The organism is Natronomonas sp. (genome assembly GCF_028274965.1).
GTDB lineage: Archaea > Halobacteriota > Halobacteria > Halobacteriales > Haloarculaceae > Natronomonas.
The window spans coordinates 1-53,918 of the sequence record NZ_JAQCNO010000040.1; the positions used below are offsets into that span (position 1 = coordinate 1).

At 69.2% G+C, this 53,918-nt stretch carries 61 protein-coding genes and 1 tRNA gene (1 of these 62 running past the window's edge); 28 read left to right on the plus strand and 34 right to left on the minus strand.

Going from position 1 to position 53,918, the window contains the following annotated elements:
• Positions 1-427 precede the first annotated feature (427 nt).
• The 3 genes from Q0916_RS05405 to Q0916_RS05415 form a co-directional block, all read right to left on the minus strand.
• On the minus strand, positions 428-1,195 hold the full coding sequence (locus Q0916_RS05405; RefSeq protein ID WP_299235424.1) for an ABC transporter permease: 768 nt from the start codon (positions 1,193-1,195) through the stop codon (positions 428-430).
• 22 nt (positions 1,196-1,217) lie between these two features.
• Entirely contained in the window at positions 1,218-2,165 is a 948-nt protein-coding gene (locus Q0916_RS05410) for an ABC transporter ATP-binding protein (protein WP_299235426.1), read from the minus strand.
• 141 nt (positions 2,166-2,306) lie between these two features.
• Complete coding sequence (locus Q0916_RS05415; RefSeq protein ID WP_299235429.1) at positions 2,307-3,698, minus strand: DUF402 domain-containing protein; 1,392 nt, start codon at positions 3,696-3,698, stop codon at positions 2,307-2,309.
• 246 nt (positions 3,699-3,944) lie between these two features.
• Between Q0916_RS05415 and Q0916_RS05420 the strand changes: the two genes are divergently transcribed.
• Complete coding sequence (locus Q0916_RS05420) at positions 3,945-4,997, plus strand: PrsW family intramembrane metalloprotease (RefSeq protein WP_299235432.1); 1,053 nt, start codon at positions 3,945-3,947, stop codon at positions 4,995-4,997.
• 18 nt (positions 4,998-5,015) lie between these two features.
• On the opposite strand, the gene npdG is transcribed toward Q0916_RS05420, so the two are convergent.
• The 3 genes from npdG to Q0916_RS05435 all read right to left on the minus strand — a co-directional run bounded on the left by npdG (position 5,016) and on the right by Q0916_RS05435 (position 7,014).
• Positions 5,016-5,684 carry an NADPH-dependent F420 reductase gene (gene npdG / locus Q0916_RS05425; protein ID WP_299235435.1) on the minus strand — a complete coding sequence of 223 codons (669 nt, stop codon included), beginning with the start codon at positions 5,682-5,684 and terminating at the stop codon, positions 5,016-5,018.
• An 83-nt stretch (positions 5,685-5,767) separates the two neighbouring features.
• Positions 5,768-6,631 carry a TIGR01548 family HAD-type hydrolase gene (locus tag Q0916_RS05430; RefSeq protein WP_299235438.1) on the minus strand — a complete coding sequence of 288 codons (864 nt, stop codon included), beginning with the start codon at positions 6,629-6,631 and terminating at the stop codon, positions 5,768-5,770.
• Positions 6,628-7,014, minus strand: coding sequence for a UPF0146 family protein (locus tag Q0916_RS05435; RefSeq protein ID WP_299235441.1), 387 nt, complete (start codon positions 7,012-7,014; stop codon positions 6,628-6,630). Before Q0916_RS05435 ends, Q0916_RS05430 begins: the two co-directional genes overlap by 4 nt.
• A 39-nt stretch (positions 7,015-7,053) precedes the next feature.
• Between Q0916_RS05435 and Q0916_RS05440 the strand changes: the two genes are divergently transcribed.
• Positions 7,054-7,575, plus strand: a complete 522-nt coding sequence (locus tag Q0916_RS05440; RefSeq protein WP_299235444.1) for an archaemetzincin family Zn-dependent metalloprotease — start codon at positions 7,054-7,056, stop codon at positions 7,573-7,575.
• Here Q0916_RS05440 and Q0916_RS05445 read toward each other — a convergent pair.
• The 3 genes from Q0916_RS05445 to larB all read right to left on the minus strand — a co-directional run bounded on the left by Q0916_RS05445 (position 7,557) and on the right by larB (position 8,958).
• Complete coding sequence (locus Q0916_RS05445; protein WP_299235447.1) at positions 7,557-7,862, minus strand: GIY-YIG nuclease family protein; 306 nt, start codon at positions 7,860-7,862, stop codon at positions 7,557-7,559. The two genes, Q0916_RS05440 and Q0916_RS05445, sit on opposite strands and share 19 nt — an antisense overlap.
• A 72-nt stretch (positions 7,863-7,934) precedes the next feature.
• Positions 7,935-8,081: a DUF7563 family protein gene (locus Q0916_RS12200; protein WP_422656519.1), complete on the minus strand. Its 147-nt coding sequence runs from the start codon at positions 8,079-8,081 to the stop codon at positions 7,935-7,937.
• Positions 8,082-8,190: 109 nt separating this feature from the next.
• Complete coding sequence (larB, locus tag Q0916_RS05450) at positions 8,191-8,958, minus strand: nickel pincer cofactor biosynthesis protein LarB (RefSeq protein ID WP_299235450.1); 768 nt, start codon at positions 8,956-8,958, stop codon at positions 8,191-8,193.
• 160 nt (positions 8,959-9,118) lie between these two features.
• Here larB and Q0916_RS05455 point away from each other — a divergent pair, with 160 nt between their 5' ends.
• Positions 9,119-9,286 (plus strand): DUF1931 domain-containing protein, encoded by a 168-nt coding sequence (locus Q0916_RS05455; protein ID WP_299235453.1) that lies wholly within the window; start codon positions 9,119-9,121, stop codon positions 9,284-9,286.
• A 62-nt stretch (positions 9,287-9,348) separates the two neighbouring features.
• Here Q0916_RS05455 and rpiA read toward each other — a convergent pair whose 3' ends face one another.
• Entirely contained in the window at positions 9,349-10,038 is a 690-nt protein-coding gene (rpiA, locus tag Q0916_RS05460; RefSeq protein WP_299235456.1) for a ribose-5-phosphate isomerase RpiA, read from the minus strand.
• Between the two features lie 94 nt (positions 10,039-10,132).
• Between rpiA and glmM the strand changes: the two genes are divergently transcribed.
• The gene (glmM, locus tag Q0916_RS05465) at positions 10,133-11,464 is read left to right on the plus strand and encodes a phosphoglucosamine mutase (protein ID WP_299235458.1); all 1,332 of its coding nucleotides are present in this window, start codon (positions 10,133-10,135) and stop codon (positions 11,462-11,464) included.
• 14 nt (positions 11,465-11,478) lie between these two features.
• On the opposite strand, the gene Q0916_RS05470 is transcribed toward glmM, so the two are convergent.
• Positions 11,479-11,637, minus strand: coding sequence for a DUF7563 family protein (locus Q0916_RS05470; RefSeq protein ID WP_299235461.1), 159 nt, complete (start codon positions 11,635-11,637; stop codon positions 11,479-11,481).
• Positions 11,638-11,741: 104 nt separating this feature from the next.
• On the minus strand, positions 11,742-12,860 hold the full coding sequence (locus Q0916_RS05475) for an aminotransferase class V-fold PLP-dependent enzyme (RefSeq protein ID WP_299235463.1): 1,119 nt from the start codon (positions 12,858-12,860) through the stop codon (positions 11,742-11,744).
• 149 nt (positions 12,861-13,009) lie between these two features.
• Here Q0916_RS05475 and Q0916_RS05480 point away from each other — a divergent pair, with 149 nt between their 5' ends.
• The 3 genes from Q0916_RS05480 (at position 13,010) to Q0916_RS05490 (ending at position 15,593) form a co-directional block, all read left to right on the plus strand.
• On the plus strand, positions 13,010-13,456 hold the full coding sequence (locus Q0916_RS05480; RefSeq protein ID WP_299235466.1) for a phosphate-starvation-inducible PsiE family protein: 447 nt from the start codon (positions 13,010-13,012) through the stop codon (positions 13,454-13,456).
• Between the two features lie 88 nt (positions 13,457-13,544).
• Positions 13,545-14,327: an alpha/beta fold hydrolase gene (locus tag Q0916_RS05485; RefSeq protein ID WP_299235469.1), complete on the plus strand. Its 783-nt coding sequence runs from the start codon at positions 13,545-13,547 to the stop codon at positions 14,325-14,327.
• A 105-nt stretch (positions 14,328-14,432) separates the two neighbouring features.
• Entirely contained in the window at positions 14,433-15,593 is a 1,161-nt protein-coding gene (locus tag Q0916_RS05490; RefSeq protein ID WP_299235472.1) for an acyl-CoA dehydrogenase family protein, read from the plus strand.
• 74 nt (positions 15,594-15,667) lie between these two features.
• Here Q0916_RS05490 and Q0916_RS05495 read toward each other — a convergent pair whose 3' ends face one another.
• Both Q0916_RS05495 and Q0916_RS05500 read right to left on the minus strand, forming a co-directional pair.
• The gene (locus tag Q0916_RS05495; RefSeq protein ID WP_299235475.1) at positions 15,668-16,453 is read right to left on the minus strand and encodes a DUF7089 family protein; all 786 of its coding nucleotides are present in this window, start codon (positions 16,451-16,453) and stop codon (positions 15,668-15,670) included.
• 211 nt (positions 16,454-16,664) lie between these two features.
• Positions 16,665-18,419: a Cdc6/Cdc18 family protein gene (locus Q0916_RS05500; RefSeq protein ID WP_299235478.1), complete on the minus strand. Its 1,755-nt coding sequence runs from the start codon at positions 18,417-18,419 to the stop codon at positions 16,665-16,667.
• Between the two features lie 1,190 nt (positions 18,420-19,609).
• Between Q0916_RS05500 and Q0916_RS05505 the strand changes: the two genes are divergently transcribed.
• Genes Q0916_RS05505 through Q0916_RS05515 form a run of 3 tightly spaced genes read left to right on the plus strand, consistent with a single transcriptional unit; the run spans position 19,610 to position 21,761 of the window.
• The gene (locus tag Q0916_RS05505; protein ID WP_299235481.1) at positions 19,610-20,251 is read left to right on the plus strand and encodes an Era-like GTP-binding protein; all 642 of its coding nucleotides are present in this window, start codon (positions 19,610-19,612) and stop codon (positions 20,249-20,251) included.
• 4 nt (positions 20,252-20,255) lie between these two features.
• Entirely contained in the window at positions 20,256-20,741 is a 486-nt protein-coding gene (locus Q0916_RS05510) for a DUF2073 domain-containing protein (RefSeq protein ID WP_414689313.1), read from the plus strand.
• A 21-nt stretch (positions 20,742-20,762) separates the two neighbouring features.
• Positions 20,763-21,761 (plus strand): OapC/ArvC family zinc-ribbon domain-containing protein, encoded by a 999-nt coding sequence (locus Q0916_RS05515; protein WP_299235484.1) that lies wholly within the window; start codon positions 20,763-20,765, stop codon positions 21,759-21,761.
• A 244-nt stretch (positions 21,762-22,005) separates the two neighbouring features.
• On the opposite strand, the gene Q0916_RS05520 is transcribed toward Q0916_RS05515, so the two are convergent.
• Complete coding sequence (locus Q0916_RS05520; protein WP_299235487.1) at positions 22,006-23,133, minus strand: ORC1-type DNA replication protein; 1,128 nt, start codon at positions 23,131-23,133, stop codon at positions 22,006-22,008.
• A 202-nt stretch (positions 23,134-23,335) separates the two neighbouring features.
• Between Q0916_RS05520 and Q0916_RS05525 the strand changes: the two genes are divergently transcribed.
• Positions 23,336-23,740, plus strand: coding sequence for a nascent polypeptide-associated complex protein (locus tag Q0916_RS05525; protein WP_299235490.1), 405 nt, complete (start codon positions 23,336-23,338; stop codon positions 23,738-23,740).
• Positions 23,737-24,528, plus strand: coding sequence for a methyltransferase domain-containing protein (locus Q0916_RS05530; protein WP_299235492.1), 792 nt, complete (start codon positions 23,737-23,739; stop codon positions 24,526-24,528). Before Q0916_RS05525 ends, Q0916_RS05530 begins: the two co-directional genes overlap by 4 nt.
• A gap of 78 nt (positions 24,529-24,606) precedes the next feature.
• Here Q0916_RS05530 and Q0916_RS05535 read toward each other — a convergent pair whose 3' ends face one another.
• The 4 genes from Q0916_RS05535 to Q0916_RS05550 form a co-directional block, all read right to left on the minus strand.
• Positions 24,607-25,332 (minus strand): hypothetical protein, encoded by a 726-nt coding sequence (locus Q0916_RS05535; RefSeq protein WP_299235495.1) that lies wholly within the window; start codon positions 25,330-25,332, stop codon positions 24,607-24,609.
• Between the two features lie 105 nt (positions 25,333-25,437).
• Positions 25,438-26,139, minus strand: a complete 702-nt coding sequence (locus Q0916_RS05540) for a hypothetical protein (RefSeq protein WP_299235498.1) — start codon at positions 26,137-26,139, stop codon at positions 25,438-25,440.
• Positions 26,136-27,362, minus strand: coding sequence for a DUF3179 domain-containing protein (locus tag Q0916_RS05545; protein WP_299235501.1), 1,227 nt, complete (start codon positions 27,360-27,362; stop codon positions 26,136-26,138). The genes Q0916_RS05540 and Q0916_RS05545 overlap by 4 nt, the downstream gene beginning before the upstream one ends.
• Before the next feature lie 240 nt (positions 27,363-27,602).
• Entirely contained in the window at positions 27,603-27,929 is a 327-nt protein-coding gene (locus tag Q0916_RS05550) for a transcription factor S (protein WP_299235504.1), read from the minus strand.
• 168 nt (positions 27,930-28,097) lie between these two features.
• Between Q0916_RS05550 and Q0916_RS05555 the strand changes: the two genes are divergently transcribed.
• From Q0916_RS05555 to Q0916_RS05570, 4 genes are all read left to right on the plus strand, one after another.
• Entirely contained in the window at positions 28,098-29,390 is a 1,293-nt protein-coding gene (locus Q0916_RS05555) for an MFS transporter (RefSeq protein WP_299235507.1), read from the plus strand.
• Between the two features lie 139 nt (positions 29,391-29,529).
• Entirely contained in the window at positions 29,530-29,898 is a 369-nt protein-coding gene (locus tag Q0916_RS05560; RefSeq protein ID WP_299235509.1) for a DCC1-like thiol-disulfide oxidoreductase family protein, read from the plus strand.
• A gap of 136 nt (positions 29,899-30,034) precedes the next feature.
• A complete protein-coding gene (locus Q0916_RS05565) occupies positions 30,035-30,907 on the plus strand; it encodes an esterase/lipase family protein (protein WP_299235512.1) in 873 nt (290 codons plus the stop codon).
• Positions 30,908-30,998: 91 nt separating this feature from the next.
• Entirely contained in the window at positions 30,999-31,277 is a 279-nt protein-coding gene (locus tag Q0916_RS05570) for a DUF6360 family protein (RefSeq protein ID WP_299235514.1), read from the plus strand.
• Between the two features lie 34 nt (positions 31,278-31,311).
• On the opposite strand, the gene Q0916_RS05575 is transcribed toward Q0916_RS05570, so the two are convergent.
• Together Q0916_RS05575 and Q0916_RS05580 are read right to left on the minus strand one after the other, a co-directional pair.
• Positions 31,312-31,635, minus strand: a complete 324-nt coding sequence (locus Q0916_RS05575; protein WP_299235517.1) for an ASCH domain-containing protein — start codon at positions 31,633-31,635, stop codon at positions 31,312-31,314.
• A 200-nt stretch (positions 31,636-31,835) separates the two neighbouring features.
• Positions 31,836-32,198: a DUF5518 domain-containing protein gene (locus Q0916_RS05580; RefSeq protein WP_299235520.1), complete on the minus strand. Its 363-nt coding sequence runs from the start codon at positions 32,196-32,198 to the stop codon at positions 31,836-31,838.
• 161 nt (positions 32,199-32,359) lie between these two features.
• Here Q0916_RS05580 and Q0916_RS05585 point away from each other — a divergent pair, with 161 nt between their 5' ends.
• Positions 32,360-32,776, plus strand: coding sequence for a response regulator (locus tag Q0916_RS05585; protein WP_299235522.1), 417 nt, complete (start codon positions 32,360-32,362; stop codon positions 32,774-32,776).
• 125 nt (positions 32,777-32,901) lie between these two features.
• Positions 32,902-33,111, plus strand: coding sequence for a DUF7472 family protein (locus Q0916_RS05590; RefSeq protein ID WP_299235523.1), 210 nt, complete (start codon positions 32,902-32,904; stop codon positions 33,109-33,111).
• Here Q0916_RS05590 and priL read toward each other — a convergent pair.
• Positions 33,105-34,160 carry a DNA primase regulatory subunit PriL gene (gene priL / locus Q0916_RS05595; RefSeq protein ID WP_299235525.1) on the minus strand — a complete coding sequence of 352 codons (1,056 nt, stop codon included), beginning with the start codon at positions 34,158-34,160 and terminating at the stop codon, positions 33,105-33,107. The genes Q0916_RS05590 and priL overlap by 7 nt on opposite strands.
• Before the next feature lie 153 nt (positions 34,161-34,313).
• Here priL and Q0916_RS05600 point away from each other — a divergent pair, with 153 nt between their 5' ends.
• On the plus strand, positions 34,314-34,904 hold the full coding sequence (locus Q0916_RS05600; protein WP_299235527.1) for a DUF7474 family protein: 591 nt from the start codon (positions 34,314-34,316) through the stop codon (positions 34,902-34,904).
• An 88-nt stretch (positions 34,905-34,992) separates the two neighbouring features.
• On the opposite strand, the gene Q0916_RS05605 is transcribed toward Q0916_RS05600, so the two are convergent.
• A complete protein-coding gene (locus Q0916_RS05605) occupies positions 34,993-35,382 on the minus strand; it encodes a hypothetical protein (protein ID WP_299235529.1) in 390 nt (129 codons plus the stop codon).
• A 176-nt stretch (positions 35,383-35,558) separates the two neighbouring features.
• On the opposite strand from Q0916_RS05605, the gene Q0916_RS05610 reads away from it, so the two are divergent.
• Positions 35,559-36,743, plus strand: a complete 1,185-nt coding sequence (locus Q0916_RS05610; RefSeq protein ID WP_299235531.1) for an aspartate kinase — start codon at positions 35,559-35,561, stop codon at positions 36,741-36,743.
• Positions 36,744-36,848: 105 nt separating this feature from the next.
• A complete protein-coding gene (locus Q0916_RS05615; RefSeq protein WP_299235532.1) occupies positions 36,849-37,313 on the plus strand; it encodes a TIGR00725 family protein in 465 nt (154 codons plus the stop codon).
• A gap of 52 nt (positions 37,314-37,365) precedes the next feature.
• Here Q0916_RS05615 and Q0916_RS05620 read toward each other — a convergent pair whose 3' ends face one another.
• The 4 genes from Q0916_RS05620 to Q0916_RS05635 form a co-directional block, all read right to left on the minus strand.
• Positions 37,366-38,229 (minus strand): FAD binding domain-containing protein, encoded by an 864-nt coding sequence (locus Q0916_RS05620; RefSeq protein WP_299235533.1) that lies wholly within the window; start codon positions 38,227-38,229, stop codon positions 37,366-37,368.
• Complete coding sequence (locus tag Q0916_RS05625; protein ID WP_299235534.1) at positions 38,229-40,622, minus strand: xanthine dehydrogenase family protein molybdopterin-binding subunit; 2,394 nt, start codon at positions 40,620-40,622, stop codon at positions 38,229-38,231. Before Q0916_RS05625 ends, Q0916_RS05620 begins: the two co-directional genes overlap by 1 nt.
• Entirely contained in the window at positions 40,619-41,101 is a 483-nt protein-coding gene (locus Q0916_RS05630) for a (2Fe-2S)-binding protein (RefSeq protein ID WP_299235535.1), read from the minus strand. The genes Q0916_RS05625 and Q0916_RS05630 overlap by 4 nt, the downstream gene beginning before the upstream one ends.
• 466 nt (positions 41,102-41,567) lie before the next feature.
• The gene (locus Q0916_RS05635; RefSeq protein ID WP_299235536.1) at positions 41,568-41,849 is read right to left on the minus strand and encodes a helix-turn-helix transcriptional regulator; all 282 of its coding nucleotides are present in this window, start codon (positions 41,847-41,849) and stop codon (positions 41,568-41,570) included.
• Positions 41,850-41,975: 126 nt separating this feature from the next.
• On the opposite strand from Q0916_RS05635, the gene Q0916_RS05640 reads away from it, so the two are divergent.
• From Q0916_RS05640 to Q0916_RS05655, 4 genes are all read left to right on the plus strand, one after another.
• Positions 41,976-42,293 (plus strand): hypothetical protein, encoded by a 318-nt coding sequence (locus tag Q0916_RS05640; RefSeq protein WP_299235537.1) that lies wholly within the window; start codon positions 41,976-41,978, stop codon positions 42,291-42,293.
• Positions 42,293-44,131 (plus strand): ribosome biogenesis/translation initiation ATPase RLI, encoded by a 1,839-nt coding sequence (locus Q0916_RS05645; protein WP_299235538.1) that lies wholly within the window; start codon positions 42,293-42,295, stop codon positions 44,129-44,131. The genes Q0916_RS05640 and Q0916_RS05645 overlap by 1 nt, the downstream gene beginning before the upstream one ends.
• Before the next feature lie 108 nt (positions 44,132-44,239).
• Complete coding sequence (locus Q0916_RS05650) at positions 44,240-45,538, plus strand: TIGR00341 family protein (protein ID WP_299235540.1); 1,299 nt, start codon at positions 44,240-44,242, stop codon at positions 45,536-45,538.
• A gap of 87 nt (positions 45,539-45,625) precedes the next feature.
• Positions 45,626-46,375 (plus strand): SIMPL domain-containing protein, encoded by a 750-nt coding sequence (locus tag Q0916_RS05655; RefSeq protein WP_299235542.1) that lies wholly within the window; start codon positions 45,626-45,628, stop codon positions 46,373-46,375.
• 54 nt (positions 46,376-46,429) lie between these two features.
• On the opposite strand, the gene Q0916_RS05660 is transcribed toward Q0916_RS05655, so the two are convergent.
• Together Q0916_RS05660 and hjc are read right to left on the minus strand one after the other, a co-directional pair.
• Positions 46,430-47,407, minus strand: coding sequence for an NOG1 family protein (locus tag Q0916_RS05660; protein WP_299235543.1), 978 nt, complete (start codon positions 47,405-47,407; stop codon positions 46,430-46,432).
• 105 nt (positions 47,408-47,512) lie between these two features.
• Entirely contained in the window at positions 47,513-48,028 is a 516-nt protein-coding gene (gene hjc / locus Q0916_RS05665) for a Holliday junction resolvase Hjc (protein WP_299235544.1), read from the minus strand.
• A 30-nt stretch (positions 48,029-48,058) separates the two neighbouring features.
• Between hjc and Q0916_RS05670 the strand changes: the two genes are divergently transcribed.
• Positions 48,059-49,003 carry a phosphorylase gene (locus Q0916_RS05670; RefSeq protein WP_299235545.1) on the plus strand — a complete coding sequence of 315 codons (945 nt, stop codon included), beginning with the start codon at positions 48,059-48,061 and terminating at the stop codon, positions 49,001-49,003.
• A 134-nt stretch (positions 49,004-49,137) separates the two neighbouring features.
• On the opposite strand, the gene Q0916_RS05675 is transcribed toward Q0916_RS05670, so the two are convergent.
• From Q0916_RS05675 to Q0916_RS05690, 4 genes are all read right to left on the minus strand, one after another.
• Positions 49,138-50,037, minus strand: coding sequence for an esterase/lipase family protein (locus Q0916_RS05675; RefSeq protein WP_299235546.1), 900 nt, complete (start codon positions 50,035-50,037; stop codon positions 49,138-49,140).
• Positions 50,038-50,217: 180 nt separating this feature from the next.
• Positions 50,218-51,534 (minus strand): alpha/beta fold hydrolase, encoded by a 1,317-nt coding sequence (locus tag Q0916_RS05680; protein ID WP_299235547.1) that lies wholly within the window; start codon positions 51,532-51,534, stop codon positions 50,218-50,220.
• Positions 51,531-52,118 (minus strand): poly(R)-hydroxyalkanoic acid synthase subunit PhaE, encoded by a 588-nt coding sequence (locus Q0916_RS05685; protein WP_299235548.1) that lies wholly within the window; start codon positions 52,116-52,118, stop codon positions 51,531-51,533. The genes Q0916_RS05680 and Q0916_RS05685 overlap by 4 nt, the downstream gene beginning before the upstream one ends.
• 147 nt (positions 52,119-52,265) lie before the next feature.
• Positions 52,266-52,409: a hypothetical protein gene (locus Q0916_RS05690; RefSeq protein ID WP_299235549.1), complete on the minus strand. Its 144-nt coding sequence runs from the start codon at positions 52,407-52,409 to the stop codon at positions 52,266-52,268.
• Positions 52,410-52,623: 214 nt separating this feature from the next.
• Here Q0916_RS05690 and Q0916_RS05695 point away from each other — a divergent pair, with 214 nt between their 5' ends.
• Both Q0916_RS05695 and Q0916_RS05700 read left to right on the plus strand, forming a co-directional pair.
• Positions 52,624-53,292 carry a cupin domain-containing protein gene (locus tag Q0916_RS05695; protein ID WP_299235550.1) on the plus strand — a complete coding sequence of 223 codons (669 nt, stop codon included), beginning with the start codon at positions 52,624-52,626 and terminating at the stop codon, positions 53,290-53,292.
• An 83-nt stretch (positions 53,293-53,375) separates the two neighbouring features.
• Complete coding sequence (locus Q0916_RS05700; RefSeq protein WP_299235552.1) at positions 53,376-53,549, plus strand: hypothetical protein; 174 nt, start codon at positions 53,376-53,378, stop codon at positions 53,547-53,549.
• A 297-nt stretch (positions 53,550-53,846) separates the two neighbouring features.
• On the opposite strand, the gene Q0916_RS05705 is transcribed toward Q0916_RS05700, so the two are convergent.
• A tRNA-Phe gene (locus tag Q0916_RS05705) sits at positions 53,847-53,918 on the minus strand (it continues 2 nt past the right edge of the window).

Sequence of the window (53,918 nt, forward strand, 5' to 3'; positions counted from 1 at the left end):
GGGCAACCGTCACGGACTGGTCGCTTTCTTCGGTGCCGATCTGCGTTGGTGACTTCGTCTGTTTCATACTCTCACAACGGTTGCAGGGATATTAACCCGCCCACAGCGCTTTCAAAATCCGAATATCGACCGATAATTTTATGTACTGCGATCGACTCCCGGGCGGCGTTCCGCCGCGAGGACCGGCGGGAGCGATCACTGTTTGACTCGGCGGCATGAATGAGTCGGGCGAAACGGCGTCGGGGAGGGACGGCCCGACGAGGCCCTCGCGGGCTACCGCGCCGTTTCGGTCCGAAGCGAAGTCACCTGTCCCTCTGTCAAGACCCGACGGACGGCGGCGGTATAAGGGGGCCGGCCGGATCACCGCTCGAAACGGGCGGCGGGGAGCGTTCGGCGATCGGACGGCCGAGCGCCCGACCGGAGCCGGTCACTCAGTCAAGCCGTACCCGCGCTCGAACAACAGCAGATCGACGGCCAGAACCGCCACCGTCGCGGCGGTCAACACGGCCAAGGAGACGTTCGGGTCGATCTCGGTGACGCCGATCATCCCGTACCGGACGCCGTTGACCATGTAGACCATCGGATTGAAAAACGAGAGGGTGCGCCACAGCGGCGGGAGGAGTTCCAGCGAGTAGAACACGGCCCCGAAAAACACCAGCGGCCGGAGGATGAACTGGGTCATGACCGTGAGGTAATCGAAGTCGCTCGCCCACAGCCCGCCGATCACGCCGAAGCCCGCAAACAGGGTGGTGATGACGAGAACGAACGCGAGCAGATACAGCGGGTTGGCGACGGGAACGGGGGTAAACACCAGCCCAACGGCGATGATCAACACGGAGGTGACGACCCCCCGGAGCGCGCTCGCGGAGACGTACGCCGCCACCATGCCGCGGTCCGACATCGGGGAGATCAACACCGCCTGAATGTAGTCGTTCCACCGGCCGTGGAAGATCGAAAACGAGGCGTTCTCGAAGCTGTCCGATATCGCCCCGAGGACGACCAGCCCCGGCAGGACGAACTGGAGGTAGCTCACGCCCGCGATCTCCCCGATCCGGCTGCCGAGTATCACGCCGAAGACGGCGAAGTACAGCGTGTTGGTGATGATCGGGGGCAGGAACGTGTTGTACGGCCGGCGGACGAACCGGAGCACCTCCCGCCGGACGAGCGTGCGAAACTGCGTCGCGTTCCGCGTCACGCCGGACCCTCCTTAGGGGGCATCACTGGATCGCCCCCAGTTTCTCCGCCGGCTCGTCCGGGCGCGTCATGTCGACGAACACCTCCTCTAAGGAGGCCCGTCGGATCTCGACGTCGAGGGCCTCGTAGCCCTCGTACTCGAGCGTTCGGAGCAGTTCGGGGACGACGCGGCCGCCGCCCTGTGCGGTGACGACGAGGGCGTCGCCGTCGAGTCGCGCGTCGACGATGCCGTCGATGCCGAGGTCCGGGACCGACGACGGCCGGGTCGAAAGCGTCACGAACACCTCGTCGGTGCCGCGGGCCCGCAGGTCGTCCGGCGTCGCCACCTCGACGATCCGGCCGGAGTCGACGATCGCGACCCGATCGCAGAGCCGCTCGGCCTCCTCGATGTAGTGCGTGGTGAGCAGGATCGTCGTCCCGTCGGCGTTGAGCCGCTCGATGACGCGCCACAGGTCCCGGCGCAGTTGGACGTCGACGCCGGCGGTCGGCTCGTCGAGGATCAACAGCTCGGGGTCGGTGACGAGCGCCCGCGCCAGGAGAAAGCGGCGCTTCATGCCCCCGGAGAGCCAGTCGAAGCGGGTGTCGCGTTTGTCCCAGATGCCGACGGTCTTCAGGGCGTCCTCGGCCCGTTCGGCCGCCTCGGCCTTCGGCACGCCGTGGTAGCCGGCCTTGTGCTCTAAGACCTCATGGATCGGGAAGAACCGATCGACGTTGAACTCCTGTGGGGCGAGGCCGATCCGGTCGCGGGCCCGCTTGTACTCCGTCTCGACATCGAACCCGAACACCTCGGCGGTCCCGCCCGTCTTCCGGACGAGGCCGACGAGGACGTTTATGAACGTCGTCTTCCCGGCTCCGTTGGGGCCGAGAAGGCCGAAGAACTCCCCGCGATCGACCGTGAAACTCAGCCCGTCGAGCGCCCGGACGTCGCCGTAGCTCTTCCGTAAGCCGTCGGCGCGTATCGCCGTCTCCATACGAAACAGCGGGGCCGGAACGCGGTTAAGGGTGCTGAAACGCTCGGAGCGGCGGGGCGTACGGTCGGGACCGCACCGAGCGCTCACAAGGCCCGCTCGATGGAGGCGGCGCTCACAAGGCCCGCTCGATGGAGGCGGCGCTCACAAGGCCCGCTCGATGGAGGCGGCGACCTCGCGGGCGCGGGCGGCGAGGGGCTCGGAGACGTCGCCGTCCGAGACGGCGGCGTCGAGTTCGTCGTCGTCGACGCGGCGGACGGCCCCGTCGGGCCCCTTGACGACGTCGACGTGGAGGTCGACGTATCGGGCGGCCTCCGGGAACAGCTCGACGGGGGTACAGACGTTGACGTAGGTACCCCGGCGCTCGCCGTCGGCGCCCTCGTAGACGGTGGCGTACCACCACCGCCCCTCGACGAACGTGGTCGTTGCGACGTCGCCGTCGACCCGATCGACGCCGAGGGCGTCGTACGTTCCCCCACCGGAGATCTCCCGCTCGACGGTCACCGACCCGTCGTCGTCGACCGCGGTCACCTCGCCGCGGCCGAGCGTGATCGTCCGCCCGTCGGGTTTGCCGTGCTCGATCGCGATCCGGTCGCCGGCCCGCGGTCCGAACTGTCGGGCGACGACGCCGAAGGGGAACTCGTCGCCGGGCTCACAGAGCGCCTCGACGAAATCGACGGCGGCGCCCGCGGGTTCGGCGGCGGCCTTGATGCGGTGGTGGCCGGCCATCGTCGTCAGGACGGACCGACGGATCGCGTCCAACTCGAAGCGGCTCTCGCGGCCGAACCACAGCCACGCCCCCGCAAGCGGCGCGACGAGTCGCCCCGGCGGGCCCCCGGAAGATCCGTCGGCCACCGCCGCCGCGACGGCCTCGGCGCGGTCGTTGGCGAGCCGGAGCGCGTCGGCCATCGCCTCGAGAGAGGCGTCGTCGGCCGCCCGCGACCACCGGGGGGACCACCCCTCGGCCGGATCGACCTCGAGGAGATCCGCCATCCGCGCCGTTTCGCCGCCCCGAGCGCGCCCCCGCCCGCCGCGGCGGAGCTCGACGAGGCCGCCCGGGACCCGGAGGTCGGTCCCGAGGGTCGGGCGCTCGTCGGTCCACGGCGGGGCCGACGCGGCGACCTGGACGCGAAGGCGATCGCTCTCCCCGACGTAGTCCTCGGCGCGGTCGTACGGGAGAAACCCCGAGACGTCGGTCCCGTCGACGGCGCCGAGATCGACGATCGCGCCGGAGCCGAGCGTCTCGACGACGTCGCCGACGAAGACCGCCCCGCTCGGCGCGGGGTCGCGCCACGCGAGGGCGTCTCTGCCGACCGATTCGAGGCGGCTTCGGACCGAGTCGACACCGGCGGGGTCGCCGCGCAGGCCGACGCCGAGTCGGTCGTCGGTGGTGTCGACGGCGACGGTCTCGGGTTCGACGGGAAAGGCCTCCTCGAAGCGCTTGCGGATCGGCGGGGACGCGGCGACGACGTCGTGCTCCGAGCGGAGCAACTCGGTGAGCGCGGTCGCGTACACGCCGCGGATCCGAACGCTCATCGCCCGGGGCGATCGACCCGGAGGCGGGCCCGATCGCTGGTCGGCGGTCTCGGCGTCGGATCGCGGGGCGGCTCGACGGCGGCTGTCCTCGTCGTCCGGAGCGCGGACGCCGAACGCGCCGTCCGCACCCGTCGGTCGGCGTGCATACCCGTCGTTCGGGGGGACCGGTAAAAACGTCCCGGGGCGGGCGGCGGCGGCGCGTCCCGCCGGCGGAAAGGTTAGGGGTCTGCCCCGAGAGACCGACGTATGAAGGATCCGGTCGAGTCCCGAGCAGACGGCTCGGAGGACCTCTACGACGTCACCGCCTGGGAGCCGCGCACCGCGCTCGACCGACTGGCGATCAGAACGCACCGCGGCGTCGTCAGAGCCGGGCGGCGCTTCGTCGTGGCGCTCGGCGTGCTCATACTACTCGCCATCCTCACGCTGAGCGGGGCGGGCGGGCTCATCATCGACGACCCGTTCATCCTCGGGTTGGCCCTCATGTCGGTCGTTCCGGCCGGAGGGCTGGCGCTGTACATCTACCGGGCCGACATCACGACGAAGGAGCCGGCGACGCTGCTCGTCGCGACGTTCGTGCTCAGCGTGCTGTTCGCGGGCTTCGCGGCGATCATCAACAGCGCGCTCGGCTTTCTGCAGCTGTTTCCCCTCGTCGGGATCGTGCTGTTTTTCTATCTCGTCGTCGGCCCCGTCGAGGAGTCCGTCAAACTGCTCGCGGTGTGGCTGTACCCCTTCCGGGACAGCCGGTTCGACTCCGTCGTCGACGGCGCGGTCTACGGGGCCGTCGCAGGCCTCGGGTTCGCCGCGATCGAGAACGTCCTCTACATCACGCAGAACCTCCAGACGCCCTCGTCGGCGGTGATACTGGCGAGCGCCGGCGTCGTCGGCGGGATCGCCGAGACGATCGAGGCGGGCGGGCAGATCGCCGCGATCCGGGGGCTGGCGGGACCGGGCCACGTCGTGTACTCGGCGTTCGCCGGCTACTACCTCGGGTTGGCGAAGTTCAACCCCGAGAACGCGGGACCGATCGTCGCGAAGGGGCTTCTCATCGCCGCGTTCATCCACGCCACGTACAACACCCTCGTCGGGCTGGTGCCGGGGCTCGTTTCGCTTCTCGTCCCCGGCGTGCCGGTGCTCGTGTTGTTTTTCGGGTTCGTCGTCGTGTTTCAGGGCGTCTTCTTCTACATCCTCTACCGGAAGCTCGAGCGGTATGCGGCGGCCTACAGGCGGACCCACAGCGGACCGGAGACGGCCCGCGGGTTCGAGTCCGATCTGGCCGAGTTCGACCCCGACAGCCGGTAGGGCGGCCGGCCACCGGAGCTACCAGAACTTCACGCCGAGATCGTGAAGCCCCTTGTTCTCCGAGGCGACGTTTATCAGAAGCGGCGTGACCGACTCGATTTCGGCGGCGTTGCCGAGCCCGCCGGCGTCGAGCGGGCGGAGCCCCTCGATCTCCGCGGCGAGATCCGAGACCGTCGCCTTGGCGTCGGGGTCGTCGCCGAAGACAAGCGTGTCCCAGTCGAACTCCTCGTCGAGATCCGCCAGCCCTCCGGCGGGGAGGTTGTGGAACGCGCCGACGAGGGGGACGTCGTCGGGCTTGGCCTCGGCGGCGAGGGCGGCGACGCTGCCCGCGCCCGGGCGGTTGTAGTGAAAGCCGTCCTCGTCGCGTTTCATCCCGACCGCCGGCGTGACGAGCACCGTCTCGGAGTCGAGCCGGTCGGCGACGGCCTCGACCGTGTCGACGAGGTGATACGCCGGGACGGCGAGGACGACGACGTCGGCGCGGTCGGCCGCCATCGCGTTCTCGAAGCCGTCGATGTCCGCCGACGCGCCGCGGTCCTCGAGCGTCGCCTCGTACGATTCCGCCTGTTCGCGGGCCTTTTCGGGGTCCCGGGAGCCGACGAGGAGGTCGTGGTTCGCGTCGCGTCCCCACCGGAGCGCGAGGCCGCGTCCGATGTCGCCGGTTCCGCCGAGTAGTGCGATTCGCATACGGGCACGTCGGGCGACGGCGCATTAACCGTTGTGTGATCGGAGCCGGATGCCGCCGGGGGCGGCGGGCGGCTTCTGGGGCCTCACTCGACGAGATCCGGCAGTTCGTTTATCGTCTCGATGATGACGTCCGCGCCGGCGTTGCGGTACGTCCGGCGGCCGCCGTCGCCGGAGAGCCCGCCGCTGAGGACGCCGACGCTGCGGAACGTCCGTTCGGGGTCGGTCTCGCTCGCGTTGGTGACCGTGCGGATGTCGTCGAGCGTGTCACCGACGTAGACGACGCGGTCGGCGTCGAGTCGGTCCGCCAGCGCAACAAGCGCGCCGGGGTCGGGCTTGCCCGCCTCCCAGTCATCCATCGTAAAGCGGTGTTCGTCGGGGATCGAGAGCCCCGTTCGTTCGAGGGCGATCTCGGCCTCGGCGGCCGGACGGCCGGTGATGATACCGAGGGGCCACGCTTCGAGCGCGCGGCGGGTGTCCTCTGCGAGCAACACCGGCTCGTCGTGGATGAACCCCTCCGTGTCGAGGTCGGGGTCGCCGCCCTCGAGTTCCCGGTAGAGGTCGGTGCCGAGATACAGCTGCTGGAAGACGTCCCGGAGGCGGTCTCTGTCCCACTCGGCGAGGACCTGCTCGCGGGAGGCCGGATCGAGCTCGTCGGCGATGGCCGTTTCCGCCGCCGCCGGGCCGCCGCCCGAGGCGGCGATCAGACCGGTGTAGGTCTCGATGCTGAGCCGCGGCTTCTCGCGGCGCGCCAACACGTACAGCGCCGCCGCGTGGGTCAGTTCCCAGTCGTTGTTGAACCCGCCGGCGTTCTTGAACAGCTGGATGTCGTCGTACTCGATGGTGTCGCCGTGGACGTGTTCGATCGACTCGACGATCGCGCGCCGGTAGGAGTCCGCGACGTCGATCAACACGCCGTCGATGTCGAGGACAACCGCGTCCGCGTTCATGGGTTCACCTCGAACAGCGTGCCGTCGGCGAGCGTCTCCGGGGCGGCGTCGACGACGGCCGGATCGCCGCCGAGCGTGCTGAACAGACAGTCGGCCGAGTCCGGGGCGGCGGCGGCGAGGGGCGCTTGAAGCTCCGGCGGGCAGTTCAGCGCGTAGACCGCGTCCGCGCCGCCGTAGACCGCCGGTTCGGGATCGGTCACGTCGTCGCGGACGAACCGGACCGGCTCCGGCACCGGGCGCGGTCGGACGTCCGTCGCCGTGACCCGACACCCGCGGTCGGCGAGGGCGGCCGCGACCCCCGGGCGCGCTCCGACGCCGACTTCGACCAGTTCGTCGTACCGGGCCAGGCGACCGACGAGCGCCGCGTTCCGATCTGTATGCACGTCGGGATGTTTATGAACAACGGTATCTAACCATTTCGCATGCACGTCGACATCGTGCCGGTCGGCGACCTCCCGGCGGTCGTAAAGCGGGAAGCCTCGAGCGGGCTTCGGTCGGTCTACGACTGCGAGGTGACGATCCACGACGGCCAGCCGATCCCCGACGGCGCGTACGACGCGGACCGCGAGCAGTACCGCGCCGAGGAGTTCATCGAACTCGCCGGCCGGACGGGCAGCGGCGAAAAGAACATCGCGATCACCGCTCACGACCTCTACTACCGGCGTCGGAACTACGTCTTCGGGCTCGCGTACCTCTCTGGCAACGGGTCGGTCATCTCGACGTACCGGCTGCAGACCTCCTCGGACGGCGGCTTCTCGGAGCGGCCGGCGGGCGACATCTTCGCCGACCGGGTCCGAAAGGAGGTCGTCCACGAGATCGGCCACACGCTCGGGCTCGAACACTGCGACAACAACCGCTGTGTGATGAACTTCTCGCCGACGGTCCGGGAGGTTGACGTCAAAGAGGAGAACCTCTGTGGGAGCTGTCAGCGGCTGGTGCTCTGACCGGGGTCGGGGTCCGGATCGGAGTCCGGATCGCCTTCGGCGACGAGAGCCTCCTTTCGTGACCGCGAGAGCGATTTGATCTCGTGTTCGCGGGACATCGCCGCCGGCCGGGAGTCGAACGGCTCCACGCGGCGGAGTTCGACCGGCGTCCGCCCGCGGGTGTACTTCGCGCCCTCGCCGGCGTCGTGTTCGGCGACCCGCCGCTCGACGTCGGTCGTGTAGCCGGTGTAGTACGAGCCGTCGGCGCACTCGAGTACGTACACGAAGTGTGCGGAACCGTCCGACATCGCGGCTAGGTTCGTGGCGGGAGAAAAAAGCCGGTCGGTTCGGGTCGCGTTTCGCTGGCGGTTCGGCCGTCGTCACTCGCGTGAGCGGTCCCGGGAGACCTCGGCGATGCCCGCGTTCGCGGAGCAGTTCGGACACGCGCGGACGTGTCCGCTCTCGTCCGCGAACACCCGGGCGAACCGGTCCGAGACGTGCGCATCACAGTGGTCGCATGTGGGCATTCTGTTGTCGACGAGGGGTCGCCCTGCCGATACCGTACCCAGAACGCCGGGGCACTAATACCCTCGTTATAGAGTACCAAACGACCGGATCCGCGGCCGTTAAGTGTCTCTATTCACCGCGGGCGTCGGCGATCGAGCGGGCGATGAGACCGGCCTGTGCGCCCGCGGTGAACCCGGCGTCGATGTTGACGACGGCGATCGGCGCACACGACTGAAGCATCCCGGAGAGCGCCGCCTCGCCGGCGCCGCCGTGGCCGTACCCGGTCGAGACAGGAAGGCCGATGAGCGGGACGTCGACGAGGCCGGCGAGGACCGTCGGGAGCGCTCCCTCGCGGCCGGCGGCGACGACGAGGGCGTCGGCGGCCCGGATCGGGTCGAGGCTGTCGAGCAGGCGGGCGATGCCCGCGACGCCGACGTCGTCGATCTCCTCGACGGTCGCCCCGATTTCGCGGGCGACGACGGCGGCCTCGCCGGCCGGGAACGCGTCGGAGGTTCCGGCGGTGACGACGGCGACGGTCGCCTCGAGGGCCGGCGGTTCGTACTCCGGACCGTGGGCGACGAGCGTTCTGGCGCGGTCGTCGTGGGTGACGTCGGCGTCGGGAAACCGCTCCTCGAGACGCCGACGGCAGGCCTCGAGCGCGTCGTCGTCGATCCGGGTCACGAGGGCGCGGCCGGTCGTTTCGAGCGCCGCCTCGGCCATCGTCGCCGTCTCCTCGGGGGTCTTACCGGCCGCGATGATGCCCTCGGGGATCCCGGTTCGCCGGCGCCGCGCCGCGTCGAACCGCCCCGCGTCGGTCCGGGTGTACCCCCGGAGCTCCGCCGCCGCCGCCTCGGGCGAGAGGGTGCCGGCGGCGACGGCTTCGAGTATCTCTCGCATGCCCCGACGTTCGTCCGGAGGGACAGGAACCTGTCGCTCGGGGGCGGCGTCCCCCGGCGGGGCGGGGGTGCCGAGGCATCTCGCTAAACCGGCAATAGAAGCGGCTACGCCGCGTTCTTTTGGGAAAGTATATAAGGACCCCGACGAAACCATCGCGTGTATGGCAGACCTTATAGTCAAAGCCGCTGTGAAAGAAGCGCTCGACGACATGAACGTCGCCTCGGACTTTTATACCGCCCTCGACGACGAGGTCGAGGAGCTGCTCGAGGACGCCGCACGCCGCGCCGAGGAGAACGACCGGAAGACGGTCCAGCCTCGCGACCTGTAGAGCGGGTCACATCCTCCGTTTTCGTTTTTTGAGCCACGAGCCGCAGCGCCCAGCTCGGAGCCTCACTTGGGGGCGTCCCTGACGTCGACCCCCGAGTCCGTCCCGACGTAAAGCGCGTCCGTCATCGAGACGAACAGGCCGTGCTCGACGACGCCCGGGATCGCCGCGATCCCGTCTGCGAGGGCCTCCGGATCGGGGATCTCGCCGAACGCACAGTCGAGAACGAGGTTCCCGTTGTCGGTGACGACGGGGCCGTCCTTTCGCTCCGCGGCCCGGAGCGTCGGCTCGCCGCCGAGCGCGCCGAGACGCGAGCGAACGACCGGTACGGCGTCCGGCAGCACCTCGATGGGGACCGCGATCGAGAGCACCCCGGCGAGTTTCGTCTCGTCGATGACGACGAGATAGCGGTCGGCCGCGGTGGCGACGAGCTTCTCGCGGGCGTGCGCCGCGCCGCCGCCCTTGACGAGGTCGAACCCGGCGACCTGGTCGGCCCCATCGATCGCGAGGTCGGGGGTCGCGTCCTCGAGCGTCACGAGCGGTATCGACGCCTCGCGGGCGAGCCGTCTCGACTGGTACGACGTCGGAACGGCGCGGACGGCGAGCCCCGAGGCCACCCGGTCGCCAAGAGCCCGGATCGCCGCCGCGGCCGTCGACCCCGTTCCGAGCCCGACGACGGCGCCGTCCGGCACGGCCGCGGCCGCGCGCTCGCCAGCGCGGCGTTTCTGTCCGTCCGTCCCGCCGGGCTGTTTCATACCCCTCTGTGGGGGCGAGATCGAAAAAGCGCTTGCGGTGCCGTCGGCCCGGCGCGACGGGTAGAGTTTTTGCCCTGGCAGCGGAGAGGTGGGTATGTTCGGGACGAGCGGGATCCGCGGGCCGGTCGGCGAAGACGTGACCGCCGAGGTAGCCCTCCGGGTCGGGCGGGCCCTCGGGGTCGAGACCGACCGCGTCGTCGTGGGGCGCGATCCCCGATCGAGCGGCGAGGCGCTTTCGGACGCGCTGACCGCCGGGATCAGGGAGCTCGGCACGGACGTCGTCGATCTCGGGGTTGCCGCCACGCCGACCGTCGCCAGGGCGGTCGGGTGGGAGGGGGCCGACGCCGGCGTCGTCGTGACGGCGAGTCATAACCCGCCGTCGGACAACGGCCTCAAGCTGTGGCAGCCCTCGGGGCAGGCCTACGACACCGCGGACCAAGCGCGGATCGAGTCCCGCATCGAGGCCGGCGAGTACGACCTGCGGCCGGCCGACGAACTCGGCGCCCGGACGCCGGGGGCGGCCGACGAGCGCCATCTTGAGGCGCTCACAGAGGCCGCGGGTGGGAGCGGAGCGATCGGTCTCGACGTGGCGGTGGATCTCGGCAACGGGGCCGGCGGCGTCACCGTCGAGGCGCTCACAGAGGCCGGGTGTCGGGTCGAAACGCTCAACGCACAGCCGGACGGCCGGTTCCCGGGACGGCCTTCGGAGCCGACGGAGGCGAACTGTCGGGCGCTCGGAACGCTCGTCGGGGGCGGCGAGTACGATCTGGGGATCGCCCACGACGGCGACGCCGATCGGATGCGGGCCGTTGCGGGCGACGGGACGTTTCTCTCGGGGGACGCGCTGCTGGCGCTCTTTGCGGCCGACGCCGCCGAGTCGGGCGATCGGGTCGCCGTCCCCGTCGACACGAGCCTCGCCGTCGAGGACGTCCTGGCCGAGCGGGGCGTCGGCGTCACCAGGACGCCCGTCGGCGACGTCCACATCGCCGAGGCCGCCACCGAGACTGCGGTCGTCTTCGGGGGCGAGCCCTCGGGGGCGTGGATCTGGCCCGGGGCGACGCTCTGTCCGGACGGTCCGCTGGCGGCGGTCCGGATCGCCGCGCTGGCCGCGGCGGTGCCGCTCGCCGACCGACTCGCCGAGATCCCGTCGTACCCGATCCGGCGGGACAGCGTCGGGCGAGACGACAAGCGGGCGGCGATGGCGGCCGTCGAAACGCGCGTCCGGAGCGAGTACGGGTCGGTGGAAACGCTCGATGGGGTCCGCGTCGAACTCGACGACGGGTGGTTTCTGATCCGGGCGAGCGGCACCCAGCCGCTCGTCAGGCTCACCGCCGAGGCGCGCTCGCCGGAGCGGGCCGAGGCGCTGCTCTCGACGGCTCGGTCGCTGTTGGACGGGACCGAACGGGACGAGGAGGCGGCGCAATAAAAGCGGGCCGTCGGTCAGCTGCGACGGGTCGAACGCGCTTCGCGGACGTCCGAACCGTCCCGGATCTTGTCTTCGCACTGTGGACAGACGCGGGGGTTCTCGACGCCGTTGGGCGTGAAGACCCGCGCGTACGCTGCCGTGACGAACGCGCCGCAGTTCTGACATTCCGGCATGGGTCGTCACACGGCCCAAACGCACATAACGGTAGCGTGAGAGACGGTGACGCGGTCCGGATCGGGGGCCGGCGCGGCGGTCGCTGCGGCGCCGAGGACGCGGGTCATTCGAGCGCGAGCAGCGCGTCGATCTCCTCGGCCGTGTTGAACGCGTGGACGGAGGCCCTGACGGCGCCGGAGGGGAGTTCGCGCACGACGACCCCCTCGCTGTCGGCGCGAGCAAGGAACGTCTCGGTGTCCTCGACATCGAACGCGACGAGGCCCGACTCGTAGCCCCCTGGGGAGAGACACCGATCGCCGAGGCCCGCCTTGAGCCGGTCGGTGAGGCGTTCGACGCGGGACTCGATCGTTCCGAAGCCGATCGCTTCGAGCGTGTCGATCGCCTCGACGAGACCGGCGTAGGGCGCGAGCGAGCGCGTCGAGATCTCGAAGCGCGTCGCGTTCGGCTTGTACTCGAGGCCGTCGCCGGTCGGGTCGACCGCGCTGTTGTACCCGATGTGGCGGGGGCGGAACGAGTCGACGGCGTCGGGAGCGGCGTAGAGAAACCCCGTCCCCCACGGTCCGAGGAGCCACTTGTGGCCCGACGCGCAGACGGCGTCGGCGCCCCACGCCTCGACGTCGATCGGGTGTTGCCCGACGGTCTGGACGGCGTCGACGACGACGAGCGCCCCGGCGTCGTGTGCGATCTCGACGGCCTTCCGGACGGGGAGTCGCGTCCCGTGGAGCCAGCTCTCGGAGCTCAGACAGACGAGGCGGGCCCCCTCGACGGCCTCCCGGTAGGCGTCCATCGGCAGCCGGCCGTCGGGGCACGAAAGCGTCGTCACCTCGACGCCGGACTCCCCGAGTCGCCGCCACGGCAGCACGCCCGAGGGGTGTTCGAAGTCGGTCCGGACGACGCGGTCGCCGGGGTCGAACTCGACCGCGTTGGCGACCCGGCTGATCCCGTCGCCGGTCGATTCGACGAGCGCGACGTCCTCGGGGCGGGCGCCGAGGTAGCCGGCGATCGCGTCGCGCGCGGCGTCGGCGAGTCCGGCGGCCGCGGTGTAGTGGTCCGTCCCGCAGGCGTCGAACTCGTGGCGGCGCTGGGCCTCGTTGACCGCCTCGACGACCGAGGCCGGAGCGGGGCCGCTGGCGCCGGTGTTCAGGTACGCGCACGACTCGCAGGCCGGGATGTCGGCCCGGAGCCCGTCCGGGGTCGTCGGGTCGGGGTCGGTCGCGTCCATGCACCCGGTTCGGCCGGGAGCGAAAAAAGGGCTATCGCTCGCGAGAGGTCCTCAAGACGGTGCGATCCCAACGGCGTCGAGCGGGCCGGAGGTCGGGTCCTCGGGGGCGGCCGGGACGCGTTTATTATCCCGCCGGACGTACGACGGTCGTGGCCACCGGACGAACGGAACTCGCCGAACGGTCCGAGCGCACGATACAGGTGCTCATCCTCGTGGCGTTGTACGCGCTCGTGGCGGCGTTCTGTATCGGCGTGTTCGACCTGCTGTTCGGGCTGTACCGGCTGCTCACAACGGGGCGGTTCGGCGATCCCGGGGCGGTGGTGGGGCTGATACGGACCGTCCTCTCGCTCGCGATCGTCGTCGAGGTCCACGGGGCGCTCGTCGCGTACCTCAAGGACGGCCCCGTCAGGCGGCTGATCGTCGGCGTCGCGCTCATCGCCGTCGCCCGGGAGACGCTCAGCTTCCGGACGGCGGCGTTCGGTTCGGTCCGGGCCCCGGTCACGGGCGCACTCGGTGTGGGTCTGTTGCTCGTCGCGCTCGGGGTGCTCTACTACACGGTGGCGCGGGTCGGTTCGCGGCCCGTCGAGGCGGGGTGACAGCCGGACGCGTCGGGGTGGAGCACCGGAGCGATCGCGCGTCGACCCGGAGGGCCAAAGCTATCCGTCGGGGGCGGAACCGTTCGGTATGCCGACGGTGACGGCCGACGGGACGACGCTCCGCTACGAAATCGCCGGCGAAACGGATCGCCCCGTCGTCGCGTTCGTCCCCGACGTCGGGTTCGGGCCGTGGGTGTGGGGGTGGCAGGCGCCGGCCCTCTCGGGGCCCTACCGGACGCTCGTCTACGCCGCCCGCGGCACCGACGGGTCCGAGTCGGAGGGACCCTACACCGTCGATCGCTTCGCCGCCGACCTCGAGGCCGTGCTCGCGGCGGCGGCGGTCCGTCGCGTCCACCTCGTCGGCGCGGGGCTGGGCGGCGCCGTCGCGCTCAGGTACGCGCGCGAGTACGGTCGCGCCCGCTCGCTGACGCTTTTCGGGACGCCGCCGAGCGGCGACCGGATCGACGGCGAAGCGCTCAAGACGCTCCACCCCGCGGACCCCTCCCGTCTCCGGTCGTCCCTCGACTCGGCGTTCGGCGAGCGGTTCCGCTCGGAGTCCGGCGTCGTCGACCGGATCGTCGGGTGGCGGACCGAGGAGGACGCGACCGGCGAGGCCCTGCTCGGCCACCGGGCGGCGGCGCTCGGGTTCGAGGCGGGCCCGTTGTACGAGATACCGATCCCCGCGTTCGTCTGTCACGGGACCGACGACCCGGTCGTTCCGATCGAGACCGGGCGGGACCTCGCGGACGGACTGCCGCGGGGGCGTTTCGAGGCCGTCGCGGGCAGGCGCTGTTGTTACATCGAACGCGCGGCGGCCCTAACGGACGCGATCGAGGGGTTCCTCGAGGGCGTCGGCTCCGACGGGGGCTGACCGATCGGCTGGCTCAGTTCGGTTCGGTCTGACCCGGTCCGGTTCGGCGGGTGTCGCCGGGCCGTCTAATGCGAGTGTTTTTTATTCTCGCGTCTAAGAAGGAGTATGCTCGATTACTTCGACCTCGAATCGGACCTGAGCGAACAGGAGCGGATGGTCCGGGACACGGCCCGGGAGTTCGCCGAGGACCGGGTCAGAGACGACATCGGACAGCACTGGATCGAGGGGACGTTCCCGACGGAGATCATCACCGAGATGGGCGAACTCGGGTTCTACGCGCCGAACCTCGATGGGTACGGCCTCGCGGGGCTCTCGGAGCGCGCCTACGGCGTTCTCATGCGCGAACTCGAGGCGTGCGACTCCGGGCTGCGATCGATGGCGTCGGTGCAGGGGTCGCTCGTGATGTATCCGATCCACACCTACGGCAGCGAGGAACAGAAAGAGGAGTACCTCTGGGGCCTCGGGACCGGCGAGACGGTCGGCTGTTTCGGGCTCACGGAGCCCGAACACGGCTCGAACCCCTCGGCGATGGAGACGCACGCCGAACGGGACGGCGACGAGTACGTCCTCAACGGGGCGAAGACCTGGATCACGAACTCGCCGATCGCGGACGTCGCCGTCGTCTGGGCGAAGGACCGCTCCGAGGGCGACACCGTCCGGGGCTTTCTCGTCGACACCGACGACCCGGGGGTGACGACGAACGAGATCGACGAGAAGCTCTCGTTGCGCGCCTCGATCACCGGCGAGATCCACCTCGACGACGTGCGGGTGAACGAGGCCGACGTCCTGCCCGGGGTCGAGGGGATGAAAGGGCCGCTGTCGTGTCTCACGCAGGCCCGGTACGGGATCGCGTGGGGCGCGGTCGGCGCGGCGAGGGACTGCTTCGAGACCGCCCGGCAGTACGCGACCGACCGCGAGCAGTTCGGCGGTCCCATCGGTCGGTTCCAGCTCCAACAGGAGAAGCTCGCGGAGATGGCGACGCAGATCACGCTGGCGCAGCTGCTCGCCGACCGGCTGACGACGCTGAAAGAGCGCGGGGAGATGCGGCCCCAGCACGTCTCGATGGCAAAGCGCAACAACGTCCGGACGGCCCGGGACCAATCGCGGATCGCCCGGGAGATCCTCGGCGGAAACGGGATCACCGCCGACTACTCGCCGATGCGGCACATGGCGAACTTCGAGACCGTCTACACCTACGAGGGGACCCACGACATCCACACCCTCGTCCTCGGCGAGGACCTCACCGGGATACAGGCGTACCAGTGAGCGGAAAAACCGTGGCGAAAGTCGGAACGTAGCGGGGACGACGCGATAATGGCGGAGCGGCCGTTCGAGCGTGTTCAGACGTCCTCGAGCGCGTCGAACGTCGCCTCGGCCCACTGGACCGCGAAGTCGGCCCCGTGTTGGGCGTAGGCGGCCGTGTCGAGCGCGTCGAAGGGGGTCGGGATCTCGACGCCGTGTTTGATCGCGCTGCAGGCCAACTCGGCGGCGTCCGCGAAGTCGGTCCGACCGATGGCGACGTCCTTCGAGAGGTCCGCGAGCCGCGGTTCGAGCCGTTCGCCGGCGTCGACCCACTGGGCGTGCAGTTCCGCGTGGGTCGGCTCCCACGCCGAGAAGACCTCGCGGGTTTGTCGGCCGACGAAGGCGTCGAACAGCGCGGCGGCGAGTTGGTAGGTGTCGGCCGGCGAGAGTGCGGCCGCCTCGGCGAACTCGCGGTACCGTGCACCGAAAAAGCCGAGAAAGTGCTCCGGGACCTCGAGGCCGACCTCGACGAGCGCCTCGCTGACGAGAAAATCGACGAACCCCTCGGGGGAGCCCTCGAGTCTCGGTTTGACGAACACCGACGGCGGGGTCGTCTGGCGGGTCCAGGCCACGCCGCCGTCGCCGGGGGCACCGACGGTGAACGTCTCGCTCGCGAGTCCGGACAGGGCCCCGGGTGCGTCCTCGGGGAGCCACGCGTCGTCGTACGAGAGGGGGTCGATCCCGTCGACGACGGCGAGGAGGTTCTCGGCGACATCCGGCGGGAGCGTCTCGAAGTCCGTCCGGACGTCGAAGACGAGCGCACCCGGGGCGTGCTCCTCGCGAACGCCGAGCAGTTCCTCGGAGAGATCGCGCCGCTCGAACATCACAACAGGACGACGGCGACGATCAACAGTAGTCCGATGACGACCGAAACGCCGATGACGCCGAGTACGATCCGGGTGGCCTGGCTCATGTGGCACGGGTTCTCCCGGGATGTTTTTAAACGCTTCAGTTCGTCTCCTCCGGTCGGTCGGGGGGTTCGGGGCGGAGGGTCAGGCGGATCGGGCGGCGCGTTCTCCATCGGAAACGGAGGGGTCAGTTGTCGAACCGGGACTGGACGAACGGCTGGGTGTCCTCGACCTCGCCGACCCGGGAGTCCGAGAGGAGGACGGCTTCGGTCTCCTCGAGCGGCACCGAGAGGTTGATCTCCTTCGTCCGGCCGTAGCGGCCCTTCGAGACGACGACGGCGTTGACGATGCCGAGCATGTCGAGTTCGCTTATCAGGTCTGTGACGCGCCGCTGTGTGAGGACGTCGGCGTCGATCTCCTGACAGAGCCGCTTGTAGATGTTGAACACCTCGCCGGTGTTGATGTTGTGGACGCCGTTCTTCTCGAGGAGGATGGTGGCGTAGAGGACGAGTTTCGATTGGGTCGGCAGCGTCCGGACGACCTCGACGACGCGGTCGAGTTCGATCTTCTGTTGGGCCTTCCGGACGTGGCGTTCCTCGACCGTTTCGGTTCGGTCCCGCTCGGCGAGCTCGCCGGCCGTCCGGAGCAGATCGAGCGCGCGGCGGGCGTCGCCGTGCTCCTGTGCGGCGAAGGCGGCACAGAGCGGGATGACGTCCTCCGAGAGGATGTCGGGTTTGAACGCAGTCTCCGCGCGGTGCTGGAGGATGTCGCGGAGTTGGGTGGCGTCGTACGGCGGGAAGACGATCTCCTCCTCGCCGAGGCTGGATTTGACCCGGGGATCGAGGAAGTCGGTGAACTTGAGATCGTTGGAGATGCCCATGATCGACACCCTGGAGTTCTCGAGTTCCGAGTTCATCCGCGAGAGATTATACAGCGTGTCGTCCCCGCTTTTCTCGACGAGTTTGTCGATCTCGTCGAGCATGATGACGACCACCCGTTCGTGGTAGTCGACGGCCTCAAAAAACGTCGAGTACACCCGGTCGGTGGGCCACCCGGTCATCGGGACCGGGTCGAACTCCGCGAGGTCGGCCTCGAGTTCCTCGATCCGGCCGTCGACGGCGGGGACGCTGTCGAAGCCGGTGTCCTCGAGGGCGGCCTCGGCGTCGGCCGCCCGCTCTCGGAGTTCGGTGAGCGTTTCGAGGCGCTCTTCGATGTGGGTCTCGTTGTTCTCGATGAACTTGTTCGCGAGCTGTGCGAGCACGCGGTACTGGGTGTCGGTCACCTCGCAGTTGATGTACTGGACCTCACACGGGACCTCGTACTTTTTCGAGGTCGTTTCGAGTTCCTCGCTGACGAACTTCGCGCTCGCGGTCTTTCCGGTCCCGGTCTTCCCGTAGATGAGGATGTTCGACGGCGTGTCGCCCCGGAGCGCCGTCACCAGGATCGTCGCCATGTTGTTGATCTGCTCCTCGCGGTGGGGGAGCTCGTGTGGGGTGTACGAGGGCCGGAGGACCTCCTTGTTCTCGAAGATCGGCTCGCCCTCGAGGAGGTCGTCGAAGAGCCCGCGGGAGGCCTCGTCGGGTTCGTCGCCGGGGTCGTCCTCGAGATCGAGGTCGTCGAGCGTGATGTCGTCGGCGAACCTGTTTATCTCGGTGGATCCGGTCGGTCCGTCGGCCGCGGCGTCGGGGTCCGCGTCCGGCGCGTCCGCTTCAGGGCCCAACCCGGACTGATACCCCTTCGTTTCGTCTGGAGCGTTCGGGTCTGGAACGTTCGTGTCGTCGGACAGCGTCCCTGGGCTCGGGGTTTCACCGTCGGGTACGCCCGTCTGCTCGTCGGAACCCGTCGCTCCGTTCGACGGCGAGTCGGCGGAACCGTCTTCCCCCGAATCGCCGGACGAGGCGTCCCGTTCCGACCGTCGTTCTCCGGTGTTTTCGTCTGTCATGCTCGTGAGAACCCCCTTCGTTTCGGATGGAGTCGCGCCGTCCGACGCCCGGAATACCCCCGATGGCCCGTGACACCCGGTTCGGCGCGCGTCGGCGTTTCACCGCCCTCTGATTGATGCAGTCGAAACGATGGTCGAACGGTATAATAAACCTTGTCATCGGGTGAGCGTCCTGCTGCCCCGGGCGTACCACCGCCGTTGCGGGGCTCAACGTTCGCCGATAAGGTAAATACGTCTAAGTGGTCTCGAAAGGCGGACTGTCCGGGCGAACCGGGAACGCGTCCCGAGGACCAGATCACTCGGATCGCCAGCGACACCGCGGGACGTTCACCGAGAAGCCACCCGGATGTCGCGGCGTGATAGCTCTCATTGGGGCACCAGCCGAGACTGTGCCGAGTCCGGGGTCGGACTGTGGACACCGGGCAGTTGTCGGATGGCGGGCTGAATGGCGGGTACCCCCCCACCCCTTCGTTTCGAGTGGAACAGAGAACGGGTGGGTGGGGGAGGGGTCGGGGAGTATTATTTCGTTACTTATAGGGAAAGTTTTAATATAGTGTATGAGAAAATATATCCGTATGACAAGAACAGCTGAATAGGTTACGCTTCTAGTTACTGTACGGTATGTTCTAGTGTAATTTAATTTATGCTGTCCGTACATTGTTCAAAGGTACTAAAATACAGTCTGGATGTAATAATGTCGGAAGGACTCCGACAGCCAAACCCGTGCCCTCCTTCGACTCTCCTCCCGTCTCCTGTTCGCAGCGGCTCAAACCCGCCACATCCCTTCCCCGCCCACACGCCGTTCGACTGTTCCACTCGAAACGAAGGGGTGGGGGGCATGAGGCGGATCGGCAGTACCGTTTCACCACCGCACGTCCCACCGCCGTCAGCACCGACGCTGCCTCCGCCCCCGATGCAGACACTGATACCGACCCGACCGGTACCGATCCGACCGGTGCTTCTCGTACCAACGCGTCGCCCGGCACCCGCCAACGAGCCCGAAACCGGACACCGGGCCAACAACACCGCACTCGTCCGTCGATCGCCCTCCGACTCCGACGGCGGTCCGCGTCCGCGACGGCGGCTCGACGTATGCCGTCCGTCTGACGTACGCTTAAGTAAATCCGGCGTGGACCTGAAGCAAGAGCGACTCCGATTTCGACCCGAAATCGGGGGCGTCGGAGGATGATATGGGACTGTTAACAACCCTCAAATCGAGCGTTTCCCGGGCGACGTCGAGTCTGTTCGCGGGCGAAGAGACGAAACGGATCGGGATCTACGGCCCGCCCAACGCCGGCAAGACCACGCTGGCGAACCGTATCGCCCGCGATTGGACCGGCGACGCGGTCGGACCCGAGAGCCACGTGCCACACGAGACGCGCCGCGCTCGCAGAAAGGAAAACGTCGAGATCAAGCGCAACGGCAAGTCGGTCACCATCGACGTCGTCGACACGCCGGGTGTCACAACGAAGGTCGACTACACCGAGTTCCTCGAACACGACATCGAGAAGGAGGACGCCGTCCGCCGATCCCGCGAGGCGACCGAAGGCGTCGCCGAGGCGATGCACTGGCTCCGGGAGGACGTCGACGGGGTGATCTACGTCCTTGACGCCGCCGAGGACCCGTTCACGCAGGTCAACACGATGCTCGTCGGCATCGTCGAGAGCCAGGACCTCCCGGTGCTCATCTTCGCCAACAAGATCGATCTCGAGGAGGCGAACGTCCAGCGCGTTGCGAACGCGTTCCCGCAACACGAGACGGTACCGCTTTCGGCGCTCGAAGGCGAAAACATGGACGAAGTGTACGACAAGATAGCGGAGTACTTCGGGTGACACGATGCCTGAAATAACCGCCAACGACGACCCCGACGACCGCGCTCTCGACGACGCCGACCCGGGCCGCGAGGACCGCGACCCCGCTCCCGACGATCCCCCCGAAGACGGATCCGACGGCACCGACGACGGCGGGATCCAACTCGACATGATAAGCGCCGAACGGATGGAGGGCATGCGGACGATGGAGAAGATCCGGCTCATCCTCGACGGCGTCCACGACGGCAACATCGTCATACTCGAGGAGGGTCTCGAACCCGACGAGGAGTCGAAGCTCATCGAGGTCACGATGTCGGAGATCAACCCCGACGGGTTCACCGGCATCGAGATCGAAACGTACCCGGGCGAACAGAGCGGCGGCGGCGGGCTCCTCGGTCGCCTCATGGGCGGCAACGACGCGAACAAACTCACGGTGATCGGGCCGGCCAACCGGATCGAAACGCTGCACAAAGACGAGACGCTGATCAGTACGCTCGTGACGCGCACGTGAGACGACCGACATAGCTCCACCATGCCACACCAGTGTACCGGCTGCGGCCGGACGTTCTCGGACGGATCGAAGGAGATGCTGTCTGGGTGTCCGGACTGCGGCGGCAACACGTTCCAGTTCCGGCCGGCCGATCCGTCGTCCGGCGGCCCCGGCGACGCAGAGAGCGCGGCCCAAACCGACGCGACCCAAACCGAGACGGGTGACCCTCCCGGCGGCTCCCCGAGCCGACCGGAGACGGACACCTCCTCGGTCGCCGAGACCGTCGGGCGGGCGACGACGAAGGTGCGCGATCTCGTTTCGTCGGACCCGACCGGGACGGAACCGGATGCGGACACCGAATGGCCCGACGACTGGGGGAGCCAACCGACGTCCTCGAACCCCTCGGTTTCGAGTGGAAAACGCGACGCCGAACGGAACGCCGCCGATCGGGACGGCATAATCGACGCCGACGCCCGTCGGGAGACGCCCGAGGACTCCGAACCGAAGGAAAGCGCCGCCCAGGCGAGCGCCCGAACGGACGTGGTTTCGCCCGACGAACTCCGCTCCGACCCAGACACCCCCGACACCCCCGACCCAGACACCCCCGACACCCCCGACACCCCCGACCCAGACACCCCCGACACCTCCACTCCCGATACCTCCGAGTTCGATAGCCTTGATCCCGTACCCGAGGAAGCCGAACGCCCCGACGGGGAGACTGAAACCAAGGGCGAACGGCCGGAGACCGAGACCGAGGCTGAACGGCCCGAAACGTCGGCACAGAACGCCCGAGACGCCCCGGCCCCCGCCTCCGGCGAGATCGTCAGCGAACCGACCGACGAGGACCCCGACCTGGCGGAGCTCCGAGAGCAGCTGAACGACCAGTTCGAATCGATCAAGATCATCGAACCGGGGCAATACGAACTCAACCTGATGGAGCTGTACGACCGCGAGGAGTACATCATCGCGCTACAGGAGAACGGCCGTTACGTGATCCAGGTCCCCGAGCAGTGGATCGGCGACGATCCCGAGGGCCGCTGAGTCCGCCGGTTCGATCCGCGGTCGTCGAATCCTCCCGCGGTCATCACCTCGTCCTGCATCGCATCCTCCCGCGGTCATCACCTCGTTCTGCGTCGTATCCTCCCGCGGTCATCGTGTCGCACCTTCCGCGGTCGCCACGTCCCGTCCAGTCCCGCCAGGCGCCCTCGATACCCGTCTCAGCGTCCGACGGGCCTGTCGCGTTTCGAGCCCTGTCCCCGCCTCCCGGACCCCGTTTCGGGCCGCGTCACTCGTCTTCGAGGCGATCGAGGACCGCCTCGGCGTCGTAGGACAGAGACAGCGCGCGCGACCGACCCCGTCCGTCGACGTCGGTGTACTCGGCCTCGATCAGCCCGAGCTTTTCGAGTTTGTTGATTATCTCGGAGTACCGCGTGTACCCGAGGTCCGTCCGGTCGCTGAACGCGTCGTAGACGTCGCCGGCCTGTTCGCCGTCGTGGTCCGCGAGCACGCGAATCAGCGCTGCCTCCGAGTCCGACAGCCCGCGCAGATGCCGCGATAGGTGGACGTACTTCGCCTTCTGGTAGGCCGTATCGACGTCTTCGATGGCGACGTCCGCCGAGCCGCGCATCTCCGCGTTCAGCCCGGCCCGCCGGAGGAGATCGATCCCGACCCGGAGGTCGCCCCCGCTGTCGGCCGTGTGCTCCGCGATCCGATCCAGCACGCGCGGCCCCACGGCGCCCTCCCGGAAGCCGCGTTCGACGCGCTCTGTGAGGATGTCTGCGATCTCCCCCTCGCCGTACGCCCCGAAGTACACCTCCTCCGGGCGAAAGACCGACTGAACCCGGCCGTCCAGCGCCTCGATGACGTCCAACTCGAGGTCCGACGAGACGATGATGACGCCGATCTTCGCCCCCGAGTGGGCCTCGTGGGCGCGCAACAGCGAGTACAGCGTCTCCGACGCCTCCCCCTCGTAAAAGAGGTAGTTGACGTCGTCGAGCGCGACTGTGAGGACCTCGTCTTCCTCCACCAACCGGTCGGTGATCTGCCCGAACAGCTTCTTGAAGGAGATCCCCGACGTCGGCGGTTCGTACTCGAAGAGCCCCTCGAAGAGACGCGAGAACACGGCGTACCGCGTCGAGTCGACCTGACAGTTCACCCGGATCGCCTCGACGTCGTTGACCCCGGCGAGTTCGTCGAACAGCTTCTGTACGGCCGTCGTCTTCCCGGTTCCGGGCGGCCCCCTCGCCATCACGTTCAGCGGTCGCGAACCGCGAACGGCCGGCCGGAACGCGTACTTCAGCGTCTCCATTTGCTCGTCCCGGTGGAGAAACGCCTCGGGGAGATAATCGAGTTCGAGGACGTGCTCGTCGCGAAACACCGACTCGTCCCACGAGAGCATGTCGTCGTCGGCCATTTCACTTTCACCACGCTGCCGCGGGTGTTAAGCCTTCGGGCGACCCCGGAGCAAAACCGGACGCGACAGAACGGAACACGACAGAACGGAACACGACAGAACGAAATAAAACAAACCCAAACAGGACAGAACAGGACGGAACGGAACGGCCCAGAGAGGACGGACCAGCAGTCTTTTTGCCCCGTCGAACCCTCTGTAGGGTATGTTCGGAGGAGGCGGCGGACTGAACCCGCGCAAAATGAAGCAGATGATGAACCAGATGGGGATCGACCTCGAGGAGATCGACGCCGAGGAGGTCATCATTCGGACCCCCGAGGAGGAACTCGTGTTCCACGACGCCGACGTCCAGCGGATGGACGCCCAGGGTCAACAGACGTATCAGGTCGTCGGCGACCCCGACAGCCGCCCCCGCGGATCGGACGACGCCGTGACCGACTCCGGCTCCGACTCCGACTCCGCCGATGCGAGCGCCGTCGCCGGCGACACGGCGTTCTCCGAGGACGACGTTGCGATCGTCGCACAGCGGACCGGCGTCCCCGAGGAGACGGCCCGCGAGGCCTTAGAGGAGACCGGCGACCTCGCGGCCGCCGTCCAGAAACTCGAGTGACGCGGACGGATCGCCGTCTGCTCGTCGTCCGCGGGACCCGCGAGTTCCTGCTCGCCCCGGGCGACACCCAGGAAACCGATCTCGGCGTCCTCGAACTCCCCGCAGACGTCCGACCGGGAACGGTCGTCGAGACCCACCTCGGCGAGCCGTTCGAGGTCAGACGGCTCCGCGGGCCCGACCTCTTCGATCACCTCGAACGCACCGGTACGCCGATGATGCCGCGCGACATCGGCCTCGTCGTCGGCCACACCGGCGTCGCCGCGGGCGATCGGGTCCTTGACGCCGGAACGGGGACCGGCGTGCTCGCGGCCTATCTCGGCCGCCTCGGCGTCGACGTGGTGACCTACGAGATCGACGCCGAGTTCGCCGCGGTCGCCCGCGAGAACATGTCGACCGCCGGCGTGGCCGAGGCCGTCGAGGTTCGGACCGGCGATCTGACCGAATCGATCGACGACCTCTCCGACGGGATCGACGGAATCGACGGAATCGACGGTCTCGGGGCGGGCTTCGATCTCCTCACGCTCGATACGGCCGATGCGCCGACGATCGTCTCTCGCGCGACGGAGCTGCTGGCACCCGGCGGCTTCGTCGCCGTCTACTCGCCGTTCGTCGAGGCCGCCCGCGAGGCCGTTGAGGCCGCCCGCGAGGCGGGGCTCTCGGACGTCGAGACCCTCGAGACGATCCAACGCGAGATGGACTTCGACGAGCGCGGCTCCAGGCCCTCGACCGCCGGCGTCGGCCACACCGGCTACCTCGTTTTCGCGCGGTTCCGCCCCCGTCTCGGGTAGCCGCCTCATCCGGTTCCGCTATGAGACGCGCCCCGTTCGGGCCGCGAACAGCCGTCTACCGCCTCTGTCGCCGAACCGCTACGTGACCGTCCGGATGAGAGCCGAGAGCTCCTCGCCGCCGCCCTCCGGGTCGGCCCACCCGTCGATCGCCCCCGACGGTCCGGCGCAGCCGGCGACGAAGAACCCGTCGTCGTACCAAAGCGCCAACCGCCCGACGATGCCGACCTCGGTTTCGGCGCCGGCTCCCGAATTTTTGCTTCCGCCCTGATCCTCGTCCCCGCTTCCGTTCCCGTTCCGAGTCCCATCCCTGCTTCCGTTCCCGTTCCCGTTTCCGTCCCCTTCGCCGTCCCTGCTTCCGTTTCCGCCCTCGTCTCCATTCCCGCTTCCGTTCGTCTCCGCGGTGATCGTTCCTCTGTACGGCGTCAGCCGCGCGTGGCGGTCCCCGGCTAACTCCACCCGTTCGGTCTCGCCCGTCCCGATCCGCTCGATCCCCCGGTCGTGGAGCTCCTCCGCGAAGGACTGCTTGGCCTCTCTGAGAACCTGCGGGCGGACGGCCGCTTTCGCTCCGAACGCGAGCGACGGGGTTATACCGAGCCGCGACACGAACAGAAACCGCCAGATCCGGTCCGGTCCGCCGGCCTCGACGACCGCCCGCCGGAGCTCGGCGTCCTCGTAGACGAGCGTTCGGCTCTCGACGGTGACGCCGAGACCCTCGAAGACGGTCTCCGAGCGGTCCGCCGAGCGGGTCCAACCCTGCGCTTCGAGTTCCGCCTCGGGGACCTCCGGGGGTGCTGGCGGGGCCATACGGTGTCTCCGGACGAGACCCACTTAACCGACGGGGTGGTCGCGCGGACGGCGTCGCGGCTTCCGACCCTCGACCGTCCGCACGCCGTGGTCCGCTCGCCGGTGTCACATCGCCGTCGGATCGACCCGGCTTCCGACCCAAAGCAGCGTCCCCAAGAGCGACACGACCGCGAGCGGAACCATCCACTGCATCGCGGCGATAACCCCGGCGGAGGCCTGTACCCCGATGACGACGAGCAGTTGCGGCCCGCAGCACGCGAACCCCGAAACGAGCCCCGGAAGGCCGGCGCTCGCGCCGGCCCCGGCGCCAAGCCGGCAGGCCGCTGGCCCGCGCCAGGAGACGACGGAGACCGCAAGCGTCACCCCGACGAGAGCCGCCAGCCCGACCCCGAGCAGGAGGTTCACCGGCCCGAAGAGGTAGACGACCGGTCCGGCCTCTATCACGGCGACCGTCTCGTAGGCGAACGCCGACCGCTGCTCGAGGGCCGTCCCGAGCGGGTCGTCGACGACGAACACCTCGACGCCGCCGGTCCCCGACAGCGCCAGGTGCCGGATCGCCCACAGGTACGTGAGCAGGTACGCCGCCGTCACGAGGACGAAGACCCCCTTTCCGTCCCGCCGACCGAGCGCCCCGCGGACGGCGATCCCCGTCCTCGAAACAACCCCGCCGAACCGCCCGATCCACCGCCGCCAACGCGACCGCCGTTCCGTCGCTCCGACGGCGCGGCCGGCCTCCCCTCGGATCCCGCCTTTCGTCGGCTCCCGATCCGGTCCCGCGGGGCTCTCCTCGCCGTCGCCGGGGCTCATAGCCCGACCCGCTCGCTGTCCGGGTAGAACCCGTTCCAGGCGAACCACATCGCGTCGAAGGCGACGATCCGTTCCAGCGGTAGCTCCCCGGCTGCCGCGATGTCGCCGTCGACCGAGTACCCCTCCGCCGTCGGCGTCACGTCGACCCCGCCGGGGTCGGCGTACACGTACCCCGTCGCCAGCCCCTCGTCGGCGACCGCAACGACCGATTGTGACCCGACGGAGCCCGTCAGAACCGACTCCTCGAGCAGCGTTCGCTTGTCGAAGGCGATCGCCCCCTCGCTCGTCCGCGCGCCGATGACAACGCGCTTTCCGTCCAGTTCCGGGTCGGCCAGCAGCGGAAAGCTCGGCGACCTCGGTTCGCCGACCGCGTAGTGCCCCGACACGGGGGTGTACGAGCCGTACGGATCCCTGTTGTAATCCCGCGCCGACCCCGTCTTCTCGGTCATGACGAGCGTATCGGGGTGTCTGTCGCTCCAGCGTTCCCACGTCGTCCACACGAGACGGAACTCCCGAAGCGACCGTCCGACGAGTTCCTCGCCGCCCCCGCGGTCGCCCCTGTTTCGCGCCTCGGTCGCCGTCGCCGCCACCTGCGGCCACCGGACGTCGAACGTCCGATCCCACATGATCAGATTCGAGTTGACGAGCCGCCCGGAGACGCCGAACCCGGTCCCGCCGCGGTAAAACCCCTGGGCGGTGCCGGTCAGCGGACAGTACGTCACCGCGACCGGCTCCCCGCCGACGACGTCGTTCGCGATCTCGTGGCTGACGAGGATCCGCTGGGGGTACGCCCGGACGTCCCCGTCGATCGAGACCCCGAACACCCGCTCGCAGGCCGGCATCGAGACCGCCGCCGCCGGCGCGAACCGCGGCTCGTCGACCGACGGGATGCCGTCGTGACCGACCCCCCCGCTCTGGTCGCCGTCGACGAACGCCGTCCGCTCGTGGCCGAGGTGTAACGTCTCGTCCCGAAGCGGTATTTCGCCGTCGTCGTACGACGTACTCGGCGTCCCCTGTGCCGTCTCGATCTCCGCGGGCCGACGCCCGCCGGATAGCTCCACCGTCCCGTCGGTGTCCGCGCAGGCGACACCGAGGTCCGCCTGTACCGACCCGGCGGGTTCGGCGCTCCCGCCGGAGCCGCCGAACCGATCGAGACACCCCGCGGCACCCACCGCTCCGGACCCCGCGAGCGCCGCGAGCAGCCGCCGCCGGGAGTGATTCATCACTACGTACACACGTCGGCCCCCGGCATAAACGCCGAGCGACTGTGTGACCGCGCCGCACAGCGGCGACGACGCCTCAGGGGCGCGGAACGAACGACACGCGCGTTCTCGGAGCGCCTCACGCGGGATAGGAGAGCGTCAAAGACGAGGAGAGGCGAGCGTCAGAGGCCAAAATAGCCCGACGTTAGAGCACGACAGGCGACGACGCGCACCCCCGCTACACCCGCCGTTCGGACCGCGTCAGTGGTCGTCCTCGCGCCACTTGTGCTCGCAGTCGGTGCAGGTGAAAAAGCGGGTCTCCGACTCGTCGGCCGCCCGGATCTGCTTCATCTCGTAGCGCGCCCGGTCGTTTCCGCACTCGGGGCACCGCACCGTCGTCGTCGGGCCGATCTCGGCGTCGTCGACCTCCGACATGTCGACGGGGCCGCTGTCGGTGTCCTGACCCTCAGTCGTGACCATGCTCCCCTCGTTGTCCGCGTCGCGCTCCTTGGTGAACTCACAGGAGCCACAGACCCACAGCCCGCCGTCGCTGTGCATCATCGAACCGCACTCGTCGCAGAATTCCATACCGTACCGTCCGGCACGCGACGTATTTAACTACCGGGATCCTCCCCCCGGCCGACGTCGCAGACCCCTCGCGGCGTTCGCTCCGGGCGTTCGAGCCCTCGCCCCCGCGCTCGGGCTCGGAGAACGCCTTCGGAAACGTGATACCGCGCCGCCTCGTCGCTCCGGTAGATGTTCGGGACGGACCGGCGGGTCGTCGTGCTGGCGCTGGCCCGGATGGCCGACGCGGTCGCGAACTCGTTTCTCATCATCGTGTTGCCGCTGTACGTCGCCAGCGGCGAACTCGCGTTGCCGGGCTACGAGGGCGCGGCAGTCCTCGGCGTCCCCGTCACGCTCGAGTTACTCATCGGTCTCGCGCTGTCGCTTTTCGGATTTCTGAACAGCTTCGCACAGCCCTTTACCGGCCGGCTCTCCGATCGGACCGGCCGCCGGAAGGTGTACATCCTCTTCGGGCTCGTCGTGTTGGCCGTCACGAGCGTCGCCTACGCGCTCGTCGAGAGCTACGAGGCGCTGTTGGTCGTCCGGGCGATCCAGGGGCTCGGCGGCGCGTTCGTCATTCCGACGACCATCGCCTTGGTCAACGACCTCGCGCGCACCGACGCCGAGCGCGGGGGCAACTTCGGCGTGTTCAACACGTTCCGGCTCATCGGGTTCGGGTTCGGCCCGGTCGTGGCCGGTCTCGTCGTCCAGGCCGGGCCGTACGCGCTGCCGTACGGCGCGGTGCTTTCGGGGTTCAACGCCGCCTTCGGCGTCGCCGTCGTCGGCGCCCTGGTCAGTTTCACGCTCGTGACTGTCCTCATCGAGGACCCACAGACGGGGGCCGCCGACGCCGGCGAGGACCTCTCGATCGCGGTCCTCGACGACGGCAGCGCGCGCCTCCTCGATCCGGTCTTCGTCCTCGGCGTCGGGACGCTGTTCATGGCGATCTCCATCGCCCTGTTCGCGACGCTTCAGGAGCCGGTCAACCGCCGACTCGGTCAGGGGCCGACGTGGTTCGGCGTCCAGTTTTCCGCCGTCGTGCTCGCGAACGTCGTCCTCCAGGTTCCGATCGGACGCGCCGCCGACCGGATCGGCCGGAAGCCGTTCCTGACGTGGGGGCTGGCGCTTCTCATTCCCGCCGTGTTGGCACAGGGGCTCGTCACCGGCCCGTGGCCGATGCTTTTCGCCCGCCTCGTCCACGGCGTGTCGGTCGCAATGGTGTTCGCCCCGGCGCTGGCGAGCGCCGGTGACATCGCCGGCGAGGGCGAGTCCGGCACGACGCTTTCGGTGCTGACGACCGCGTTCGGGTTCGGCACCGCGATCGGCCCGCTCGTCTCGGGGGCGCTCTTCGGCTACGGCTTTCTGGTCCCCTTCGCCGTCGGCGCGGGCCTCGCCGCTGCCGCGCTGTTGCTCGTCGTCACGCAGATCGACGAGACGCTCGAGGGGGCCGTCTCCGTCGGCTCGCTCGTCCGCCCCGGCGACTGAGGGCCGCCCAGACCCGATCGGATCCGATTTGACCTGCCCCGCCCCGACAGCCCGGGCGTCCCGATCGGGAGCCGAAGCCGGACCCGCCCCCGGATCCGGTTCCGGGAAACATATGGCTGTCCTCGACCAACGTTCGGGTATGACCGACGACGTGTTCGTGTACGACGACGACTGTGGGTTCTGCACCTGGTGGGCCGACTTCTTCGCACAGCGGACCGACCTCGAGATCGTCGGCTTCGCGGAGTTGACCGACGAGCACCTCAAGCGGCTCCCCGAGGAGTACGAGTCCTGCTCGCACCTGCTGACCGACCGGACCGTGTACTCCTGTGGGGCGGCGATCGAACAGGCGCTGGTCCGGGCCGACCTCCCGCCGGGGTCGAAACAGATCGTCGACTTCCTCGGGCAGTTCGAGGACTACAACCGGTTCCGCGAGCGGGCCTACCGCGAACTCGCCGACCGCCGCGGCCTGTGGGGCCAGTTCGTCTCGAAGGACCGCCTCGACCGATAACCGCGCCGACGGCCGCGTCCGGACACCGACACCTCCTCTTCTTCGCTTCGCGTCCTGTGCGTTCCGGCCGTCGACGCCACCCCAACGGCGCGAAAGGGGTATAGTTTTAAATACGTCCACCCTGTGTTCGGTTGATATGGCGGCTGGTACACCTACCCACGGGCTGTCCATCCCCTGGACGATCCTGGGTAGCCTGCGGGAACTCCGGGAGGCGAAGCGTCAGGACGGGTGTGCCGTGGACTGCGAGCACGACCGGACCGACGACAGCCGGCTCCCGTGGTCGACGGACGGCGAGTACGGCGGCTGGGGCGGCAACGAACACCACGGAACGGGCGACGAGAGCGGCGGGACGCCGGTCGTGTTCGTCCACGGCAACCAGCGGGACGCCTGCGACTGGGAGCCCCACGCCGAGTTCTTTTTGCGGCGCGGCTACACCGGCGACGACCTGTGGGCCATCACCTTCCGGGAGGGAACGCCGACCCACGAGTCGATGGCCGAGCAACTGGACGAGTTCGTCGGGCGGGTCCGGGAGCACACCGGCGCGGAGTCGGTCGCCGTCGTCGGCCACAGCCTCGGCGTCACGGGCCTCCGGTACTGGCTTTTGAGCCGCGATCGCTTCGCGTGGGTCGACACCCTCGTCGGGCTGGCCGGGGCGAACCACGGGACCGTTCTCAGCACGATGTGCGTCGACGCCGGCATGAGCGACGGCGCCTACCGCAGCAGCGAGTTCCTCCGGGCGGACTACGACGAACTCCACGAACACCCCCTTTCGGTGCTGAACCTGAACGAGACCCCCGGCGATGTCGAGTACTACACGCTCCGGGGAACCGACGACGCGCTGTTTTGGCGCTGTCAGGACAGCCCGGTGTTGGAGGGCGCGACGAACGTTCTCCTGGAGACGGACCACGACGGCGTCCGGACGGACCAGAAGGCCATGGAACACATCTACCAGTGGGTCTCGGGGGTCCACCCGTACAACCTCCAACACCAGGTCTCGACCCCCTCGTAGCCTCGACCGTCGTAGCTCCGACCGTCGTAGCCTCGACCGTCGTAGCTCCGACCGGCGTCATCCTTACCAGCCGCGGCGACCTCTACCACGCATGGCCGATCGAATCATGCGGGTCAACGCGTACACGACGCTCGATCTCATAGACGGCGAGGCCGAAGGCCACGGGTTCACCGAGGAGGCCTACGCCGTGTTGAACGTGACGAGCCCCCGGGAGGACCCCGATCACGTCTCGCTGCAACTCGAACTCGACAACACCGAACTCGAGGAGCTACGCCCCCACGCCGACACCGTTCGGCTCTCCGCGACGGAGGCCAGAGAGCTGGCCGAGGACCTCGAGAAACACGCCGCCAAGGTCGACGCGGCCGAGTGAGCGGCGCCGTGTCGCCGTTTCGTCCCCGCCCGCGTCACTCCGCCGGTCCGAACCGGTAGGTCAGGACCTCGCTCGTGTCGTCCCACTCGAACCCGCCCGGGTGGACCTTCCGCATCCGGGCCTTGTAGGCCTCCAGCGACGGCGACCCCTCCCGTTTTGCGTCGACGTCGGTCAGGTCCCCGAGCGTCCGCTCTTCGACGCGGTCGATCTCGAAGGTCGTCCCGTCGAGTTCGAACGTGTCGCCGGCCTCGGCGTACCGGGTGCCGGCTCCGCGGCTGAGCTGCGTGATCTCGCCGTCGAGAACGGCGCTCTTTACGCGGTCGTTCGGCAACAGCGCGTCGGGATCGATCTCGCCCATGCGTGGCGTAGGCGCGCCACCGACTTAACCGGTGAGGCCGCCGCCGACTCAACGAATGAACTCGACACCACCGAGGCGACGATGACCCCGCCGATCCGACCGCCGGGGCGGTTTCACGCCTCCGAGTCCTCCGCCCGCAGCTTCGCGGTTTCCCTACCGGCGGGCTCCGTTTCCGTCCGCTTTCGGCGCTCGGTTCCCGTTCAGCCGGCGAGGATCCCGCCGATCGCACCGCCGATCGCGCTGTCGACCGCCAGAAGGAGCGCGATCACCGCGCCGATCGCGAAGACCCCGAGCCCGCCCAACAGCCCGAACGGACCGGCGACGCCGGCCCCGACGACGGAGACGACGATCGCCAACAGCACGGCGACGACGAGCCCGCCAAGGGCTCCGGCCAAGAGCCCGTGCCACGCGCCGTCGCCGAGTCCGCTCCCGCCGAGATACCCCGCGACCCCGCCGCCGAGCAGCCCCGCGCCGACGTGTCCGATCACCGGGATCGCAAACGCGAACACGCTCGCGACGACCCCGACCGCGAACCCGACGAGAACCGCCTTCCAGTCAGTCATGTCCGGACACTCGCGGGCAGCGGCTAAACCGCTACCGGCCGAGGCGACGGCCGGCCCGAAAACAGGGGCGTGGGTCCACCCGGAGCCGCCGGCTCCGGGGTCTCCGTTTCGAGCGTTGAGCCGCGGTGACAGATGAAGCCGCTCGGCCCCCGATCGGAGCCATGAGCGACACGAGGGTTCTTCTCGTCGAGGACAGCGGCTTCATGGCAACGCACACGTCGGGAACGCTCGAATCGGTCCACGGCATGACCGTCCGGATCGCCGGAACGGCGCGCGAAGCCCGGACGCTTCTCGCCGACGGCGGGTTCGACTGTCTCGTCGTCAACACGCAACTCCCCGGCGAAAACGGCATCGAGTTCGTCCGGTCGGTCCGGAACGACGACGACCTCCCGGCGGTGCCGGCGATACTCTTCACCAGCGGGAACCTCGAGACCGTCGCCGGCGACGCCTTCGCGGCCGGCGTCGTCGACGTCGTGAGCAAGGACCACCACGCCGGCAACTCTATGGACGTGTTCGCAAACCGGATCGAGGTCGCGATCGACGCGTTCGAGCGACGGAAACGGCTCGGAACGACCTGAAGGGCCGGTCTGCGTCGTCCCCGACTACCGCCTCGAGCGCCGCCGCGTTCGGCCCGTTCCGACGCCGCCCGCCGCTCCGGCGCGCCTTCGAAGCGTTTTTCTCCCGCACCATCGCACTCTACCGCATGGACCGAGACGCCGTCGTCGAGGCCGTGGTCGCGCTTTTCGGTGTCGTGACGCTCGCGGCCGTCATCATCTGGATCGGCTCCGCCTACACGAACGGCGGGACGGATCTCGGGCTCACCGATCAGGGCGGCATCGCTCTGGTCGGCGCGATCGCCTTTTTCATCCTGTTCATGTCCGCGATCGGCCTCGGTCTCTCCCGGCGCTACTGACGCCAGTCGACGATCCTGTCGTCCGGCGACCTGTCGATCCGCCGCTCGTAGTACGACAGCGGATGCCTGATCGTCTCGCAGACCTCGTCCGTGTTGACGCAGTCGCCGTACTCCTCCATGACCGCACAGGACGGCGGCGCGGCGACGGTCCCCTCGTCGTCGCGGAGCCGCCGCGCCTGCGTGCGGATCGCCTCGGCGTCGTCCCCCGACAGCGAGCACAACTCGACGATCCCCTCGGCGTCGAGCCCCGTTGCGAGCAGGAACGACACGAGCGAGAACCGGGAGTGATCCGGCAGCGCGCCCCCGTCTTTCGCCCGCGTCAGGAGGGCCCGCATGCAGGGCGGGAACAGCCCCGGAACGACCGCCTCGAACGACATCGGCGGGTCGAGGTCGGCGATGGCCCGCCGGATCGAGGACAGCTCCCGCGAGAGCGGCTCGGCGACGCTGTCCGGCACGTCGAGCGGCAGCCCCTCGGCGACGCGGGAGCCGACCGCCTCGCGCAACAGCGTGTACAGCTCCGGGCGCGTGATCGGGATCGTCCCGGCGTCGAGGGGTCGCCCGGCGAGCCGCCAGTCCGCGTCGTCGAGTTCGCCGGCGAGTTCGAGATACGCCGTCACCGCGACGTCGAAGCGGCCGTCGCCGGTCGGCTCGACGCCGCCCCCGAGGTCGAAATCGGCGAGCAGCCGATCGAGCGTGAGGCGCTCTCCGGGGGTGCTTTTGAGCCCCAGGTCCGCCTCGAAGTCCTCGACGAAGCGCTCGCGCGCGGTCGCCGCCTCGGCCGCCGCGTACTTTTTCGTCGCCCCCGGGAGATCGAGAAGCGACACGAGCACCCGGGCGATGGGGTACGAGAGCAACTCGGCGCGGGTACTCCAGAGCCGCGGCTCCTCGGGGGCCGTCGTTCCCTCCAGGAGCGCCCGCTCGACCCGCTCGTGTCCGCGCTCGACCGCCGGACCGCCCTCCTCGACGAGCGCCGCGAGGTCGACGTCGGCCTCGCTTACGGCCTCCCGGGACGCGTCGAGAAACGGGTACCGGGCGTGGAGCGCCTCCATGTTCACCGCTACCGGATCGGCGCCGATAAACGCACCGACCGCGTCGACGGCGCGGGTCGACCCGGCGCGAGCGACCGTCCCGACGGCGCCCCGACAGCGCTCCGCCGGACGCGAGCGATACGGTTTTCAACGCCGCCACGCCCAGTCTTAGGCGTGCGACTCAGGTACCGCTGTCCGGGCTGTCGGACGACGAGTAACCTCCACGATCCCGGCTGTGAGTTCGAGGGGACCGACCGCCGCCACATCGAGAAGGCCTACACCGACCTCCTCGGGCCGCTCTCGATCCGGGACTACGACGACGAGGACGCGCTCCGGGAGGCGGTCCCGGAGCGCTGGAGCGGCCTCCACGCGGCCGTGTTCCGCCGTCTCAAGAGCGACCAGCGGGTCGTCGAGGAAGACGGGAGCCTCAGGCTTCTCGCGCCGGAGGCGTACCGCGATCGCGTCTCGCGCCCGACGTTCGAGCCGCTGCAGACGATCTACGAGAGCGGCAGCGTCCCCGGCGCACACGACCACTCCGTGTTCGCCATGATCGCCTTCTACGAGATGGTCGGACTCTCCTGGGAGGAGGCCCGCGAGAACACGATCGAGTGGCTCGAGGAGTCCGGCACCTGGGCCCGCGGCGGGTTCGAGGAGTCCTCGCCGGGCGAACTCGTCGATTCGAAGAAACACGTGTTCGAGGAGGGCTACGGGTGGAAACAGGCCGCGACGGAGGCCAAAGCCGTCATCGATCGCCGCGTGTCCTGACCGCCCGAGGCCGTCTCAGACTGCGGAGCCGACGCGGACCCCTCGACGTCGCCGTTCTGGCGGCCGACCTCGGGCCTCCTCGCCGCGGTCACAGCGCCGGCGTCCACCGGTACTTGACCGTCCTCGTGCCGTCGAACCGGGGCCCGGCGCCGCGGCGCTCGAAGCCGGCCCGCTCTGCGGCCGCCTTCACCGCCTCGTCCGTCTCCATCGCGAGCAGTTCGACGCGCATGTCCTCGCCGTCGGCGAACCGCCGCGGCTCCGCCAACAGCCGCTCGCAGACCTCGGTGCTCCCCTCAAGTTGCGTCACGTACACCGTCGAGTCCTCCGCGTCGTAGCTGATGAACCCCTCGACGGCATCCCCGCTGCCGACGACCCGCACCGTCCGGTCGTGGACGAGGTTCCGCATCACGTCGGTCGGCGCGTCGGTAAAGGCCGCCAGTCGCTCCGCGTCCGCCTCGACCGCGTCCCGTATGCTCATGCTACGGGGTAACGTATCGGGCGGTATTAACGTTTGGCGGGCGGCGAGCGCGCCGCCGAGGTGCGCGAACCGCCCGAGCGCTCGACGCCGAACGGGGCGGCGGAGATGAACACCGTTATCTTCCATGCCCGGCAACCGGGGGCCATGAGCCATCGCACGGGATCGCGGGTGAGACGATGCGGGTGATCGCCAAGTTCGGCGGGACCAGCCTCGGCAACGGTGACCGGGTCAACCGGGCCGCCGACTCGATCGCCGATGCGGTCAACGAGGGCCACGAGGTCGCCATCGTCGCCAGCGCCATGGGATCGACGACGGACTTCCTGCTCGATGCGATCACCTTCGAGGTCGACGAGGCCGACGAGGCCGAGATCGTCTCGATGGGCGAGCGCACGTCCGTCCGGATGCTGAAGGCGGCGCTCGGAGCCCGGGGCGTCGACGCGAAGTTCCTCGAACCCGGCTCCGACGACTGGCCCATCATCACCGACGAACACGGCCAGGTCGACGTCGAGGAGACCCAGCGTCGGGCGAAGAAACTCGCCGCCGACATGGCCGCAAACGGGTACGTCCCCGTATTCACCGGCTTTCTCGCACAGGACCACGCCGGCAACGTGACGACGCTCGGCCGGGGGGGTTCGGACACGACCGCCGTCATGCTCGGCAACTACATGGACGCCGAGGAGGTCGTCATCATCACCGACGTCGAGGGCGTCATGACCGGCGACCCGCGGGTCGTCGAGGGGGCCCGAAACGTCGGCGAGATCACGGTCGACGAACTCCGGAACCTCTCGTTTCGCGGCGCGGAGGTCGTCGCGCCCTCGGCGCTGTCGTACAAGACGGGCGACATGATCGTCCGGGTCGCACACTACCAACACGGCGACTTACTCGCCGGCGGCACGACGATCTCCGGGCAGTTCGAGAACCTCATCGATATGCGGGAGGAACCGCTCGCCTGTCTGACCGCGGCCGGCCGGGCGATCCGGAACACGCCAGGGGTCCTCTCGGATCTCTCGACGGCCCTCTCGGAGGCCGACATCAACGTCGACGCCGTCGCGAGCGGGATGGACTCGGTGTCGTTTTACGTCGACTCCGCGGTCGCCGAGCGGGCCGAGAACGTCCTCCACGAGGCGGTCATCGACCTACAGGAGGTTTCGAGCGTCACCGTCGACTCGGACGTGGCGGTCGTCCGCATCACCGGCGGCGAACTCCCGAACCAATCGGGCGTCCTCGAGGAGGTCATCGTTCCGCTGGCGAACGAACACATCAACGTCCTCGATCTGATCACGAGCGCCACCTCAATCGCGGTCTTTATCGAGTGGGACGACCGCGAGCAGGCCCTCGACATCATCCAGCGGGCGGTCTGAGACGGGCCGCCGCGACCGCGCGACACCGACCGCCGGAGGGCGCCGACCTTGTGGGCGTGTCGATCCGACAGGTTTCTGTCGACGCGGCCGCCTCGTGTTCGATGTATGCGCGTCGCCGTCATCGGCGGATCCGTGATCGACGAACCGACCTACGAGGCCGCCTCCGAGGTCGGCCGGCGCCTCGGCGAACGCGGCCACGCCGTCGTCTGTGGCGGCACGACCGGCGTCATGGAAGCCGTCTGCCGGGGGGCGAGAGAGGCCTCGCCAGACGCGAAAACGATCGGCGTCCTCCCCGGCGGGGACCGGACGGCGGCCAACGAGTGGGTGACGACGCCGATTGTCACGGGGATGGGCAACGCCAGAAACGCCCTCGTCGTCATGAACGGCGACGCCGTCATCGCGATCGACGGCGAGACCGGGACGCTCTCGGAACTCGGTCACGCACTGGATCTCGGGCTGCCGGTCGCTGGCCTCGACACGCACGCGATCGCGCTCGACGGGTTCGAGGCCGTTTCGACGCCCGCCGCGGCGGTCGAACACGTCGAGCGCGAGGCCGCCGATCGGCGCTAGTGGGCCGTCTCTCTCGATCCCAACTCACAGGTCTCGGAGTCCCTTCGTTCGCCTACGCGTCCCCGAGCAGGCCTCCGAGGAGGTCCTCCGTGTCGACCGACAGCAGGTGCGACCTGAACTCCGCGGACGCGTAGGGGTCCGACCGAACGCCCGACGCGGGAAGGGACTCCCCGACGCGGTCGGCCGCGGCCGCCGCCGTCGCCGCCTCGGCGCTCGCCCCCTCGAGTTCCGCCTCAACCCCGCGGAGCCGGATCGGGTGCGGCCCGACGGCCGTCACCCCGACTCGGGCCTCCTCGATCGCGCCCTCGTCGCACCGGAGGTAGCCGGCGACGCCGACCGCGGCGTAGCCCGACAGCGGGTTCCGACGCTTGTGGTAGGCGCTCGTCCCCGCCCCGTCGGTCGGCACCTCGAGGGCCGTGACGATCTCGTCGGCCCCGACCGCCGTCTCGAACTCGCCCTCGAAGAGCTCCGACGCCGCGAGCGTTCGCTCGCCGTCGGGGCCCCGAAGCGTCGTTTTGGCCTTGAGCGCGAGCACCGCCGCCGCCGGATCGACCCGGGGGTCGCCGTGGGCGAGGTTGCCGCCGATCGTCCCGCCGGCGCGCACCTGGAGGTCGCCGACGGCCCCGGCGGCCTCGGCCAGCGCCGGCGCGTGTTCGCGGACCGCCGTCGACTCCGCGATGTCCGCGTGGGTCGCGAGCGCGCCGACGGTGAGAGAGCCCCCGTCGCGTTCGATCCCCGAGAGCCGCTCGATGCGGCTGATGTCGACGAGCGCCGGGGGCGATTCCTCGTCGGTCTTCATCCGGGGCAACAGCCCGTGGGCCCCGGCGAGCGGTTCCGCGTCCGGGATCGACCCGAGCAGGTCGACCGCCTCCTCGACGGTCCCGGCCCGGTGGTACTCGAAGCCGTCGGCGTGCATCACTCCGCACCCCCGAGGGCCCGCCAGACCGTCTCCGGCGTTATCGGCATGTCGAGGTGCTCGATGTCGAACGGTTCGAGCGCGTCGACGACCGCCGACACGACCGCCGGCGCGGCCGCGATCGTCGCCGACTCCCCGACGCCCTTGACGCCGAGGGGGTTGTGCGGGCTCGGCGTGACGGTGTTGTCGGTCTCGAAGTCCGGCAACTGCGTCGCGTGCGGGACGGCGTACTCGTCCATCCGCCGGGTCTCGAGCGTGCCGTCGTCGCCGTAGGCGGCCCCCTCGTACAGCGCCGCCCCGATTCCCTGTGCGATGCCGCCGTGGACCTGCCCCTCGACGATCATCGGGTTGATGACCTCGCCGCAGTCGTCGACCGCGACGTACTCCTCGATCGACGTCTCGCCCGTCTCGGGGTCGACCTCGACGACCGCGACGTGGGTGCCGAAGGGGTACGTGAAGTTCTCCGGATCGTAGAAGTTCGTCTCCTCCAGCCCGGGGTCCATCCCCTCCGGGAGGTCGTGGCCGAGGTACGCCTCGTGGGCGATCTCCTGGATGTGCAGCGACCGGTCGGGCGCGCCCTCGATGTGGAACGTCCCGTCGTCGAAGACGACGTCCTCCGAGCTCGCCTCCAGTTGGTGTTCGGCGATCTCCCGCGCCTTCGATCTGACCTCCCGGGCCGCGCGGGCGATCGCCCCGCCGCCGACCGACGCGCTCCGGCTGCCGTAGGTGCCCATCCCCTGCGGGATCCGGTCGGTGTCGCCCTCGATGACCTCGATGTCCTCGAGGTCGACGCCGAGTTCCTCGGCGGCGATCTGGGCGTACGTCGTCCGGTGGCCCTGCCCCTGATCGGCGGTGCCGGCCATGACCGTCAGCGTCCCGGTCGAGTCGAACCGGACGATCGAACTCTCCCAGCCCCCGGCCTGAGAGCCGAGATCGCCCGCCAGCCCCGAGGGCGACAGCCCGGCCGACTCGACGAAGTTCGCGACCCCGATCCCGAGGTAGCGGCCCTCCTCGCGGAGCCGCTCTTGGCGCTCGCGGAGGTCCTCGTAGCCGACGTGCTCGAGCGCCTTGTCCATCGCGCGCTCGTACTCGCCGCTGTCGTAGACGAGCGCCGCCGCGCTCTCGTAGGGGAACTCCTCGGGCTGGACGAGGTTCTTCCGACGGAACTCGGCGGGGTCCATCCCGACCGCCCGCGCGCCGACGTCCATCAGCCGCTCGATCACGTAGATCCCCTCGGCCCGCCCGGCGCCGCGGTAGGCGTCGACGGGTGTGGTGTTGGTGAACGCCCCGACGACGCGGCAGTGGATCGCCGGCACGGTGTACTGTCCGGACAGCACCGTCGCGTAGAGATACGAGGGCGTCGCGGTGCCGAACTGCGAGAGCTGTGCGCCCAACCCGGCGTGGGTCTCGGCCCGCACGCCCCGGACCGTCCCGTCGTCGTCGAGTGCGATCTCGGCGGTGGTGTCGTGATCGCGGCCGTGGCAGTCCGTCACGTACCCCTCCTGTCTGCTCGCCCGCCACTTCACCGGCCGGCCGAGCTGCATCGAACACCACGCCGTCACCGCCTCGTCGGGGTAGTGGTAGATCTTGCTGCCGAACCCGCCGCCGACCTCCGGGGCGATCACCTCGATCCGGTTTTCGGGAACGCCGAGCGTCCCGGCCGACAGGAGCATCCGGTGGAGATGGGGGTTCTGGCTCGTCATCCAGACGCGCAGCTTCTCCGTTCGGTCCTCCCACTCGGCGACGGCGGCCCGCGGCTCCATCGCGTTCGGGACGATGCGGGGCTGTCGGAGGTCGACGCTCGCAACGTGGTCGGCGTCGGCGAAGGCCTCCTCGACGGCCTCCTCGTCGCCCAACTCGAAGTCGAAGGCGACGTTGTCCTCGGCCTCCTCGTGGACCGGCGGGACGTCTTTCTCGACGGCCTCAACCGGCTCCGTGACCTGATCCAGCTCCTCGTACTCCACGTCGATGCGATCGAGGGCGTCCCGCGCCCGCTGTGGGGACTCGGCGACGACCGCCGCGACCCCGCTGCCCTCGTGGCGGACCTTGTCGGTCGCCAGGATCCGGTACTGCGGCGTGACGAGCCCCGGGAGCATCCAGGCCGTCGGGATGCTGTTGGGAACGCCGCTGTCGACGACGTCCTCGCCGGTGTAGACCGCGGCGACCCCTTCCATCGCCTCGGCCTCGCTCGTGTCGATGTCGACGATCCTGGCGTGGGCGTGGTCGCTGCGCCGGATGGCGAGGTGCGCCATCCCCGGCCGCGAGACGTCGGCCGTGTAGTCGCCCTCGCCGGTCAAAAGCGGGATGTCCTCCCGGCGCTCGACGCCGGAGCCGAATACGCCCTCGGCGTCGTCGGGCTCGCCGACGCCACCGCCCTCGGCGGCGTCGCTCACAGGCTCTCACCCCCGCCGTCGGTCGCGACCTGTTCGACCGCGTCGACGATGTTGTGGTAGCCGGTGCACCGACAGAGGTTCCCCTCGATCGCCTCTCTGATCTCCGCCCGGGAGGGGTCCTCGGCGTCCTCGAGGAACGTCCCGGCGGTCAGCAGCATCCCCGGCGTGCAGAACCCACACTGGAGGCCGTGGTTCCGCTTGAACGACGCCTGCAACCCGGAGAGTTCGCCCTCCTCGGAGAGGCCCTCGACCGTCTCAATCTCGGCCCCGTCGGCCTGGACGGCAAAGCGCGTACACGACTTGAGCGCGTCCCCGTCGACCCGGACCGTACAGGCCCCACACCGGCCCGTCTCACAGCCGACGTTCGCCCCGGTGTAGCCCAACTCCTCGCGGAGGGCCTCGACCAGCAGCGTCCGGGCCTCGACCCGCAACTCGTGTTTCTCGCCGTTTACCGTCAACGTGATTTCGTGTTCTGACATCGTGGACTCCGTCCGGCGACGCGCTACCTGAAAACGCCGTCGTGGCTCGTGATAACGCGTCCCATCTACCGTACCCACAACGGAGCGGCACTTATAGATTTGGAGTGCGCGCCGAGCACGAGGGGCCGAAACTGCTGTCGGGCGCGGCTTCGACACCGATAGCGCGGCCCTAGTAGCGCGGCCCCGCCGACGCCGGAACTGCCGGCGGGAACGGTACAGTCTCAGGACGTTTCCGGCCGCCCCGGTCGGTCCCGGGCGGCGACGGGTAGATTATTATCCTCCCGGTCGAACACGCCGGTGGTGGCGGTGACGAGAGTTACCCCCTCCGAGCCCCTTGTGACGAGGGCACCCTCCCGAGCCACCGTTCGGCGTGCCCGGGTCGACCCGGAGAGCGTCCGGAACAGAACCAGTCACACCACAGCCTCGGCGTCGGGGGCATCCGGCCGGAGGCAACCCAGTCGGTCGTTCAGTCGTCGGAAACGGCGGGGTCGGCGGTCCCGTCGGCGGCCGCCTCGCCCGTCTCGGTGAGTTCGTAGAGGTTCTGTCTCGCGTCGGCGAAGTAGACGTCCTCGGAGACGATTTCGATGTCCTCGAGCCGTTCGAGCGCGTACCGAACCGTCCGCGCGGAGAGCATCGACTCCTCGACGATGTCCTTCTGTGTCATCGCGCCGTTGTACTCTAAGACTTTGTACACGAGCTTCGCGCTGGGCGGGAGGTCAGGCAAGGCTTCCCCGTCAGAATCAACCATCTCTACTGATCAAGACGACCGCCAAGCGTATAAACGTTGATGCAAACGTGACAGGTCCTCACCGCCTGCAGCGCCCGGTCGGCGCGGGAGCGAACCGCTTTTGACGACGGGTGATCCAGTGTTGGTATGGCAACCGATACGGCCGATCGCCGGACCGCCCACATCCGCGGGGTAACGGTGACCGCGATCGCGTGTCTGGCCGGTGTCGCCGCCGCCGTCGTCTCGTCGGCCGTCGCCGCCGGCGCCGACGATCTCATCGGGGTCTACGTGCTCAGCGGGGCGATCATTGTGCAGTTCCCGCTCCACCGGGTTGCGGAGGCGGCCGGCGTTGATCTCGACACCGACGACTTCGGCGCAAAGGACTACCTCTACGTCGCGTTCATGACCTTCTCGCTTTGGTTCGTCTGCTGGGCGATCCTGCTCACGACCGGGGCGAGCTTCTGATGGCCGACGACAGCATCGCCGTCGTCGATCTGGACCGCTGTCAGCCCGATCGGTGCAACTACGAGTGCGCGAACTTCTGCCCGCCGAACCGGACCGGCGAGGAGTGCATCGTCACCCGCGAGGAGCGCCACGACGAGGGCGAACACTACGCCGGCGGGGCCGACCAGATCTCGATCTCCGAGGAGCTGTGTCTCGGCGAGACCTGCGGGATCTGCGTCGAAAAGTGCCCCTTCGACGCGATCGAGATCATCAACCTCCCGCAGGAACTCGACGAGGAGCCGACCCACCGCTACGGGGAGAACAGCTTCGCGCTCTACGGGCTCCCCGCGCCCCAGGAGGGTCGCGTGACCGGGATCCTCGGCCCCAACGGGATCGGTAAGACGACCGCGGTCCACGTGTTGGCCGACGAGATCACGCCGAACCTCGGTCGCTTCGAGGACGAGCCCGAGTGGGACACCGTCCTCGAGGAGTACCGCGGCACCGAGCTCCAGGGGTATCTCGAGGACCTCCAGGAGGGCGACGTCACCGTCGCCCGCAAACCGCAGTACGTCGACAGGATCCCCGATACCTTCGACGGGAAGACGAGCGAACTCCTGGCCGGCGTCGACGAGCGCGGCGTCGCCGACGACCTCGTCGAACGGCTCGGCATCAAGGCCGTCGTCGACCAGCCGATCGGTACGCTCTCTGGCGGGGAACTCCAGCGGGTCGCCCTGGCCGCCACCCTCGTCCGGGACGCCGATTTCTATTTCCTCGACGAGATCACGCCGTACCTCGACATCGGACAGCGCGTCACCGCCGCCCGCCTCGTGCAGGAACTCTCCGCCGAGGGGCGATCGATGCTCGTCGTCGAACACGACCTCGCGGTGTTGGACCTCCTCGCCGACGCCCTCCACGTCGCCTACGGCGAACCGGGCGTCTTCGGGGTCGTCACCCCACCGAAATCGACCAAGGCCGGGATCAACCAGTACCTCACGGGCTATCTCGAAAACGAGAACATGCGGGTCCGCCCGGAGGCGATCGAGTTCGAGGAGCACGCCCCCCGGAGCGGGGGCTACGGCGACACGCTCGTCGAGTACCCACAGGTGCGGAAGTCCTACGGCGACGGCGAGTTCACCCTCGAGGTCGATTCGGGGGAGATCAGACACAACGAGGTCCTCGGCATCGTCGGGCCGAACGGGATCGGCAAATCGACGTTCGCGAAGCTGCTCGCGGGCCGGATCGACGCCGACGAGGGCGGCTTCGACGCCGACCTCGACATCTCGTATAAGCCGCAGTACGTCGAGATCGACCGCCGGATGCGCGTCGACGCCTTCCTCCGCTCGATCACCGACGAGTTCGGCACCTCCTACTGGAACACCGAGATCGCACAGCCGCTGCAACTCGAGCGGATCATGGAGCAGAACCTCACGGACCTCTCGGGCGGCGAGCGCCAACGCGTCGCCATCGCCGCCTGTCTCTCCCGGGAGGCGGACCTCTATCTGCTCGACGAGCCCTCCGCGCACCTCGACGTCGAACAGCGCGTCCTCGCGACCCGGGCGATCCGGCGCTACACCGAGACCCACGACAAGACGGCGATGGTGATCGACCACGACATCTACATGATCGATCTGCTCTCCGATCGCCTGCAGGTGTTCGATGGGACCCCGGCCGAGCGCGGCCACGCCGGCCGACCGATGGGGATGCGCGAGGGCATGAACGCCTTCCTCTCGGAGCTCGACGTCACCTTCCGCCGGGACGAGCGCACCGGCCGCCCGCGGATCAACAAGCCCGGCTCCCAGAAGGACCGCGAACAGAAACGCGAGGGCGAGTACTACTACGCGCCGACCGAAAGCGAATAACCCCTCGGCGCCCGCCGTTCTCGGACGCTTTTCGACTCGCCGACCAACGCCCCGCCGGCCGCCGACCCGAACGCCTGGGTTTATCGCCCCGGCGGGCGAGACGTCTCCGTGCGACTCGTTCAGGTCACGATCCCGACCGGCAAGCGCCGGACGGTGCTGAAGCTCCTCGACGACGAGGGGATCGACTACGTCGTCACCGACGAGACGAGCGGCCGGAAGTACACCGCCGTCGCGTACTTCCCGCTCCCGACGAACGCGGTCGAGCCGGTCTTGGAGAAACTCCGCGAGGCGGGGCTCGAACGGGAGGCCTACACCGTCGTCCTCAGCGCCGAAACCGTCGCCTCCGAGCGCTTCGAGGCCCTCAAGGAGAGCTACGCCGAAACGGAGGACAGCGAGGAGCGCATCGCGAGACAGGAACTCGAGGCCCGCGCCGAGGAACTGGCCTCCGCGCTGCCGACCTACGTGATCATGACGGTCGTGTCGGCGATCATCGCCACGGCGGGGCTCCTACTCGACTCCCCGGCGACGGTCGTCGGCTCGATGGTCATCGCCCCGCTCATCGGCCCGGCGATGGCCGCCGCCGTCGGCACCGTGGTCGACGACGGCGAACTGTTCCGCCGCGGCATCAGCCTCCAGGTCCTCGGCGTCGCGCTGGCCGTCGTCTCCGCGACGGCCTTCGCCGTGTTCGTTCAGGCGACGAACCTCGTCCCGCCCGGCCTCGATCCGCTCACGCTCTCGGAGGTCGAAGAACGGCTCTCGCCGAGCGTCCTCTCGCTGGCCGTCGCCCTCGGGGCCGGCGTCGCCGGCGCGATAAGCCTCACGACCGGCGTCTCCGCGGCCCTCGTCGGCGTGATGATCGCGGTCGCGTTGATCCCGCCGGCGGCGACGGTCGGGATCGGCATCGCGTACGGCAACCCCACGCTCGCGGTCGGGTCCGCCGTCCTCGTCGCCGTCAACGTGCTCTCGATCAACCTCGCCGCCATCGTCGTCCTGTGGTACGTCGGCTACCGGCCACAGCAGCTTTTCAAACGCGACCGGGCGAGGATCGCAACGCTGCAGCGCGTCGCCGTCCTCGTCGTTGCGATCGCGCTGTTGTCCGTGTTTCTCGGCGGCGTCACCTACGATTCCTACCGCGCCGCGACGACGGAACAGGAGATCCGAACCGGCGTTGCGACCGAACTCGCAGAGCCGACGTACTCGGGGTACGAACTCATCGAGGTCGACGTGGTGACCGACACCGACTACCTGCTGTTTCAGCACCCGACAGACGTCGTCGTGACGGTCGGCGTTCCCCCCGACGACCCCCGGCCGGGGCTCGCGACGGCGGTTGCGACCCGCCTCGAGGCCCAACACGGCATCGCGGTCGGCGTGGACGTCCGCTATCTCGAGGTCGAACGCTCCGGGTGACGGCCCTCGGGGACCGCTTGAGCGATCGGTCAAACGATCGTTTGACGTTTCGCGAGGTATACCACCGAACCGGGTCTCGGTGGGCGTATGCACCGAAAACGGTTCGCCACACTGATCGTTCTCGCGTCGCTCGTTGCGATGGCGCTCGTCGGCGTCGCCGTCGTCTCGCCGACCGGCGCGAACGCCCCGACGGAGCGCGGTGACAGCACCATCACCGTCAGCGCCACCGGCGAGGCGTCGGCCCCGCCGGATCGCGCCCTCGTCCGGGTCGCCGTGACCGCGACCGGCGACGACGCCGGGGCGGTCCGTGAGGACATCGCGGCCGACGCCGACGCGCTCCGGGAGGCGCTCGCGGACGCCGGGGTTGCCGAGGGGGCCTACGAGACGACCGAGTACCGGATCGCAGAGCCCCGCCGCCCGCCGGAGAGACGGGACGGACCCGCCCCCGCCTACCGCGGCGTCCACGGCTTCGAGGTGACGCTTTCGGACCCCGACCGCACCGGCGCGGTCGTCGACGCGGTGGTCGACGCCGGCGCCGAGATCGAGGGCGTCGAGTTCACGCTCTCGGACGCCGAGAGGAACGAACTCCGCGGGGAGGCGATCGAGGTCGCGATGGCCGACGCCCGATCGCAGGCCGAGACCATCGCCCGCAACGGCGACCTCCGCGTGACCGGCGTCCGGCGCGTCGACGCCTCACAGCGCCGGTTCAGCCCCGTCCGGTACGACGCCGAGGCGGGCGACGCTGCGGCCCCGAGCGAGAGCGCACTCGACGGCGGCGACGTCTCCGTGACCTACGAGGTCACCGTTGGGCACAACGCGACTTCGGTTTCGCCCTGATCGCCCAGCGGGCGCTGGGCGCTTCGGATCTTTCGGATCGGATCGCCGGCCCACTCAGGACTCGAAGGGCAACTCCGGTTCGTGGCCGACGGCCTCGATCGCGGCCGCGAGGACCGCCTCGACGCCCTCGCCGGTCTCGACGCTCATGTAGTGGTCCGCCTCGACGTCCGTCGAGCAATCGGACTTGTTGCAGACGACGAGGACCGGGACCTCGAAGGTCGCCTCGACGTCCGCGAGGAGATCCGACTGCGCGCCGATCGGGTACCCGCACTCGCCGCTGGCGTCGAGCACGAAAAGCACCGCGTCGGCCAGGTGCGTCAGCGCCGACACCGCCTGCGATTCGATCGCGTTGCGCTCCTCGGCCGGCCGATCGAGCAGCCCGGGTGTGTCGATCAACTGGTACCGGACGTGGTTCCGCTCGAGGTGGCCGACGTCGATCCGCGTCGTCGTGTAGGGGTAGGCGGCCGTCTCGTTTCGGGCGTTCGTCACCCGGTTGACGAACGACGACTTCCCGACGTTCGGGTAGCCGGCGACGACGATCGCGGGTTCGTCCTCCCGGATGTCCGGCAGCGTTTTGAGGGCGTCGCGGGCCGCCCCGATCGCCAGCAGGTCGGGCTCGACCTGCTCCGTCACGTCCGCGAGACGGGCGAAGGCCTGCTTGCGGAGCTTCCGGGCCGTGCCGGTGTCGGCGGTCCGGATCCGGCCGTGGTACTCGCCTCTGATGTCGTCGGTCTGCCGGGAGGCCCACATCACCTCCGAGAGGTGCTCTCTGAGCCGGTTGACGCCGCCGACGTCCGTGTCCGAAAGCGTCGCGTCCGCGAACTCGTAATAGAAGTCCCCCACGGTATCGAAATCGGGCCAGGAGGTCACGACGTTGCCGAGGTTGTCCGAGAGGATGTTCGCGGCCGTCTGTAGCATCGACTCCTGGGCCTCCTTGCCGGTCTTGGCCCGCCCCGCCCGTGCCGCCCGAGAGAACGCCTTGTCGACCAGCTCCTCCGACCGGGGCGTCGTCGGAAGGTCCTCGAAGTGCATACCACCGCTTGTGTGTCGCGGCTTATAAGCGGCGTGTCTCCCGCCGACGCGGGTGATTTCGCGGGGTACGGCTCCCGGGCCGACGGGCGGCGTCGGGGGCCGCGCTCAGAGCATCTCCAGGGCGTCGTCGACGGAGAGATCGCCCCGCCGCACCGCGCTCAGCACGTCGCGCCTGTCGTCGCTCTCGGCGCGGACCGAGACCTCTTCGAGGGTCACCTTCCGGGACTCGCCGGTGAACTCGGCGAAATCGGTGCCGTCGGCGAGCGCCGTCTCCTTTTTGACCCGGTAGTTGCCGCCGTCGGTCTCGTAGAGCTCCCCGGGGTGAAAGAAGTACCACTCCTCGCGATCGAACCGGACGCCAACCCGGGGGTTCGCACCGAAGTTCCGCGCGAAGTAGACGAGCGCCTCGATCTCCTCGCCGGTGAGATAGATCGGATCGCCGGCGGAGGACTTGGCCTCGATCGCGTAGAACGTCCCGCCGTCGCCGGCGAGCACGTCGGGCAGCTCCCGCTCCGTTGCGCTCCCCGACGCCGGCGCGCGCATGACCGCGAAGCCGGCCTCGTCGAGCGCCGTCACGAGTTCGCGCTCCCTGCGATCGCCCTTCGCGTTCGGGTTCGCCATCACCGACCGTTCCGTGGCGGGCGGGCTTAAATGACGCCCTCCGGCTCCCCGCCGCGCTCTCGGATCCATCCGCTTGAGGACCCGCTCGGCACCGACGGCCCTTTCGACGCGGCCCACAAAGCGCCCGGCATGACCGTCGATCCCGACGCCCTCGTGTTACCGGCCTTCGAGGACCTCGCCGACCTCCCCGGCGAGGCGACCCCGTGGCACAACGCCTACGACCTCGATCGGTCCGCGTCGATCGACGGCGTGCCGCCCCCGGTCAGGTACGGGGACCGCGGGGTCGCCGTGGTCCCGACGGGGATCGGCAAGACGGCGGCCGCGACGACGACCGCCGCCCTCTGTTCGAGCCCCCGGATCGACCTCGACGGCGCGCTCGTCCTCTCCGTCGGCGCGGCCGGGGGCCCGCCGGCGCTTCCGATCGGCTCCGTCGTCGTCGCCGACACGATCGTCGATTGGGACGACAAGTGCCGGGTCGACCCCGACGACGAGGGCTCACTCGCGTTGAACCCCTACACCGACGAGGGGGCCTTCGAACTCGACGCCGGCTTGCTCGAGGAGGCCCGGGCGGCCGCCGACGCCGTCGACCTCTCCGAGGGGCCCGACCGCGGAACGCGCAGTTCCGACGCCGCACCGGACCCGCCGACGATCGCGGGCGGGACGAACCTCTGTGGGGACGAACTCTGGCACGGCCGCGAACTCGCCGCGCAGGCGGCGTGGCTCGTCGAGGCCAACGAGGCCGGACCGTACCGGGCGACCGAGATGGAGGACGCCGGGACCGCGGCGGCCCTCGAGCGCTTCGGCCGCCTCGATCGGTACCTCAGCGTCCGGGGGATCTCGAACCACGACCGCCCGCCGGCCGGCGTGCCCGCCCGGGAGTCGCTGCTCGATCCCGGGTTCGAGGCGGGGTTCGGCCCCGCGATCGAAAACGCCGTCCGGGTCGCCCGGAGCGTGATCGAAGACCTCGCGGCGTGACGCGTCGACGGAACGCCCACACGCCCTCGCCGGCGCTCACGGAGGGACGGACGCAGGCGCAGACTCGGGCGCAGCGGAAACAAACGTAGACGCGGAGGCGGACACGAACACGGCGCGCGAGACCCCGACCCGCGTCACCGCGAGAGCCCGACCTGGTTGCGGAGGTCGTAGGGGTGTTCGCCGGTGATCCACTCGAAGAGATACCCCTTCGTTGCCCGGTGGGTCCGGACGCCGTCGTGGCCCGTCTCGAGGGTGACGTTCGTCGCGCCGTCGAGTTCGGGGCTCTCCTCGCAGCGCCAAAACAGCGCGTCGTCGGCCCCGCGGAGCGTGTAGTAGTCGGTGTCGCCCGGCGTCTCGTCGCGGTTGAGGACCGAAAGCGGGTGGTTCTCCATGTCCTCGTAGTCCGCGCGAAGCACCGGGCTCACCTGGTAGCCGTGGCTCCTGATCCCGGCCTCGTCACACCAGATGTTGAACACCGTCCCGTGGTTCGGCCCGGCCAACCCGACGAGGGTGTCGACCCACTCGTAGCGGTCGCGACTCGCGAGCCAGTACCGGAGGCCCGTGACGCCGAGGCTGTGGCCGACGACGGCGACCGACTCCGCGCCGGTGTGCTCCCGGACCCGCCCGACGAAGTCGTCCAACTGTTCGGCCATCTCCCGGTGGGTCGACGCCCCCTCCCGGAAGGAGATGGCCCACAGGTCGTCGCCGCCGTACCCGCGCCGCAAAAAGAACTCGGCGTGTGACTCCCAATCGCAGGCGTCCCGCTGGGTCCCGTGGACGAACACGACCGGCGTCGGGGACGCGTCGCCCTCGAAGGCGCCGGCCGGCCCGTCGACGCCGTGGAACGCCCGTCCACCCCAGCCGCCGTACTCGCCGTCCGTCGACCACGGGAGCCGGTCGTCGTCCGTCCGGTCGTGCTCGCAGTCGACGACGCATCCGTCGTTGCGCCGGGAGCGCCGCAACCGCCGGAGGATCCGAAGCACCGCTGGCGAGAAGGGCCATCCACGCGTCGCTGTCTCCGTGAACATGCTCATGATCGTCGCCCGTGTCCCGGCCGCCGTCGGGGATCACCCCACCGGCCGGCGGTCTGCGACCCGGACGTTCTTACGCACCGAACGGTCTATCATTATTTATATGCTGCGATGGGCACGCCCGGCGTTTCGACCCCGAGGGCGACCCGGTCCGGCGGCCCCCGTTCCGTCCGGTGCGCCCGGCTACTCCGTTCCGCCTTCGGCCCGCTCGACCCACTCCCTGAGGCGGCCCTCGGGGACGTCGATCCCCCCGGCGAGCGCCGCGGGGTCGACGCCCTCGAGATCGCCGACGGTGTCGATCCCGGCCGCTCGGAGCCGCCCCGCGTAGGTCGGGCCGATCCCGTCGACGTCCTCGAGACCCCGCCTGCGTTCCGCCTCGGATTCGGCCCCGGAGCCGTCCCCGCCGGCCCCCTCCTCAAGCCGGGAACGCTCCTCGTACCACGCACAGACGTCCGGCCACAGATCGCCGTGTGCGCGCCCCGAAACGGCGAGGCCCATGTGTCCGGTGTCGGCCTCGAAGACGGCCGGATCGCCCGGAAGCACCCCGGTGAACGCCCGCTGTGCCTCCGGCGGGACGACGTGGTCGTAGTTGCCGATCACCTGAACGATCGGCATCGTCAGGTTCCCGAGGTCCGCGTGCCTGCCGCCGACGTACATCTCGTTGTTCGAGATCGACTCCTCGTGGTAGACCGCATCGACGAAATCGACGAGCAGCTGCCCCGGGATGTCGATGCTCTCGTCGATCCACTTCTCCATCCGGGCGAAGTTCCCAACGAAGTCCTCGTCCTCGATGCCGTCGAAAAAGCGCAGGTACTTCGTGAGGTTGTCCGCGACCGGCTCCCGCAGCGAGAAGCCGGCGTCGACGTACTCCGCCGGGGCGTTCCCGTAGGTGTCGACGAGGCTCCGCACGTCGAAGAAGTCCTCGCCGACCCACTGATCGAGCACGCTGTCGGTGTCCCGGAGGCCGACGGAGATCGCCATGAGCCCGAGGGTGTGGACCTTCTCGGGGTACAGCGCGGCGTACAGCACCGACATCGCCCCGCCCATGCAGTACCCGAGGTGGTTGATCGCCTCCCGTCCGGAGCGGTCCCTGACGACGTCGACGCAGTTGTCGATGTAGCGATCGACGTAGTCTTCGAAGGTGAGATGGCGGTCCATCAGCGACGGCTCGTTCCAGTCGATCATGTAGACGTCGAACCCGTGATCGAGGAGCGTCCGGACGACCGAACGTTCCGGCTGGAGATCGAGGATGAACGGCTTGTTGAAAAGCGCGTACACGATGAGGATCGGCACGTCGTGTTGCTCGTCCGTCCGTGACTCGTAGTGGAGAAGTTCGAGTTTGTTCTCCTCGTAGACCACCTCGCTCGGCGTCTGTCCCACCTCGACGTCGGCGACCCGTCTGTTCGCGTCGTCGACGCGGGCGAGCTTTTCGAGGAACTCCCCCGCGTTCTCCCAGGTCTGGCGCTGGAGGTCGAACGCGGTCTCCGGCGGGGTGCTCATGCCGACCGCTCCAGGTGTTCGAGCACGCGGTCTAACTTCTCCTCGACGGCGTCGAGCCGGTCGAGTTCGTCCTCGACCCGCTGTTGGCGGCGCTCGAGTTCGACGAGACGCTCGCCGAGTTCCCGGACGTCCCGCTCGGTCGCGAACCCGAACTCGTGAAGCGTCTCCTGGGCGTTCTCGTCGGCCCGCTGTCGCATTTCGAGGAGGTCCTCGAGGTTCTGCCCCGTCGCCGCCGCGAACGCGTCCGTCGACATCACCCGCTTGAACGCCTCGTTGGCGTTGTCCAGCCAGACGTCGCGGAACTCCTCCGGCGAGACCTCCTCGCCCTCCGCCGCCGCCGAGACCTTCTCTGCGGTCTCCTCGGCGGCGTCCATCCAGGCCTCGTACGCCCCGCCGTACCCCTCGACGGTCTCGGCGACGTACTCGGGGTTCTCCATCGATCCGACGGCCTCCTGCCAGGACTCGACGAACTCAGAGTTGGCGTCCGCGCTCGCCTCCATCGCCGTCGTCACCTGTTCGTTCATCCGTTCGACGAGCTCCGCCCAGTGGTCCGACGTCGACCCCGGGTCCCGCTGTCCTGCCATGCGATGAGTTAACTAACGGCCCGCTTATAGTGGTTCTGTTCGCCGCCGCGGCCGTTGGGTCTCGGATCCGAGCGCTCCGACCCAACGGTTCGACGGTCCAACACGTCGGCTCGACGGCCTAACGCGTCCCCGCCCGGGCCTCCGGTCTCAGGCCTCGCGGCTCTCGCTCAGATGCTCCCAGACCTCGGCGCACCCGCACCCGTCCTCGATACCGGCGAGGTGTGCCCCCTCCGGTCGGTCGCGCTTGCGCTCGGTCTCTCCCGTCTCGGATCCCGCCGTCTCGTTCGTCATACATACAGTAGGTCCTCCGACGTAATAAACCACGCCGGAGCGTCGATAGCGTGGGACACGGTATCGCGCTCAGAGGCGTCCGGCCGGGCGCCGCCGTGGTCCGCCCGATTCCGAACCCACCTCCGGAGACCGCATCCCCGGTCGGGCCCGCGGAACCGCTGCCGACGGTGGCCGCGCGGAAAGGCTTTCACTCGACGGATCCGTACCGACGCGCATGTCGACGTACGTCACCGGGCGAACGCTGAACGAGCGCGGCGATCCGATCCCGGACACCGGCTTCGAGGTCGAGCGGGGGAGTTGGCTCGACGACCGGATCCGAGACCGGACCGGGCCGATCACCTCCCATCCGACCCGGGCGGTCTGGGGGCTCCCACTGACCGACGGGGACGGACCGATCCGGACGGCGAGCGTTCTCGGCCCCGGGTATGACGGCCCGCCCGCCCACTACCACGACCGGAGCGTCGAACTGTTCGACGTCAAGACCGGATCGCTGACGATGACGCTCGACGAGGAGGACCGGACCGTTTCGGCGGGCGAGACGGCGACCGTCGACACCGGCGTCGTGCACACGCTCCGCAACGAGACGACCGAGCGGGTCGTCGTCGTCACGGAGATCCGCTCGCCGGGGCGCCTCCGGCAGGTGCTTCCCACGCTCGGCGGGCTCGCTCACGACCGCTCGCGGACCTCCGAGGACCCCCTACAACAGGCGCTCATCGCCGACGTGCTCGGGGACAACACGACGTTCGTCCGCGAGGAGGGCCTCGCCGGTTCGGCGGCGAGCGCTCTCGCTCCGATCGCCCGCCTGGCCGGCTACCAGGGCGCGTACGCGACGTACACCCAGCCGGCCTTCTGGCGGGCGCACGTCGAACAGCCGGCGGGGTGATCCGACTCTCGCCCGGGCGGGAGCCGGGACGCCCCCAGGGAGGCGTCAGATTATAGTGTCTTCGGCCCGTGTTAACGGTACACATGAACGTCGAAACGGAACTCACCGCCGAGAACGTGATCGTTCACGTCGACGGGGACGCCGTCGGCACCCTCACGCGCGAGTTCTGGGACGAGTGGACCGACCGCATCGAAAACGACCCCGAGTCGTGTCTGTCGGCCTGTCTGGCCGACCGGCCTATCGCCCCCAACGCCTGAGCGGCGCTCACGGCCGATACCGGTCGTCTCAGTCGGCGCCGTGGCTTCCGGGGTTTCGCGGTCGGAAACACCCCCTGCGATCGACGGGAACGAAAACACCACGTTCCGGGCTGTGGCCGTCCGAAAGACTCGCTGTTGCTTGCGGGAGCGAAGATCTCGAACGAGAATCGCGCGGAGACCGGATGCCGCCTCCCGGATTGTGAACTACGCCCAGAAATGCTCGCTTCGCTGCGCCTTTCTGGTCTAGTTCAAATCCGCTCGGGAGCATTTTCACTGCTCACGTAGCTCGCAGGAAAATGCCGCCTCCCGGATTTGAACCGGGGACAGCTCGATCTTCAGTCGAGTGCTCTCCCAGTCTGAGCTAAGGCG

Coding starts and splice junctions, on each gene's coding strand:
- Q0916_RS05410 (WP_299235426.1), bottom strand. CDS start 2,165: ATGGAGACGGCGATACGCGCCGACGGCTTACGGAAGAGCTACGGCGAC.
- Q0916_RS05415 (WP_299235429.1), bottom strand. CDS start 3,698: ATGAGCGTTCGGATCCGCGGCGTGTACGCGACCGCGCTCACCGAGTTG.
- Q0916_RS05420 (WP_299235432.1), top strand. CDS start 3,945: ATGAAGGATCCGGTCGAGTCCCGAGCAGACGGCTCGGAGGACCTCTAC.
- npdG (WP_299235435.1), bottom strand. CDS start 5,684: ATGCGAATCGCACTACTCGGCGGAACCGGCGACATCGGACGCGGCCTC.
- Q0916_RS05430 (WP_299235438.1), bottom strand. CDS start 6,631: ATGAACGCGGACGCGGTTGTCCTCGACATCGACGGCGTGTTGATCGAC.
- Q0916_RS05440 (WP_299235444.1), top strand. CDS start 7,054: ATGCACGTCGACATCGTGCCGGTCGGCGACCTCCCGGCGGTCGTAAAG.
- Q0916_RS05445 (WP_299235447.1), bottom strand. CDS start 7,862: ATGTCGGACGGTTCCGCACACTTCGTGTACGTACTCGAGTGCGCCGAC.
- Q0916_RS12200 (WP_422656519.1), bottom strand. CDS start 8,081: ATGCCCACATGCGACCACTGTGATGCGCACGTCTCGGACCGGTTCGCC.
- larB (WP_299235450.1), bottom strand. CDS start 8,958: ATGCGAGAGATACTCGAAGCCGTCGCCGCCGGCACCCTCTCGCCCGAG.
- Q0916_RS05455 (WP_299235453.1), top strand. CDS start 9,119: ATGGCAGACCTTATAGTCAAAGCCGCTGTGAAAGAAGCGCTCGACGAC.
- rpiA (WP_299235456.1), bottom strand. CDS start 10,038: ATGAAACAGCCCGGCGGGACGGACGGACAGAAACGCCGCGCTGGCGAG.
- glmM (WP_299235458.1), top strand. CDS start 10,133: ATGTTCGGGACGAGCGGGATCCGCGGGCCGGTCGGCGAAGACGTGACC.
- Q0916_RS05470 (WP_299235461.1), bottom strand. CDS start 11,637: ATGCCGGAATGTCAGAACTGCGGCGCGTTCGTCACGGCAGCGTACGCG.
- Q0916_RS05475 (WP_299235463.1), bottom strand. CDS start 12,860: ATGGACGCGACCGACCCCGACCCGACGACCCCGGACGGGCTCCGGGCC.
- Q0916_RS05485 (WP_299235469.1), top strand. CDS start 13,545: ATGCCGACGGTGACGGCCGACGGGACGACGCTCCGCTACGAAATCGCC.
- Q0916_RS05490 (WP_299235472.1), top strand. CDS start 14,433: ATGCTCGATTACTTCGACCTCGAATCGGACCTGAGCGAACAGGAGCGG.
- Q0916_RS05495 (WP_299235475.1), bottom strand. CDS start 16,453: ATGTTCGAGCGGCGCGATCTCTCCGAGGAACTGCTCGGCGTTCGCGAG.
- Q0916_RS05500 (WP_299235478.1), bottom strand. CDS start 18,419: ATGACAGACGAAAACACCGGAGAACGACGGTCGGAACGGGACGCCTCG.
- Q0916_RS05505 (WP_299235481.1), top strand. CDS start 19,610: ATGGGACTGTTAACAACCCTCAAATCGAGCGTTTCCCGGGCGACGTCG.
- Q0916_RS05510 (WP_414689313.1), top strand. CDS start 20,256: ATGCCTGAAATAACCGCCAACGACGACCCCGACGACCGCGCTCTCGAC.
- Q0916_RS05515 (WP_299235484.1), top strand. CDS start 20,763: ATGCCACACCAGTGTACCGGCTGCGGCCGGACGTTCTCGGACGGATCG.
- Q0916_RS05520 (WP_299235487.1), bottom strand. CDS start 23,133: ATGGCCGACGACGACATGCTCTCGTGGGACGAGTCGGTGTTTCGCGAC.
- Q0916_RS05525 (WP_299235490.1), top strand. CDS start 23,336: ATGTTCGGAGGAGGCGGCGGACTGAACCCGCGCAAAATGAAGCAGATG.
- Q0916_RS05535 (WP_299235495.1), bottom strand. CDS start 25,332: ATGGCCCCGCCAGCACCCCCGGAGGTCCCCGAGGCGGAACTCGAAGCG.
- Q0916_RS05540 (WP_299235498.1), bottom strand. CDS start 26,139: ATGAGCCCCGGCGACGGCGAGGAGAGCCCCGCGGGACCGGATCGGGAG.
- Q0916_RS05545 (WP_299235501.1), bottom strand. CDS start 27,362: ATGAATCACTCCCGGCGGCGGCTGCTCGCGGCGCTCGCGGGGTCCGGA.
- Q0916_RS05550 (WP_299235504.1), bottom strand. CDS start 27,929: ATGGAATTCTGCGACGAGTGCGGTTCGATGATGCACAGCGACGGCGGG.
- Q0916_RS05555 (WP_299235507.1), top strand. CDS start 28,098: ATGTTCGGGACGGACCGGCGGGTCGTCGTGCTGGCGCTGGCCCGGATG.
- Q0916_RS05560 (WP_299235509.1), top strand. CDS start 29,530: ATGACCGACGACGTGTTCGTGTACGACGACGACTGTGGGTTCTGCACC.
- Q0916_RS05565 (WP_299235512.1), top strand. CDS start 30,035: ATGGCGGCTGGTACACCTACCCACGGGCTGTCCATCCCCTGGACGATC.
- Q0916_RS05570 (WP_299235514.1), top strand. CDS start 30,999: ATGGCCGATCGAATCATGCGGGTCAACGCGTACACGACGCTCGATCTC.
- Q0916_RS05575 (WP_299235517.1), bottom strand. CDS start 31,635: ATGGGCGAGATCGATCCCGACGCGCTGTTGCCGAACGACCGCGTAAAG.
- Q0916_RS05580 (WP_299235520.1), bottom strand. CDS start 32,198: ATGACTGACTGGAAGGCGGTTCTCGTCGGGTTCGCGGTCGGGGTCGTC.
- Q0916_RS05585 (WP_299235522.1), top strand. CDS start 32,360: ATGAGCGACACGAGGGTTCTTCTCGTCGAGGACAGCGGCTTCATGGCA.
- Q0916_RS05590 (WP_299235523.1), top strand. CDS start 32,902: ATGGACCGAGACGCCGTCGTCGAGGCCGTGGTCGCGCTTTTCGGTGTC.
- priL (WP_299235525.1), bottom strand. CDS start 34,160: ATGGAGGCGCTCCACGCCCGGTACCCGTTTCTCGACGCGTCCCGGGAG.
- Q0916_RS05605 (WP_299235529.1), bottom strand. CDS start 35,382: ATGAGCATACGGGACGCGGTCGAGGCGGACGCGGAGCGACTGGCGGCC.
- Q0916_RS05610 (WP_299235531.1), top strand. CDS start 35,559: ATGCGGGTGATCGCCAAGTTCGGCGGGACCAGCCTCGGCAACGGTGAC.
- Q0916_RS05615 (WP_299235532.1), top strand. CDS start 36,849: ATGCGCGTCGCCGTCATCGGCGGATCCGTGATCGACGAACCGACCTAC.
- Q0916_RS05620 (WP_299235533.1), bottom strand. CDS start 38,229: ATGCACGCCGACGGCTTCGAGTACCACCGGGCCGGGACCGTCGAGGAG.
- Q0916_RS05630 (WP_299235535.1), bottom strand. CDS start 41,101: ATGTCAGAACACGAAATCACGTTGACGGTAAACGGCGAGAAACACGAG.
- Q0916_RS05635 (WP_299235536.1), bottom strand. CDS start 41,849: ATGGTTGATTCTGACGGGGAAGCCTTGCCTGACCTCCCGCCCAGCGCG.
- Q0916_RS05640 (WP_299235537.1), top strand. CDS start 41,976: ATGGCAACCGATACGGCCGATCGCCGGACCGCCCACATCCGCGGGGTA.
- Q0916_RS05645 (WP_299235538.1), top strand. CDS start 42,293: ATGGCCGACGACAGCATCGCCGTCGTCGATCTGGACCGCTGTCAGCCC.
- Q0916_RS05655 (WP_299235542.1), top strand. CDS start 45,626: ATGCACCGAAAACGGTTCGCCACACTGATCGTTCTCGCGTCGCTCGTT.
- Q0916_RS05660 (WP_299235543.1), bottom strand. CDS start 47,407: ATGCACTTCGAGGACCTTCCGACGACGCCCCGGTCGGAGGAGCTGGTC.
- hjc (WP_299235544.1), bottom strand. CDS start 48,028: ATGGCGAACCCGAACGCGAAGGGCGATCGCAGGGAGCGCGAACTCGTG.
- Q0916_RS05670 (WP_299235545.1), top strand. CDS start 48,059: ATGACGCCCTCCGGCTCCCCGCCGCGCTCTCGGATCCATCCGCTTGAG.
- Q0916_RS05675 (WP_299235546.1), bottom strand. CDS start 50,037: ATGAGCATGTTCACGGAGACAGCGACGCGTGGATGGCCCTTCTCGCCA.
- Q0916_RS05680 (WP_299235547.1), bottom strand. CDS start 51,534: ATGAGCACCCCGCCGGAGACCGCGTTCGACCTCCAGCGCCAGACCTGG.
- Q0916_RS05685 (WP_299235548.1), bottom strand. CDS start 52,118: ATGGCAGGACAGCGGGACCCGGGGTCGACGTCGGACCACTGGGCGGAG.
- Q0916_RS05690 (WP_299235549.1), bottom strand. CDS start 52,409: ATGACGAACGAGACGGCGGGATCCGAGACGGGAGAGACCGAGCGCAAG.
- Q0916_RS05695 (WP_299235550.1), top strand. CDS start 52,624: ATGTCGACGTACGTCACCGGGCGAACGCTGAACGAGCGCGGCGATCCG.
- Q0916_RS05700 (WP_299235552.1), top strand. CDS start 53,376: ATGAACGTCGAAACGGAACTCACCGCCGAGAACGTGATCGTTCACGTC.